This is a genomic window from Enterobacter sp. PP-008-ECC_S150, from assembly GCF_045257065.1.
In the GTDB taxonomy this organism is placed as follows: Bacteria; Pseudomonadota; Gammaproteobacteria; order Enterobacterales; family Enterobacteriaceae; genus Enterobacter; species Enterobacter chengduensis.
In genome coordinates, this window is sequence record NZ_JBJHHG010000017.1 from 57,672 (window position 1) to 114,229 (window position 56,558).

Below are 56,558 nucleotides of genomic sequence, written 5' to 3' on the forward strand. Positions count from 1 at the left end.
CACGGCTCCCGGCGGGGAGTACGGTGAATGGCAGGATCTGCACGCGCCATTTTCCTCGTTCTGCGCCGACAGTTTACTGTCAACCGAACAGGCAAAAGCACTCTTTACTGCGGCGAGCGCCGCAAGGTTGAAATTCTCCGGTATTAAATTACTGGAAATAAATGCTAATGCTGACGTCAGTCATCGCATCGCCATTTTGCGCGACGGCATTAGCCAAATGAATAAAGCAACGCAATAACAATAATAAAAGTTTATTCCGGTTACCTTAATGAGAGATTAACGATGAATATTTCTACTCAAACTCTACATGCGAATATTCCGCGCCAGCGCTGGCTAAGAATCATTCCTCCTATTCTTATTGCCTGCATTATTTCATATATGGACCGCGTGAATATCGCGTTTGCGATGCCGGGGGGTATGGACGAAGAATTAGGGATTACCGCGACCATGGCAGGCCTCGCGGGCGGGATATTTTTTATCGGCTATCTGTTTCTGCAGGTTCCCGGCGGCAAGATTGCCGTGCACGGCAGCGGCAAGAAATTTATCGGCTGGTCGCTGGTCGCCTGGGCAGCGATCTCGGTGCTCACGGGTCTCGTGACGAATCATTACCAGCTGCTGGTGCTGCGCTTCTTACTCGGCGTAGCGGAAGGCGGAATGCTCCCCGTTGTGCTCACCATGATCAGCAACTGGTTCCCGGATGCCGAGCGCGGTCGCGCCAACGCGATTGTGATCATGTTCGTGCCCATCGCCGGGATCATCACCGCCCCGCTATCGGGCTGGATTATTACCGCACTCGACTGGCGCTGGCTGTTCATTATTGAAGGTCTGATGTCCGTCGTCGTGCTGGTGCTCTGGGCATTCACCGTTTATGACCGTCCACAGGAAGCGCGCTGGATCTCAGAGGCCGAGAAAAACTATCTGGTGAAAACGCTGGCAGCTGAACAGCAGGCCATTGCCGGAAAAGAGGTGAAAAATGCCTCGCTCAGCGCCGTGCTGTCCGACAAAACCATGTGGCAACTGATCGCCCTGAACTTCTTCTACCAGACCGGGATTTACGGCTACACCCTCTGGCTGCCCACCATTCTGAAGGAGCTGACGCACACCAGCATCGGTCAGGTGGGGATGCTCGCCATCCTGCCTTACATCGGCGCCATTGCGGGGATGTTCCTGTTCTCTACGCTTTCTGACCGCACCGGCAAGCGCAAGCTGTTTGTCTCCCTGCCGTTGATCGGCTTTGCGCTCTGCATGTTCCTCTCCGTGGCGCTGAAAGCAAACACCTGGCTGGCCTATGCCGCACTGGTGGGCTGTGGGTTCTTCCTGCAATCCGCCGCGGGCGTGTTCTGGACCATTCCGGCACGACTGTTTAGCGCCGAAATGGCGGGCGGCGCGCGCGGCGTGATCAACGCCCTCGGTAACCTCGGTGGCTTCTGCGGCCCGTATGCGGTTGGGGTGCTGATCACCCTGTACAGCAAAGATGCGGGCGTCTACTGCCTGGCGGTTTCTCTGGCGCTGGCATCGCTGCTGGCCCTGCTGTTACCGGCGAAGTGCGATGCCGGGGCAGAGCCCAACCCCACGGTAAATCCGCACAAGCGTGCGGCCTGATGCCCTCACCTAACCCACTAAACCGAACCGTAGGCCGGGTAAGCGAAGCGCCACCCGGCAATTAAGTGAGACAAAGATGAGTGAAAAAGAGCCCTTCTGGCTGGGTATCGATTGTGGCGGTACTTATCTGAAAGCCGGTTTGTACAACAGCCAGGGCAAAGAAGTATGTATCGAACGCCGCGCCGTTGCCACGCTCAGTCCGCGAGCGGGCTACGCCGAGCGGGATATGCATCATCTGTGGCAGCACTGCCACGCAACCCTCGCCGCGCTGCTTAAGCGTTCAGGCGTAAACGGCAACCAGATCAAAGGGGTCGGTATTTCTGCGCAAGGTAAAGGACTGTTTCTGCTTGATAAACAGGGCCAACCGTTGGGCAACGCCATACTCTCCTCTGACCGCCGGGCGCTGGAGATTGTGCAGCGCTGGCAGCAGGACGGTATCCCCGAAAAGCTTTATCCGCATACGCGCCAGACGCTGTGGACCGGGCACCCGGCCTCGCTTCTGCGCTGGGTCAAAGAGAATGAACCGCAGCGGTACCAGCAGATTGGCTGCGTCATGATGGCGCACGACTATCTGCGCTGGTGTCTGACCGGCGTGAAAGGCTGCGAGGAGAGCAACATCTCCGAGTCCAATCTCTACAACATGAATACCGGGAAATACGATCCCCAGCTTACGCGATGGCTCGGTATCAGCGAAATTGACGACGCTCTGCCGCCGATTGTCGGTTCAGCAGAAATTTGCGGGGAAATCACCGCTCAGGCAGCCACCCTTACCGGTCTCGCGGCGGGTACGCCCGTCGTGGGTGGACTGTTTGACGTGGTTTCCACCGCAGTCTGTGCCGGGCTGCAAGATCCACACACGCTGAACGCCGTGATGGGCACCTGGGCCGTCACCAGCGGGATTGCCAATACGCTTCGCGACAACGAACCCTTCCCGTACGTCTATGGCCGCTACGTGCACCCGCAGCAGTATATCGTTCACGAAGCCAGCCCGACCTCGTCCGGCAACCTTGAGTGGCTCACCGCGCAATGGGGCGACATGTCATTCGATGAGATCAACCGCGCGGTTGGCAGCCTGCCGAAAGCGGAAAGCGATCTGTTCTTCCTGCCGTTCCTCTATGGCAGTAACGCCGGGCTGGAGATGACCAGCGGTTTCTACGGGATGCAGGCGCTACACACCCGCGCGCACCTGCTCCAGGCGGTGTATGAGGGCGTGGTGTTCAGCCACATGACCCACTTCAACCGCATGCTCGAACGCTTTACCCACGTTCATGCCCTGCGCGTGACGGGTGGCCCGGCCCATTCGGACGTGTGGATGCAAATGCTCGCGGACGTCAGCGGGCTGGCGATTGAACTGCCGCAGGTGGAAGAAACCGGCTGTTCCGGCGCGGCGCTGGCCGCCCTCGTCGGCACCGGCGTGTATCCCGATTTCCATGCGGCGCAAAGCGCCCTCCGACACGACATTCGCGTCATTGCACCCGACATGCGCGCCCATGCGGCCTACCAGCATAAATATCACCGCTACCAGTTACTGATCTCAGCACTACAGGGCTACCACGCCCGTGTTAAGGAGTACGACCTATGAGCCGACCATTACTGCAGCTGGCGCTCGACCATACCTCTCTTCAGGCCGCGCAGCGCGACGTCGCAACGCTTGCCGATCACGTCGATATCGTCGAGGCGGGCACCATTTTGTGCCTGACCGAAGGGCTGAACGCCGTGCGGGCCCTGCGCGAGCAGTGCCCGGATAAAATCATCGTTGCGGACTGGAAGGTGGCCGACGCCGGAGAAACGCTGGCAGAACAGGCCTTTGGTGCGGGGGCGAACTGGATGACCATCATCTGCGCCGCGCCGCTGGCGACCGTTGAACGAGGCCACGAGGTGGCCCAGCGCTGCGGAGGAGAAATCCAGATGGAGCTCTTCGGTAACTGGACGCTGGACGATGCTCGCGCATGGCATCGCGTTGGCGTGAAGCAGGCCATTTATCACCGCGGGCGCGACGCGCAGGCGAGCGGCCAGCAGTGGGGTGAGGCGGATCTCGCAAAAATGAAAGCGCTCTCCGACATCGGTTTACAGCTTTCGATTACCGGCGGCATCACCCCCGCCGATCTGCCGCGCTTCAGGCAGATCAACGTTAAAGCCTTTATCGCCGGGCGCGCGCTGGCGGGCGCAGCCAACCCGCCGCAGGTGGCACATGAATTCCATTCACACATTCGCGACATCTGGGGAGCGTAACCATGCGTCAGCATCCGTTAGGGATTTACGAAAAAGCGCTGCCAAAAGATCTCTCCTGGCCGGAACGGCTGGTACTGGCAAAAAGCTGCGGGTTCGATTTTGTCGAGATGTCGGTCGATGAAACCGATGAACGATTATCGCGCCTCGACTGGAGCACCGCGCAGCGCGCCTCGATGGTTGAAGCGATGCTGGAAACGGGGGTGTCTGTCCCGTCCATGTGCCTGTCTGCCCACCGTCGCTTCCCGTTTGGCAGCCGGGATGAAACCGTGCGCGAACGCGCCCGGGAGATCATGACCAAAGCCATCAGGCTGGCGCGTGACTTAGGCATTCGCACCATCCAGCTTGCCGGGTATGACGTCTATTACGAAGAGCATGACGAGGGAACGCAGCGGCGCTTTGCCGAAGGGCTGGCGTGGGCCGTGGAGCAGGCCGCCGCCGCACAGGTGATGCTGGCGGTGGAGATCATGGATACCGCGTTTATGAACTCCATCAGCAAATGGAAGAAGTGGGATGAGATGCTCGCCTCGCCGTGGTTCAGCGTCTACCCGGACGTTGGCAACCTGAGCGCGTGGGGCAACGACGTCACCGCCGAGCTGACGCTGGGCATTGACCGCATTGCGGCGATTCACCTGAAAGATACCCAACCCGTTACCGCGCAAAGCCCCGGACAGTTCCGCGACGTGCCGTTTGGCGAAGGCTGCGTCGATTTTGTCGGCGTCTTTAACACCCTGAATAAGCTGAACTATCGCGGCGCGTTTTTGATTGAAATGTGGACTGAAAAAGCAAAAGAGCCGGTGCTGGAGATTATCCAGGCGCGCCGCTGGATTGAAGCCCGTATGCAGGAAGGAGGCATGACATGTTAGAACAGCTCAAAGCCGAGGTGCTGGCAGCAAACCTGGCGCTGCCCGCCCACCAGCTGGTGACCTTTACCTGGGGCAACGTCAGCGCGGTGGACCGCCAAAGCGGCATGATGGTGATCAAGCCCTCCGGCGTCGAGTACGACGTGATGACCGCGGAGGATATGGTGGTGGTGGATATCGCCACGGGTCAGGTTGTCGAGGGTGATAAAAAGCCCTCTTCCGACACGCCCACCCATCTTGCGCTGTATCGCCGTTATCCGGAGATTGGCGGCATCGTGCATACCCACTCTCGCCACGCCACTATCTGGTCGCAGGCGGGGCTCGACCTACCCGCCTGGGGTACCACGCACGCGGACTATTTCTACGGGGCCATTCCCTGCACGCGCCCGATGACGGCGGCAGAGATTGCAGGAGAATACGAATACCAGACGGGTGAAGTTATCATCAAAACCTTCGAGGAGCGCGACTTAAGCCCGATGCAGATCCCGGCGGTGCTGGTCCACTCCCACGGCCCGTTCGCCTGGGGTAAAGACGCTGCCGATGCGGTTCATAATGCCGTCGTGCTGGAAGAGTGCGCCTATATGGGCCTGTTCTCACGCCAGCTTGCACCGCAGTTACCGGTTATGCAGCAGGAGCTCCTCGACAAGCATTATCTGCGCAAGCACGGAGCGAATGCCTATTATGGCCAGTGATGCTCTTTACAGATCGTAGGCCGGGTAAGGCGCAGCCGCCACCCGGCTTTACCACATCAGAAACGCCAGGTCATGCCGGTCATCAGCGCGAAGCTGTCGTCGCGGTCGATCATTGGGCTGTTCTTCACGTCGTCAGGCAACACGGTGTAGACCGCGCTGGCGTTGAGGTACAGCTTCTCGGTTAGCTGATACTTAGCCGCAAGGCCAACGTATGGCGTCCAGCTGTCACCGGCGGTGTATTGATTCAGTCCTGAGCGGCGGGACTCGCTGCCGGAGACGCCATAGTAGTAGTCGTTATAGCTTTCGTCGCTGTAGAACACGCCAGCAGAAGGCGTCAGGGTCAGGCGTTCCATTCTGATGGGATGGAAGTACGACACCTCACCCACCACGCCGCCGCTTTCATCCATCGCATCGCCTGAAAGGGCCACTTTCAGCGAACCCCAGCTTTCGTGGCGGTAGTACGCGCCGCCGAGGAATGCGGACGCCTTACGTTCATCGAGCTTCTTCATCTGATGGTCGTCGTTGTCATCAGGATCGAAATGCAGCGGCATCCAGGAGGCGGTCAGGCTGAGCTCATTGTTTGGATCTTTCCACAAAATCCATCCGCCCGTGGTCTGGCGAACATAGAAACGATCGCCTTCATAGCTAATTAACGGTACAGCGGTTGTATTTTTGTTATAGCCCTTGTAAGGAGACTCATTAAATACAGCCCCCGCTCCAAGTGAAAATTCACCGGCCATAGCAGACGTTGATGCAATTAACGTGGCCGCGATGAGTAAATTGTATTTAATAGTCATTCCATGTAATCCATTTAAATGCCAAACAAGCGAGGCGCATAATAATGGTTACAAAATTGCCAATGCAACGCTGCGGTTTATATAATATTATATATAAAATCATATAGATGGGTGTGCATGATGAACAAATTACAGCTAAAACCTCGTGAATTAAAAATAATCTCCGTCATCGCCGCCACCCACAGCATTGGTGATGCCGCCGCCCTGCTGGGCATGGCGCAGGCCAACGTCAGTAAATATCTCTCTGATTTTGAAACGCGGGTTGGGCTCAAGGTTTTTGAGCGCACCACCCGCCAGCTCTCCCTGACCCAGTTTGGTGAAGCATTACTCCCCTACGTGAATGCCACGCTGGATAAGAACAGCCAGCTGGTTAATTTCATTGCAGATTATAAGCATGAAAAGCGCGGAAAAGTGACGATCTATGCCCCGACGGGTATCGTCACCTACCTCGCGCGACACGTGATCCACCAGATAGAAGACATCGGCGATATCCGCATCTCCCTGAAAACCTACAACCTCGATCGGAATGAATTTTCGGAAGGCGTTTCCTTTCCGGATGACTGCGATATTTTAATTACCTATGCACAGCCAAAAGATGAAAATCTGGTTGCCAGCGTTCTGACAAAATATTCCGTCACGGCCTTCGCAACCGCAGAGTATTTAAATAACCATCCCTTAACCGGACCTGAAGATTTAATTCATCACTCCTGTATTCTCATTGACTCCATGCTGGTCGATGATGCCAACATCTGGCGTTTTCGCGTGCATGGCAGTGATGAGGTGCATGATTACCGGGTGACCGGTAATTATATTTGTGACAATACGCAGACGGCCCTGGAACTGGCGAGAAATAATCTTGGGATTGTTTTTGCGCCAAAAGAGAGTCTGAAAAAAGAATTAACGCACGGGATGCTGGTCCCCTGCTTCCCGCACCAGGAAGAGTGGTGGCTCGATCTGACGGCCATTTTCCGCAAACGCGACTACCAGCCCTGGCGTGTGCAGTACGTTCTGGATGGAGTTCTGAACTGCCTGCGCCAGCAAATTGCTCAGGCCGCCCATGGACGGCCTGAGCTGGGCGATTAGAACAGCCCCAGCGGTTTATCGGAGTAGCTCACCAGCAAACATTTCGTCTGCTGGTAATGTTCCAGCATCATCTTGTGGGTTTCACGCCCAATGCCCGACTGCTTATAACCGCCAAATGCGGCGTGCGCCGGATAGGCGTGGTAGCAGTTGGTCCAGACGCGCCCGGCCTGAATGCCTCGGCCCATTTTATAGGCCAGATTACCGTTGCGGCTCCAGACGCCAGCCCCCAGGCCATACGGCGTGTCGTTGGCAATCTCCAGCGCTTCTTCCATCGTTTTGAAGGTGGTCACCGCCAGCACCGGTCCGAAAATTTCCTCCTGGAAGACGCGCATGTTGTTCTGACCAAACAGGATCGTCGGCTCAAGGTAATAGCCCTCCTGCAAATCCCCGCCGAGCACCTTACGGCGACCGCCGGTGAGAATATCCGCCCCTTCTTTTTTACCGATATCGATGTAGTTGAGGATAGTTTCCAGCTGCCCATGCGAGACCTGCGCCCCCATCTGCGTCACGTTATCGAGCGGGTTACCGCTGCGGATAGACTCAACTCGGCGAATAGCCCGCTCCATAAAGCGCTCATAGATAGACTCCTGCACCAGCGCGCGGCTTGGGCAGGTACAGACTTCGCCCTGGTTAAACGCAAACAGCGCAAACCCTTCCAGAGCCTTATCGAAGAAGGCATCTTCTTCCTCCATCACGTCCGCGAAGAAGATGTTCGGGGATTTCCCGCCCAGCTCCAGCGTCACCGGGATGATGTTCTGCGTGGCGTACTGCATGATCTGCTGGCCCACCTCCGTCGACCCGGTAAACGCCACTTTGGCGATCCGTTTTGAGGTCGCCAGATATTCCCCTATCTCGCCGCCCGCACCGTTCACCACGTTAATCACGCCCGGCGGCAGGAGATCGCCCACGATTTCCATCAGCAGCAGCACCGAGAGCGGGGTCAGACGCGCCGGTTTGAGCACAATACAGTTTCCGGCTGCCAGCGCGGGGGCCATTTTCCAGCTCGCCATCAGCAGCGGGAAGTTCCACGGAATAATTTGCCCCACCACGCCCAGCGGTTCGTGGAAGTGGTACGCCACCGTGTCGCTGTCGACCTCGCTGATCCCCCCCTCCTGAGCGCGAATACAGGAGGCAAAATAGCGGAAGTGGTCGATGGCCAGCGGCACGTCAGCCGCCATTGTTTCCCGGATCGGCTTGCCGTTGTCCCAGGTTTCCGCCGTCGCCAGCAGCTCCAGATTCTGCTCCATCCGGTCGGCGATTTTGAACAGAATAGCCGCGCGATCCTGCACGGAGGTTTGAGCCCATTTCTCTTTCGCTTTGTGCGCCGCATCCAGCGCCAGGTCGATATCGCGCTTGCCGGAGCTGGCAATCTCGCACAGCGGCTGGCCGGTCACCGGGGTCAGATTGGAATAGTATTCGCCGTCGACGGGAGCGACCCAGGTGCCGCCAATAAAGTTGTCATAACGGGGCTTCAGCTTGAGGGGAAAACCATACTCGCCGGGCTGGATACGCGATGAGGGAGGATTGTTTGTCATGACCGTCTCCTTGCTGTTGGTGTACAACAAGGGTAGTTCCGGCTGGCGATTTTCTCGCCAACCGGTAACGGTGTTTACGACGGGGGTCACGGAGTTTCAGGAAATAATAACGAATCTCGCAGAAGATGGTCGTTACCGCGGCGGCGGGTAAAGCCGATGCGGTTGAAGTACTCCAGGATCTGAATCGCCAGCTTGCGGCCGACGTTCAGCCGGTCGCGGAAATCGGCGGCGCAGGTTGAGCCACGCGCCTGATCCAGCTCGCGGATCAGGTTAGCAAACGCCACGATCCGATCGTTACGGTAATAACGATCTTTCACGATCGCGACTATCAGCCCCTGCTGCGCCGCGTGCCGCAATACCTGACGCATCATCTGCTCGTCGGTGTTTGTTTCCCGGGCCAGGTCGCGAACCCACCACGGCTCATCGCCAAACAGCGGGGCCGCTTTTTGCCATATTGCCTCTTGCTCTGCGGTGAAACCGGCTTTGTGCTCCGGCAGGTGCAGCCAGCCGTGGTGGCTTTTTATCACCCCGCTTTCACGCATGTTTTCGATCAGCAGCAGCACCAGCGCGTCGTCTTCCATCGGCAGCGCCATGCGGCGCAGGCGCTCGCGGCCCGGACCAGGCTCGTCCTGATGCTGTTCATGATACGTCGCCAGCGTGTTCAGAATCTTACGCTGCCAGCGTGCGGCAACCGGGGCGTTCAGCAGGCTGTTACCGGCCTGAATAAAGCCCGGCTCTTGTGTCAGCTGCCGTAAGCCTTCCCCGCTCAGCTGGCGTGCCCAGGCAAAATCACTCAGGTTTACCGCGCCGCGATCGAGATGCACCCGCAGCGCGGCGCTATCATCCGGCGCCTGTGCCAGCGCGGAAAGCCACTGCAGATATTCCGGCTTACGCTTGCCGCGTCGCGGTGGATTCAGCGCGACCACCCGCGCCCCGGCCAGCGTTTCCCGCGCGGAGATATCCCGCAGGACCAGACGATCGTTGTCTGCCAGCCAGAGCGGGGAATCGAATACCAGTTCGGCAAGGTCGTTTTCCAGCAGCGACACGCGCCCGGTGATATGGCTGGCCGCGTGGTGAATATGCAGCGGCTGCCATTGGGTCAGGGGCGCGCTGGCCTGCAGGGAGACAATGACGCGTTCAGACGGTTCAGGCGGGGCATCGGCCAGCAGCCAGTCGCCGCGGTTAAGCTGCTCTTTTTCCGCATCCCCGGCGATGTTCAGTGCGATCCGCTGCCCGGCATGAGCGCGCTCTGCGGGCTGGTTTTGCGCATGTAAGCCGCGCACGCGCATCGGCTTGTTCACCCCCGTCAGCCACAGGCTATCCCCCACCTTCACTTCGCCGCTCAAGGCGGTACCGGTGACCACCAGACCCGCGCCTTTGACGGTAAATGCGCGGTCAATCGCCAGCCGGAAGCGGTGATGGCTGGCATGCTCGCACGGTGAAAGTTGCTGCAAGTGGTGGCGAAGTTCGTCGATACCGCGGCCCTCCGTCGCCACGGTGACAAATAGCGGTGCGTCGACAAAGCCATACTCGCCCAGGGTCGCCTGTACTGCTTCGCGCACCTCGCTGATTCTGGCGTCATCCACGCGATCGGCTTTGGTCAGCGCCACGGTCAGCTGCGGGCTGCCGGTAAGCTGCAGGATCGCCAGATGCTCGCGGGTTTGCGCCATCACGCCGTCATCGCAGGCCACCACCAGCAGGGCATGATCGATGCCGCCCACGCCCGCCAGCATGTTGGACAGAAACTTTTCATGTCCCGGAACGTCGATAAAACCCAGCACGCGGCCATCGGGCTGGGGCCAGTAGGCATAGCCCAGATCGATGGTCATGCCGCGCTTTTTCTCTTCCGGCAGGCGGTCGGCGTTTATTCCGGTGATGGCCTGCAGCAACGTGGTTTTTCCGTGGTCGACATGACCGGCGGTGGCAATAATCATTTCAACATCATCTCCAGAAATCGCGCTTCATCTTCAAGGCAGCGCAGATCCAGCCACATTCGGCCATCGTAAATCCGCCCGATAACCGGCGTCGGCAGGCCGCGCCAGCGCAACGACAGGGCTTCCAGGTGGCTGCCGCGCCCGTCGCGCGGGGTAAAGGTGAGCGCTTCGCTCGGCAGCCTGTCTACCGGCAGCGAACCGCTGCCAATCTGCGACTGGCAAGGCTCAATGCGGACGTCAAAGTCGGGGTAGTGCGGGGCGATGCGCGACAGAAGTAATTCGGCCTGGGCGCGAATCGAGGCGGCATCGCGGGTTAACAGGCGCAGCGTGGGCAGGCGGTCGGCCAGCTTCTCCGGATGGAGATAGAGCCGCAGCGTTGCGTCCAGCGCGGCAAGGGTCATTTTATCGGCACGCAGGGCGCGCTTGAGCGGATGCTGCTGCAGCTTCGCAATCAGCTCGCGCTTGCCGACGATAATCCCGGCCTGCGGCCCGCCCAGCAGCTTGTCGCCGGAGAAGCTGACCAGGCTAACGCCCGCGGCAATCATCTCCTGCGGCATAGGTTCTTTTGGCAGGCCGTACCGGCTCAGATCGACCAGCGAACCGCTGCCGAGATCGGCAATCACCGGAATATTGAGCTCGCGCCCCATCGCCGCCAGCTCGGCCTCTTCAACCGTTTTGGTAAAGCCTTCAATCTGGTAATTGCTGGTGTGGACCTTCATCAGCAGGGCGGTGTTTTCGTTCACCGCCGCGCGATAATCTTTCGCGTGGGTACGGTTGGTGGTGCCCACCTCATGCAGCGTACAGCCCGCCTGGCGCATCACGTCCGGGATGCGAAACGCCCCGCCAATCTCCACCAGCTCGCCACGAGAAACCACCACCTCTTTGCCGCTGGCGGTGGCCGCCAGCATCAGCAGCACCGCCGCAGCGTTGTTATTCACGATGCAGGCATCTTCCGCGCCGGTCAGCCGGCACAGGAGGTCCGCCAGGGCGCGATCGCGATGCCCGCGCCCGGCACCGTCCAGATCGTACTCCAGCGTGACCGGCGCACGCATCGCCTGCGCGACCGCAGCAACCGCCTCTTCCGCCTGCTGCGCGCGGCCCAGATTGGTATGCAGCACGGTACCGGTCAGGTTAATCACCGGGCGTAACGCGCTTTGCGCTTTCTCGTCCAGCCTGTGCTCCACTTCCTGCTCCCACGCGGTACACCAGTCGGGTAAGGCGTTTTCGGCCTGAATCGCGCGGCGGGCTTCGTCCTGAAGCAGGCGTAACATCGCAACCGTCGCGGTATGGCCGAAACGCTCAACAACAGCATGAATGCGGGGCTCGCGAAGAAGACGGTCGGTAGCGGGGATCTGGCTGTACAGCGAATGATGAGTAGTCATGAAAGCGCCTGGCGAGTAAATATCTTCCCCCCTCCCGACGGGAGAGGGAGTTAACATGTGGAGGGATTGTACCGCCTCCGATGCCGAAGTGTTATATACCCTAAATAATTCAAGTTGCATGAAGGCGGCGACGCAGTGAATCCCCAGGAGCGTACATGAGTACGTGACTGGGGTGAACGAGGAAAGCCAACGCACATGCAGCTTGAAGTATGACGGGTATAACCCGCGTCAAGCCTTTGGCGGTTCAGTACGGGCAAAGCTCTCGCGGCTAAAGAGCGTATCAGCAAGCTTCACCAGCAGCGGACGGTCGACGCACCAGCCCGGGGACACGCGGCGGAAGTTGAGATAGCCGATGGCGCAGGCGATGGCGATGGTCGCCAGGTTCAGGCTGTCGGTCTCGATTTTCCCCTCCTGGATAAGCTGTTCGCACCTGTCCAGGCTGCGGCTGATTTTTTCCCGCTGGCGTAACAGTTCCGTTTCCGACTGCTGGGCGGCGGGCCTGGCCTGCTCGCGAACGGAGGTCAGTGCCGCATCCATAATGCCGTCGGCCAGCGCTTCAATTTGCTTCATCGCCAGCGCTGCTTTTGGGTCAGCAGGCAGCATGGCCGGGGCCACGCCCAGCAGCTCGATATACTCCGCAATAATCGGGGAGTCGAACCAGTATTCCCCCTCGTCCGTCACCAGCGCCGGAACTTTCCCCAGCGGGTTGTACTGCGCGACGCCGTTTTCGGCGTTGTAGGGCTGTTCGTTGATGAATTCAAATTCAATCCCTTTCTCCAGCAGGAGAATCGAGATTTTTCGCACGAAGGGACTGGTGTAGCTACCGATAAGTTTCATTGCCTGATCCTTGATGCCGGAAAAAAGTCAGTATGGATCAAGCGATGAAAAAAGGGCAGATATGCGCGTCGCATTCCTGCCCGGGGAAGAATCAGTGATCGAGGTAGAGGTAGTGCATCCAGCTGGTCATCCGCAGCAGCACTTTACGCATCACCGAGACGTGGGCGAAATGGTCCGAATAAACCGCCACCTGGGCATAGATGCCGTCCGGCAGGGCATCGACGTCGGCGTTGGGTTCCAGCTCAATCAGCGCCTGAACGCCATCCGTACCCGGCGTGACGGTCAATGCCTGCAACGCCCCCTGCGCCTGATACGACCCGCCAGGCACCACCGGCAGAACGCTGGTGAGCTTACCGGAGAACACCTGGCCCGGCAGCGCGTTAAACACCACTTCCGCCTCATCGCCCGGCTTCAGACGCAGCAGCGAGTTCTGACGGAACTGGGCCACGATCTGGCGCTTCTGTTCCGGAATAAAAACCATCATCGGACGCAGCGGCAGCGCGGCGGCATAGGTTCCCGGACGAATCAGCACCTGAGTGATATAGCCATTGCTCGGCGCGCGCACCACGGTCTGATCCAGATTGTATTTGGCTTCGGCAAGCTGGGCGCGTAAGGAGGCAATCTGCGACTGTTCGCCGTTCACCATGCTGTCCAGCTGGCTTTGAATCTGCGTCTGTTCAGCCACGGAGCCTTTTACCAGCGCATCCTGTGCCAGATAGTTCTGCCGCGCGTTGTCGATATCGCTTTCAGAGAACGGATTCACCTTTGCCTGGCTGCCCTTCAGGTAGCGCTGATAATCTTTGTACAGGCGGTCACGCTCCGCGGAGACGCGGGTGGTATTGGCGACGGCTTCTGCAAGCTGCGCTTTCAGACCGTCAATGTTATGCGTCGCGGTCACCAGGTCGGCCTGCAGTCTGTCGACACGCGCCTGGTAGCGGCCCGGATCCAGCTTAAATAACACCTCGCCTTTTTTAATAAGCTGGTTATTTTTATCGGTTACTTCACTGACGACTCCGGTCACCTGCGGCGTAATCGGAATAGAAATAACCGCTTTTTGCGCCGTAAAGGTATACGGGTGGTTATAGTTCATGAGCAGAATCAGTCCGGCAACAATAAATACCCCACCTAATGTTGCGGTGGCAAGCGTCCACTGGTTAACCGGAATACGAAATATTTTAAAGATGGCCCAGGCAAATGCCACGTAGGTCAAAATAATCAACAGATCCACGATCAGCGCTCCAGCGTATTCTTATCAGCTGCGGGCTTTACCGCGGCCAGCTTTTGTTCGAGTTCCGCCACGCGTTTGGCAAGCGCATCCATGCCCGGGACCTCATCCGGCTTTGTGATGTGGTTCTGCATACCCCAGCCGCGATCTTCGCGGTACAGCGTGGCCCAGATCCACAGGAACGGCCAGATGGCATGGAGCGTAAACAGGCTAATCCAGCCTGCCGTATGAATGGCATCGGCATGCGGGTGGTTACGCTTTTTGGCCATATTATAAGGGATGTCATGGATAGCGATGATTCCGTAAAAAAGAACCAGAAATACAAAAATCAATACGCCCAGCGCAAAATAGTTGAGAAACATATTCTCCTCACTTAAACAACGTCAACTCATTAAATTAATAGAATGGTACGCAACCTAATTAATTTATATAAACACAGGGTTGTGCTTACTATTTCAGAGCCGGGGAGTATCGGTTTTTATAATATCTCCACGCAAGTTTATAAGCGTGTCAAAATATAACCTGAATAATAAAAGAGGTAACCTTACAATATGAGCGTAATCCAGCTTTTTTCTTTTTGCCATACGACATTCGTGACCCTTTTTTTTAGCTTTTTGTGTGGCATCCATTCGAACCCACGATCGCAAATCAGAGTTTGCTGGCGATCGCAGCCGGAGAAATCTGCATAAAAATATTTTGTGAAATCAGTCACAATCTTGAAACAAACACACCAAACAAAAACGTGACAACAATCACACAAACTCGTGACTTTTGCCTTTTTCCTCGCCATCGTATTTTTTTTGCCCACCAATTTTGTGACCAAGATCACTTCATTGATATCCACACCCCCTATCTTTACGTGACGTACATCACACAAATTTCCGCTGTCTGGACAGTTGAACGATTCAGTGCCAGATTTCACAGCATCAGAACAGGGTCCGGCTACCTCTGCCGCCTCATTAACAATAAACCTCGGGCCGCAAGCCTAAGCGTAAACAGAAGAAGGGGTGTTTTATGTCATCCGATTTCAAGATCAAAGTTCAAAGCTTTGGTCGTTTCCTCAGCAACATGGTGATGCCAAATATCGGCGCGTTTATCGCGTGGGGTATTATCACCGCATTGTTCATTCCGACAGGGTGGTTGCCTAACGAAACGCTGGCGAAACTTGTTGGCCCTATGATTACTTACCTCCTGCCGCTGCTCATCGGTTTCACCGGTGGTCGTCTGGTAGGCGGTGACCGTGGTGGCGTCGTGGGTGCCATCACCACAATGGGCGTGATTGTCGGTGCAGATATGCCGATGTTCCTCGGTGCCATGATTGCCGGTCCTCTGGGCGGCTGGGCGATTAAAAAATTCGACGTCTGGGTTGATGGTAAGATCAAATCCGGCTTCGAAATGCTGGTGAACAACTTCTCTGCGGGCATCATTGGGATGATCCTCGCGATTCTTGCGTTCCTCGGCATTGGTCCTGCGGTTGAAGTGCTGTCCAAAATTCTGGCGGCGGGCGTTAACTTCATGGTGGCGCACGACATGCTGCCGCTGGCGTCTATCTTCGTTGAACCGGCGAAAATCCTGTTCCTTAACAACGCCATCAACCACGGTATCTTCTCGCCGCTGGGCATCCAGCAGTCGCACGATCTCGGCAAGTCCATCTTCTTCCTGATTGAAGCCAACCCGGGTCCGGGTATGGGCGTCCTGCTGGCGTATATGTTCTTTGGTCGCGGCAGCGCGAAACAGTCTGCTGGCGGTGCGGCGATCATCCACTTCCTGGGCGGTATCCACGAAATTTACTTCCCGTACGTGCTGATGAACCCGCGTCTGATCCTGGCCGTTATCCTCGGCGGCATGACCGGCGTGTTCACCCTGAGCGTGCTGGGCGGCGGCCTGGTTTCCCCTGCTTCTCCGGGTTCTATCCTGGCGGTGCTGGCGATGACGCCAAAAGGGGCGTACTTCGCGAACATCGCGGCGATCTGTGCAGCCATGGCGGTCTCCTTCGTGGTCTCTTCTATTCTGCTGAAAACCAGCAAAGTAAAAGAAGATGACGATATCGAAGCGGCAACCCGCCGTATGCACGACATGAAAGCCGAGTCCAAGGGCGCAACCCCGCTGGCGGCGGGTGAAGTGTCTAACGACCTGAGCCACGTGCGTAAAATCATCGTTGCCTGCGACGCCGGTATGGGTTCCAGCGCAATGGGTGCCGGCGTGCTGCGCAAGAAAGTGCAGGATGCGGGCCTGACCAACATCTCCGTCACCAACAGCGCCATTAACAGCCTGCCGCCGGACGTTGACCTGGTCATTACGCACCGCGACCTGACCGAGCGCGCCATGCGCCAGGTGCCGCAGGCACAGCACATTTCGCTGACCAACTTCCTCGACAGCGGTCTGTACAGCAGCCTGACCGAACGTCTGGTTGCCGCACAGCGTCACGAAGAAAACGAAGTGAAGGTGCGCTCCAGCCTGCAGGATAGCTTTGACGAGAGCAATGCCCACCTGTTCAAACTGGGTGCGGAAAACATCTTCCTCGGTCGTACCGCGGCTACCAAAGAAGAGGCGATTCGCTTTGCCGGTGAGCAGCTGGTAAAAGGCGGCTACGTTCAGCCTGAATACGTCGACGCGATGCTGGAACGCGAAAAACTGACGCCAACCTACCTGGGCGAATCCATCGCGGTGCCGCACGGTACGGTTGAAGCGAAAGATCGCGTCCTGAAAACCGGCGTCGTATTCTGTCAGTATCCGCAGGGCGTGCGCTTCGGTGAAGAAGAAGACGACATCGCCCGCCTGGTGATTGGTATCGCCGCTCGCAATAACGAGCACATTCAGGTGATTACCAGCCTGACCAACGCGCTGGATGACGAAACGGTGATTGAGCGTCTGGCCAACACCACCAGCGTGGAAGAAGTGCTGGCGCTGTTGAACAAGTAAGTCCGTTCTCTTCCCTCTCCCCTTCGGGGAGAGGGTTAGGGTGAGGGGGAGAAAGCTCCTCACCCCAGCCCTCTCGGGTAAAAACATTGATGAAGGTTAACACTATGAAAGCATTACATTTTGGCGCAGGTAACATTGGTCGTGGCTTTATCGGCAAACTGCTGGCAGACGCGGGCATTACGCTGACGTTCGCCGATGTGAATCAGGTTGTCCTGGATGCCCTGAATGCGCGTCATAGCTATCAGGTTCACGTGGTGGGCGAAAACGAGCAGGTTGAGACGGTATCCGGCGTCAACGCGGTCAGCAGCATCGGCGACGACGTGATTGACCTGATCGCCAGCGTCGATCTGGTCACCACCGCCGTGGGCCCGGTTGTGCTTGAGCGCATCGCCCCTGCGGTCGCGAAAGGACTGGCAAAACGTAAGGCGCAGGGTATTGAAACGCCGCTGAACATCATCGCCTGTGAAAACATGGTGCGCGGCACCACGCAGCTGAAAGGCCACGTTCTCAACGCGGTAGCAGACGAAGACAAAGCCTGGGTTGAAGCGCACGTCGGGTTTGTGGATTCCGCTGTCGATCGCATCGTGCCGCCTTCAGAATCCGCCACCAACGACCCGCTGGAAGTGACCGTGGAAACCTTCAGCGAGTGGATCGTCGATAAAACCCAGTTTAAGGGCGCGCTGCCGACCATTCCGGGCATGGAATTAACCGATAACCTGATGGCATTTGTCGAACGCAAACTCTTCACGCTGAACACCGGGCATGCTATAACCGCGTACCTCGGAAAATTGGCCGGTCATCAGACCATTCGTGACGCGATCCTCGATGAGAAGATCCGCGCGGTGGTAAAAGGGGCAATGGAAGAGAGCGGCGCGGTGCTGATCAAACGCTACGGTTTTGATGCGGATAAACACGCAGCATACATCCAGAAAATTCTCGGTCGCTTTGAAAACCCGTATCTGAAAGATGACGTTGAGCGCGTGGGCCGTCAGCCGCTGCGTAAGCTGAGCGCGGGCGACCGTCTGATTAAGCCGCTGCTCGGCACGCTGGAATACGGCCTGCCGCACGTTAACCTGGTGAAAGGCATTGCCGCTGCCATGCACTACCGCAGCGAGCAGGACCCGCAGGCGATTGAGCTGGCTCAGCTGATTGATACCAAAGGCGCGCAGGCTGCGCTGGCACAGATTTCCGGTCTGGACGCCAACAGCGACGTGGTTGTGGAGGCGGTTAACGCATACAACGCAACCAAATGATGCACAGTGCGGCGCAGGTTAACCTGCGCCCAGATTATAGATTGTCAGATATGCAGGCAATAATGGAACAAACCCAGGCCTTTGAAAATCGTGTGCTTGAGCGTCTGAATGCTGGCAAAACCGTACGAAGTTTCCTGATAGCCGCCGTCGAGCTGTTAACCGAGGCGGTGAATATCCTGGTGCTTCAGGTGTTTCGCAAAGACGACTACGCGGTAAAATATGCTGTAGAACCGTTACTGGACGGCGACGGACCGCTGGGCGATTTATCCGTGCGTCTGAAGCTGATTTATGGTCTTGGCGTGCTGAACCGACAAGATTATGAAGATGCGGAGCTGTTAATGGCGCTGCGCGAAGAGCTCAACCATGACGGTAACGAGTACACGTTTACCGACGATGAGATCCTCGGGCCGTTCGGCGAGCTGCACTGCGTTACCGCGCTGCCCCCTGCTCCCCATTTTGATAACAGCGATCCTGAGCTCTATGCGATGCAAAAGCTGCGTTATCAACAGGTTGTCCGTTCCACGATGGTACTCTCCCTGACTGAGCTGATTTCCCGAATCAGCTTAAAAAAAGCGTTTCAGAAGTAAGCCTGCTCACATTGGTGTATCCTTCCCTGTAAATTCCCCGTTTTCAGAGTTATTTGTCATGAAAGAAGTCGAAAAGAACGAAATTAAACGCCTGAGCGACCGTCTGGATCTGATCCGCCACCAGATGGCAGGCCTGTTGCTGGTCGATTCCGCCGAAAAGTACGCCGAGCTGGAAAAAGAAGCCGCCACGCTGGAAACCGAAATCGAGCGTCTGCGCGAGGTGAAAGGCCAGAAGCTGAGTAAAGAAGCACAGAAGCTGATGGGCATGCCGCACCGCCGTGCGATCACCAAAAAAGAGCAGGCCGACATGGGCAAGCTGAAGAAAAGCGTCCGTGGCCTGGTGGTGGTACACCCGATGACCGAGCTTGGCCGCGAAATGGGCCTGAAAGAGATGACGGGCTTTTGTAAGACGGCGTTCTGATTTCATGCCGGGTGGCGCTGCGCTTACCCGGCCTACTCTGTTCCCCCCTTCACGTTAATTGGTCCAACCAATAACGCAATCAATCCTCCCTCGGTTCACAATTCCATTATTTTCGCTCACAAAACCATTGCTAGCTCATAACATCTGGTTAACCATTTATTGTCATTAACCCTACAACACAACATTGGCAGGACCACTTTTACACAGCGTGTGACGCAGAGTTGAGCGGAGACTCACCCGCAGCACAGGCTGTCTGGTCCCCAGGAGACCTGCATGAGCCTCTGGCAACAAAACTACGACCCGGCCGGCAATATCTGGCTGTCGAGCCTGATCGCATCGCTTCCGATCCTGTTCTTCTTCTTTGCGCTGATTAAGCTGAAGCTGAAGGGCTACCTTGCCGCGACCTATACCGTTGCTATCGCCCTGATGGTAGCGCTGTTCTTCTACAAAATGCCGGTCGATCGCGCGCTGGCCTCCGTCGTCTACGGTTTCTTCTACGGCCTGTGGCCGATTGCGTGGATCATCATCGCGGCGGTCTTTGTCTATAAAATCTCGGTGAAAACCGGGCAGTTCGACATCATCCGCTCGTCGATTCTCTCCATCACGCCGGACCAGCGCCTGCAGATGCTGATTGTCGGCTTCTCCTTCGGGGCGTTTCTGGAAGGGGCGGCAGGCTTTGGCGCACCGGTGGCGATCACCGCCGCGCTGCTGGTGGGGCTCGGCTTTAACCCACTGTATGCCGCGGGCCTGTGCCTGATTGTGAACACCGCCCCGGTGGCGTTTGGCGCGATGGGTATCCCAATTCTGGTGGCCGGACAGGTTACCGGGCTGGACAGCTTTGAGATCGGCCAGATGGTGGGCCGCCAGCTGCCCTTCCTGACCATTATCGTCCTGTTCTGGATCATGGCGATTATGGACGGCTGGCGCGGCGTGAAGGAGACCTGGCCTGCGGTAATGGTGGCAGGCGGTTCGTTCGCGATTGCCCAGTATCTCAGCTCGAACTTCCTTGGCCCGGAACTGCCGGACATTATCTCTTCGCTGGTCTCTCTGGTCTGTCTGACGCTGTTCCTGAAGCGCTGGCAGCCGGTACGTATTTTCCGCTTCGCCGACATGGGCGCCTCGCAGGTCGATCAAACCCTGGCGCGCACGGGCTATACCGCTGGGCAGGTGATCCGCGCCTGGTCGCCGTTCCTGTTCCTGACCGCAACGGTCACCCTGTGGAGCATCCCGCCGTTTAAGGCCCTGTTCGCACCGGGCGGCGCGCTGTACGACATGGTGATTAATATTTCCGTGCCGTTCCTCGACAAGATGGTCGCCCGCATGCCGCCGGTGGTGCACGCCGCCACTCCGTATGCTGCAGTCTATAAATTCGACTGGTTCTCCGCCACCGGGACCGCCATCCTGTTTGCCGCGATCCTTTCCGTAGTGTGGCTGCGCATGAAGCCTGCCGCCGCGGTGCAGACCTTTGCGGCGACCGTTAAAGAGCTGATGCTGCCGATTTACTCCATCGGCATGGTGCTGGCGTTCGCGTTTATCTCCAACTACTCCGGCCTGTCATCGACGCTGGCACTGGCGCTGGCGCATACCAGCCACGCCTTCACCTTCTTCTCGCCGTTCCTCGGCTGGCTGGGGGTGTTCCTGACGGGGTCAGATACCTCGTCTAACGCCCTGTTTGCCGCGCTGCAGGCCACGGCGGCCCAGCAGATTGGCGTGTCGGACGTCCTGCTGGTGGCCGCAAACACCACCGGCGGCGTGACCGGAAAAATGATCTCTCCGCAATCCATCGCCATTGCCTGCGCGGCGGTGGGACTGGTCGGTAAAGAGTCGGATCTGTTCCGCTTTACCGTGAAGCACAGCCTGATATTCACCTGCATGGTCGGGGCGATCACCACCCTGCAGGCCTATGTCTTAACCTGGATGATCCCATGATAGTGATGCCCAGGCGCCTGTCCGACGAGATTGCCTCTCGCGTGCGGGCGCTGATTGAAGAACAACAGCTGGAAGCGGGCATGAAGCTGCCCGCCGAACGCCAGCTCGCCGCCCAGCTTGGCGTGTCGCGTAATTCCCTGCGCGAGGCGCTGGCGACGCTGGTCAGCGAAGGGGTACTGGTGAGCCGTCGCGGCGGCGGCACCTTTGTACGCTGGCAGCATGACGACTGGTCCGAGCAAAACATCGTTCAGCCGCTGAAAACGCTGATGGAGAACGACCCGGACTACAGCTTCGACATCCTGGAAGCGCGTCACGCCATCGAAACCAGTACCGCCTGGCACGCGGCCATGCGGGCAACCGACGCCGACAAAGAGAAACTCGTCGCCTGCTTTGAGGCCACGCAAAGCAGCGACCCGGATATCGCCTCCCAGGCGGACGTGCGTTTTCACCTGGCGATTGCCGAGGCGTCGCACAACGTGGTGCTGCTCCAGACCATGCGCGGGTTCTTCGACCTGCTGCAATCGTCCGTGAAGCAGAGCCGCCAGCGCATGTATCTGGTTCCGCCGGTGTTTGCCCAGCTCACAGAGCAGCACGAGGCGGTGCTCAACGCCATTCTGGCCGGTGATGCCGAGGCCGCACGCAAGGCGATGATGGCGCATCTCGGCTTCGTGCACACCACCATTAAACGATTTGATGAAGACCAGGCCCGACAGGCGCGTATTACCCGTCTGCCTGGCGACAGTGATATTTCCAGGGAGAACAAAGCATGATCATTTCAGCAGCCAGTGACTATCGCGCCGCGGCGCAGCGCATTTTGCCCCCGTTCCTATTCCACTACATCGACGGCGGGGCGTATGCCGAATACACCCTGCGCCGCAACGTGGAAGACCTGTCGGAGGTGGCCCTGCGCCAGCGCGTGCTGAAGAATATGTCTGACCTGAGCCTTGAGACGAAACTGTTTAACGAAACGCTTTCCATGCCCGTGGCGCTGGCGCCTGTAGGCCTGTGCGGTATGTATGCCCGCCGTGGCGAAGTGCAGGCCGCCGCCGCGGCGGATGCCAAAGGCATTCCGTTTACCCTCTCTACCGTCTCGGTTTGTCCGATTGAAGAGGTCGCCCCGACCATCAAGCGGCCAATGTGGTTCCAGCTGTACGTCCTGCGCGATCGCGGCTTTATGCGTAACGCGCTCGAGCGCGCCAAAGCGGCAGGCTGCTCCACGCTGGTCTTTACCGTTGATATGCCAACCCCCGGCGCGCGCTATCGCGACGCGCACTCCGGCATGAGCGGCCCGAACGCCGCCCTGCGCCGCTACTGGCAGGCGGTGACGCATCCGCAGTGGGCGTGGGACGTCGGCCTCAACGGTCGCCCGCACGACCTGGGCAATATCTCGGCCTACCTCGGTAAACCGACCGGGCTGGAGGATTACATCGGCTGGCTGGCGAACAACTTCGATCCGTCCATCTCATGGAAAGACCTCGAGTGGATCCGCGAATTCTGGGATGGCCCGATGGTGATCAAGGGGATCCTCGATCCGGAAGATGCCCGCGACGCGGTACGCTTTGGCGCAGACGGGATTGTGGTCTCTAACCACGGCGGACGCCAGCTCGACGGGGTGCTCTCCTCCGCTCGCGCCCTGCCGGCCATCGCCGATGCGGTGAAAGGCGATATCGCCATCCTGGCCGACAGCGGCATCCGCAACGGCCTGGACGTGGTGCGCATGATTGCGCTCGGTGCCGACAGCGTGCTGCTGGGGCGTGCGTATCTGTACGCGCTGGCGACGGCGGGCCAGGCAGGTGTGGCGAATCTGCTTAACCTGATCGAAAAAGAGATGAAGGTGGCAATGACGCTGACCGGCGCGAAGACGATTGGCGAAATCAGCAAAGACTCTCTGGTGCAGGAGTTAAGCAAATTACCGGCGGCGCTGGCTCCGCTTGCTCAGGGAAACGCGGCTTAAATCTCCTCTCGTTAACCCCTCTTTCTCACGCGTCCGATCTCCCCCCTCGGACGCTTTTTTTATGTCGAAAATAACATCCAGATAACATATTGGATAAGAAAATTTGACATCCACCTGCCGTCCGCAATTGTATAGACAAGCAAATACAAGAACACAAAAACAACATCACATCGAAGGGGAGCGTATGACGTATTCAGGCAAGGTGGATATTCAGCAGGTAATCGATGAGAGCCCCTTTTCGAGGTTTCACTGGCTGCTCATTGTGCTGGGCTTTCTGGTTCTGGCGATCGACGGCTTTGATACGGCGGCGATGGGCTACATCGCGCCTACGCTGTCGGCGGAATGGGGGATCCACAAGCAGGATCTGGGCCCGGTGCTGAGCGCGGCGCTGCTGGGGCTGTCGCTGGGTGCGCTGGTCGCCGGTCCGGTATCGGACCGGATCGGACGCAAGCGCGTGCTGGTCTTTTCCTGCCTGTTCTTCGGTCTTGCAAGCCTGGGGACGGCCTGGGCGCAAAGCCTGAATACCCTGACGCTGTGGCGCTTTCTGACGGGCCTGGGGCTCGGCGCCGCCATGCCGAACGCCATTACGCTGATCTCCGAGTTCGCCCCCCAGCGCTGTCGCGCCATGGCGATCAATACCATGTACTGCGGCTTCCCTCTAGGTGCGGCGGGCGGCGGCGCGATCTCGTCCTGGCTAATTCCCCACCACGGCTGGCGAAGCGTGCTGCTGACCGGCGCGATTGCCCCGCTGATGTTAACGCTGCTGCTGGCGCTACTGTTGCCCGAGTCGGTGAAGTTTCTGGTGCAGCGCGGGAAGGACGTCATGCAGGTCCGCCGTATCGCCAGCCGCTTCGCCCGCGGTACGCTGGAGAGCGTCACGGGCTTTTTCCTGGCGGAGGAGAAAGTCGCCTCTAAAAAAGGGAGCGTGTCGCAGCTCTTTTCCATGCCCTGGCTGCCCGGCACCCTGATGCTGTGGATAACCTATTTTATGGGGCTGGTCATCTACTACGTCCTGCTGAGCTGGATGCCGACGCTGATGCAGGGGATGGGCTATGCCCTGGCGGAATCCGCCTGGCTCACCTCGCTTTTCACCTTCGGCGGCACCGCAGGCATTCTGCTCGCAGGCTGGATGATGGACCGCTGGGAAGCGCACAGGGTGGTCGCGTGTGGTTTCGTGCTGACGATGGGCCTTATTCTGCTACTGGGCATTGAGCATAATCATATCGCCCTGTTTGGCGGGCTGATTTTCCTGATGGGGATCGCGATGAACGGCGCGCAGTCGGGCATGCAAACCCTGGCCGCCACCTTTTACCCTACCGAGTGCCGCGCGACGGGCATCGCCTGGATGCAGGGCATCGGCCGCTTTGGCGGCGTGGCGGGCACCATGACCAGCGCCCAGCTGCTTTCAATGCAGTGGCAGGCAGACAGTATTTTAATGATCCTCAGCGTGCCCGCGCTGGTGGCCGCGGCGGCAACCGTCTACAAAATGCTGTATAGCCGCTCGCAGGAACCTGGCGTCGCGTAGTTCCGCTCTTTTCTGCTATTCTGCCCCCGCAATTAAGGGGGCAGCATGCTTAACATCGTTTTATTCGAACCAGAAATTCCGCCAAATACCGGCAATATTATCCGCCTGTGCGCCAACACCGGCTTTCGCCTGCACATTATTGAGCCGATGGGCTTTACGTGGGACGACAAGCGCCTGCGCCGCGCGGGGCTGGATTATCATGAATTTACCGCCGTGGTTCGCCACCATGATTACGCCGCGTTTCTGGAAGCCGAGCGGCCGCAGCGCATGTTCGCCCTGACCACCAAAGGCACGCCAGCGCACAGCGCCGTGAGCTATCAGGCAGGTGACTATCTGATGTTTGGCCCGGAAACCCGCGGCCTGCCGGCCACGATTCTGGATGCGCTGCCCGCTGAGCAGAAGATCCGTATTCCGATGATGCCGGACAGCCGCAGCATGAACCTGTCGAACGCGGTGTCGGTGGTGGTATATGAAGCCTGGCGCCAGCTGGGTTACCCCGGCGCCATATTAAGGTAGGCCCGGTAAGCGCAGCGCCACCGTGCAAAATCTCAGATGCCGTCACCATACTCAAAGGTATGGTGAATGCCGTTGAAGTGCTGATCCATATCCATGGACGGCTTATCGCTGTCTGGCTTACCAACGATGCGCGCCGGTACGCCAGCGGCGGTAGTGTGCGGCGGTACGGGCTGAAGCACAACCGACCCTGCACCAATCTTCGCGCCGCGCCCGACTTCGATATTGCCGAGGATTTTTGCCCCCGCGCCTATCATCACCCCTTCGCGAATTTTCGGATGGCGATCGCCGCTGGTTTTACCGGTACCGCCCAGGGTGACCGACTGCAGGATCGAGACGTCATCTTCAATCACCGCCGTTTCACCCACAACAATGCCTGTGGCATGGTCGAGCATGATCCCACGGCCAATCTTCGCCGCCGGGTGAATATCAACCTGGAACGTCACGGAGACCTGGTTTTGCAGAAAAATTGCCAGCGCGCGGCGGCCTTCATTCCACAGCCAGTGGCCGATGCGGTAAGCCTGCAGGGCGTGGAAGCCTTTCAGGTACAGCAGCGGCGTAGAGTATTTATCGACCGCCGGGTCACGCGTGCGCACGGCCTGGATATCACAGGCGGCAGAGGCGATCATTTCCGGGTCAGCGGCGTAAGCCTCTTCCACCACTTCACGAATGGCAATCGCGGGCATGATCGAAGAAGCCAGCTTGTTAGCGAGCATATAGCTCAGCGCGCTGCCGAGGTTTTCGTGCTTGAGTAGCGTTGCGTGGTAGAAACTGGCCAGCATAGGCTCGCAGTCGGCCAGCGCCCGGGCTTCGGCTTTAATATTGTTCCAGACGATATCCAGTTCTTCACACGGCATTGCTTACTCCAGACGATAGTTAATGACCAGCCAGTTCTGCGCTGGCTGGGTCATTCAGGTGACAACGGTTCCGACTAGTTACTGCTGCGCTCGTCCTTGCGCGCACGACCTAATAAGGTCAATGCTGCCTCGCGCGCATTTTTTCCGCAATACAATACCTGATAAATTTCCTCGGTTATTGGCATTTCGACACCGAAACGGTGCGCCAGCTCGCGGACTTCTTTGGTATTGCGGTAGCCTTCAACCACCTGACCAATCTTCTCCTGCGCGCTTTTTACATCGCTGCCCTGTCCGAGCATCATGCCAAAGCGGCGGTTACGAGACTGGTTGTCGGTACAGGTCAGCACCAGGTCGCCCAGGCCCGCCATCCCCATAAAGGTGGCCGGATCGGCACCCAGCGCTTCGCCCAGGCGCGACATTTCGGTCAGCCCTCGGGTGATCAGCGCCGTACGGGCGTTGGCACCAAAACCTATGCCGTCGGACATTCCGGCACCAATCGCAATCACGTTCTTCACCGCCCCGCCCAGCTGCACGCCGATAAAATCAGGGTTGCTGTAGACGCGGAAGCTCTTGCCGCAGTGCAGCAGCTGCTGGAGATCGTCGGAGAAGGCCGGATCGGTGGAGGCCAGCGAAATGGCTGTCGGCAGACCAGCGGCCAGCTCTTTGGCAAAGGTGGGGCCGGAGATGACCGCCAGCGGGATCGCATCGCCCAGCGCTTCGCGGGCAACGTCCTGCAGCAGGCGTCCGGTTTCGGCTTCCAGTCCTTTTGTCGCCCAGACAATGCGCGCATCCGGGCGCATCAGCGGCTTAATCTGGCGGAGCACGTCGCCGAAGACATGGCTCGGCACCACAATCAGAATGTTGCGGCTGGCCGTCAGCGCGGTCGCGAGGTCGCTTTCGAGGTGCAGAGAGTCAGGGAACGGAACGTCCGGAAGAAACGCGACGTTGCAACGATCGCGCTGCAGCGTGGCGATATGTTTTGGGTCGTGGCCCCAGAGAACCACCTCGTGACCATTTCTTGCCAGCGTGATGGCAAGAGCGGTGCCGTATGAACCGGCACCGATCACAGTCATTGACGCATTAACAGTGCTCATCAGGCATCCTGATGTTGTTCAGCACCTTCGCCAGCCTGCTGCTGCAGATAGTTCATGAACAGCGCATCAAAGTTAACTGGCGCAAGGTTCAGTTGCGGGAATGTACCGCGAGAAACCAGGCTGGTGATGCATTCACGCGCATACGGGAACAGAATGTTCGGGCAGTACGCGCCCAGGCAATGCGCCATCTGGTTGCCTTCAATACCGCCGATAGAGAAGATACCGCCCTGCTGAACTTCACACAGGAACGCGGTTTCTTCGCCCAGAGAGGCGGTAACAGTCACACGCAGCACGACTTCATACACGTCATCTGCCAGCTGGGTAGATGCGGTATCCAGATCAAGTTTAACCTCTGGCTGCCAATCTTTCTGGAAAACATGTGGCGCATTTGGCGCTTCGAAAGAGACATCCTTGGTGTAGATACGCTGGATCTGGAAAGTCATCTCGGTGTTGTTTTGTTCTGACATGGAAATACCCTTTTTAATTGTCCTAAAGTCTCTTAGCTCAGCAGCGGATCGAGTCCACCACGGGCGTCGAGCGCATACAAGTCATCACAGCCGCCAATGTGCTGCGCATCAATAAAAATCTGTGGGACCGTCGTGCGGCCACTACGTTGAATCATCTCTTCGCGTTTGACGGCGTCACCGTCGATCGGCAGTTCCTGGAACGTGACGCCTTTGCTGTTCAGCAGCGCTTTCGCACGATGGCAGAACGGGCACGTCGCTTTGGTATAGATCTCAATATGGGCCATGACTGAACTCCTTATTTACCGCGCACCAAAGGAAGATTTTCCCCGCTCCAGCCGGAAATACCTTCTTTCAGCACCGTTACGTTTTCGAAGCCTGCTTTATGCAGCGCGCTGGCAGATTCCTGTGCCTGCATACCGGTCGCATCCACAACGATAATCGGCTGGGCTTTGTGTTTTTCAAGCTCACCGACGTTGTTCGCTTTGATTTCCGCTGGCAGCAGGTTGATTGCGCCCGCAATGTGGCCTTTACGGAAATCGTCACGCTGACGCAGATCGACCACGACGGCATCTTCTTTGTTAATCAGACGCGTCGCTTCACCACGGGTGATAACCTTAATCTTAGACGTCAGGCTCTTAAATGTGGTGAACAGCACAGCAGCCAGCAGGCCAATCCACGCGATGCTCAGAACCGGATGGCGGCTAACGAATTGCATAATTTCTTGCATGGAGGGTAACTACTCCCGACTAAGTGATAAAAAAACCAGGACAGGAGTATACCTGTGCGTTGTGGCAAATACAGCCAGCGACCTTAACCTAATCCATTTTCTGCGGCATGCCACCTAAAAAAATGCCTCAAAATGGTCTGGTCGCCACTTTTCCTCCGCGCTTTCTTTGATCTTCTGCGGCTATTTGATCGATTCAGCTGTAGTAAAATTACGCAAATTTTGACTCTTGAGCATGAGGTTGTCGCAATGTCGGTTTCTAAAAAACCTATGGTACTGGTGATTCTGGATGGCTATGGCTACCGTGAAGACAGCCAGGATAACGCTATTTTCAACGCCAAAACTCCCGTCATGGATGCGCTGTGGGCGAAACGTCCGCATACGCTGATTGACGCGTCTGGCCTGGAAGTGGGCCTGCCGGATCGCCAGATGGGCAACTCCGAAGTCGGTCACGTTAACCTGGGCGCCGGGCGTATCGTGTATCAGGACCTGACGCGTCTGGACGTTGAAATCAAAGAACGCACCTTCTTCTCCAACCCGACGCTGACTGGCGCGGTTGATAAAGCCGTTGCCGCTGGCAATGCCGTTCACATTATGGGCCTGCTCTCTGCTGGCGGCGTCCACAGCCACGAAGATCACATCATGGCGATGGTTGAACTGGCCGCCGAGCGCGGTGCGGAAAAAATCTATCTGCACGCCTTCCTGGACGGTCGCGATACGCCACCGCGCAGCGCAAAAGGCTCTCTGCAAGCCTTCGAAGAGAAATTCGCCGCGCTGGGTAAAGGCCGCGTCGCCTCCATCATTGGTCGTTACTACGCCATGGACCGTGACAACCGCTGGGATCGCGTTGAACAGGCCTATGACCTGTTGACCCTGGCAAAAGGTGAATTCCAGTTCGCGACCGCCGTTGAAGCGCTGGAAGCGGCTTATGCGCGTGATGAAAACGACGAATTCGTGAAAGCCTCCGTGATTCGCGCTGAAGGCCAGGCCGATGCCGCCATGGAAGATGGCGACGCGCTGATCTTCATGAACTTCCGCGCTGACCGCGCGCGTGAAATTACCCGTGCGTTCGTCAACAGCGACTTCGACGGTTTTGCCCGTAAGAAAGTGGTAAACCTCGACTTCATCCAGCTGACCGAATACGCGGCAGACATCAAAGCGCCATGCGCGTACCCACCCGCCTCGCTGGCCAATACCTTCGGCGAGTGGATGGCGAAGAACGACAAAACGCAGCTGCGTATTTCCGAAACGGAAAAATACGCGCACGTGACCTTCTTCTTTAACGGCGGCGTTGAAGAGCCGTTCAAAGGCGAAGACCGCATTCTGATCAACTCCCCGAAAGTCGCCACCTACGATCTGCAGCCAGAAATGAGCTCTGCCGAGCTGACGGAAAAACTGGTTGCGGCCATCGAGAGCGGCAAGTACGACACCATCATCTGTAACTACCCGAACGGCGATATGGTCGGTCATACCGGGGTGATGGAAGCGGCGGTGAAAGCGGTTGAAGCGCTGGACCACTGCGTTGAACAGGTGGCGAAAGCGGTAGAATCCGTTGGCGGCCAGCTGCTGATCACCGCCGATCACGGTAACGCTGAACAGATGCGCGACCCGGCGACCGGCCAGGCGCACACCGCCCACACCAACCTGCCTGTTCCGCTGATCTATGTGGGTGATAAATCCCTGAAAGCAGTGGAAGGCGGCAAGCTTTCTGACATCGCGCCAACCATGCTGTCGCTAATGGGGATGCCGATCCCTGAAGAGATGACTGGTAAGCCGCTGTTCATCGTGGAATAATCGCTCCCCATGAGGGGAAAGGCGATTTTTTCAGTCACATGGGTCGTGAAGCCGCTTAGGTTATCAGTCAGACCTCTGTTTTACGCCAGCGCGCTCAGCGCTGGCGTATTGCTGTGCGCCGCATCCGCCCACGCGGATGACCGCGACCAGCTAAAATCCATTCAGGCCGATATCGCCGCCAAAGAGCGCGCGGTACGCCAGCAGCAACAGCAGCGCGCCACCCTGCTCGCCCAGCTTAAGCAGCAGGAAGAGGCGATCTCCGCCGCCACGCGAAAACTTCGTGAAACGCAAAACACCCTCGCCCAGTTGAATAAGCAGATCGACGAAATGAACGCGTCGATAGCCAAACTGGAGCGCCAGCGTGATGCGCAGGAGCGCAATCTTGCCGCTCAGCTTGATGCCGCATTCCGCCAGGGTGAACATACCGGACTCCAGCTGATCCTCAGCGGCGAAGAGAGCCAGCGCGGCCAGCGCCTGCAGGCCTACTTTGGCTACCTCAACCAGGCACGTCAGGAGACGATCGCGCAGCTGAAGCAGACGCGCGAAGAGGTCTCCACGCAAAAAGCCGAGCTGGAAGAGAAGCAGAGCCAGCAGCAGACGTTGCTTTACGATCAGCAGGCCCAGCAGGCGAAGCTTGAGCAGGCCCGGAACGAGCGTAAGAAAACCCTTTCCGGCCTTGAATCCTCCATTCAGGAAGGCCAGAGTCAGCTGAGCGAAATGCGCGCCAACGAATCCAAACTGCGTAACAGCATCGCCCGTGCGGAAGCCGCGGCGAAAGCGCGCGCCGAAAAAGAGGCTCGCGAGGCGCAGGCCGTTCGCGACAAGCAGCAGGAAGCGTCCCGCAAAGGGACAACCTACAAGCCAAGCGAGAGCGAACGTTCCCTGATGTCGCGTACCGGTGGTTTGGGCTCGCCTCGCGGTCAGGCCTTCTGGCCCGTTCGTGGTTCAATTCTGCATCGCTATGGCGAACAGCTGCAGGGTGAGCTACGTTGGAAAGGGATCGTTATCGGTGCGTCTGAAGGTAGCGAAGTGAAAGCCATTGCCGATGGCCGCGTGATTCTGGCCGACTGGCTGCAGGGTTACGGGCTGGTCGTGGTGGTCGAACACGGTAAAGGCGACATGAGCCTTTACGGCTACAACCAGAGCGCGCTGGTCAGCGTCGGCACGCAGGTGCGAGCAGGCCAACCCATCGCCCTTGTGGGCAGCAGTGGCGGTCAGGGCCGCCCGTCACTCTATTTCGAAATTCGTCGTCAGGGTCAGGCGGTCAATCCACAGCCGTGGTTGGGAAGATAAGTTTTGCTTCAATTTCGTCGATTCGTTTTCTCCGTCGTCAGCGCGCTGGCGCTGGCTGCACCGGTATATGCAGGTAAACTCGCCATCGTGATTGATGACTTCGGTTATCGTCCACATTATGAAAATCAGGTGCTGGCGATGCCGTCGGCCATCTCTGTCGCCGTCCTTCCGAATGCCCCTCACGCGCGTGAGATGGCGACCAAAGCCCACAACAGCGGGCATCAGGTGCTGATCCACCTGCCTATGGCGCCGCTCAGCAAGCAGTCGCTGGAAAAAGACACCCTGCGCCCGGATATGAGCAGCGAGGAGATCGAGCGCATCATCCGCGACGCATACAACAAAGTGCCGTATGCCGTGGGCCTGAACAACCACATGGGCAGCGCGATGACGTCCAGCCTGTACGGGATGCTGAAAGTGATGCAGGCGCTGGAGCGTTACAACCTCTACTTCCTCGACAGCATGACCATCGGCAATAGCCAGGCGATGCGTGCCGCTCAGGGAACGGGCGTCAAGGTGATTAAGCGCAAGGTGTTTCTGGACGATACCCAGAACGAAGCCGAAATCCGCGTTCAGTTTAATCGCGCGGTACAGCTGGCCCGTCGTAATGGCTCAGCCATTGCCATCGGTCACCCGCACCCGTCTACCGTTCGCGTCCTGCAGCAGATGCTGCCGACCTTGCCTGCCGACATCACGCTGGTGCGTCCGAGCGATCTGCTGAACGAGCCGCAGGTCGATACCTCTACGCCGAATTCTGCGCAGCCCGCACCGACTACGCCACGTAATCCGTTCCGCGGCGTGAAGCGCTGTGCACCGAAGCAGCCGCTTGAACCGGTCTATGCGACCCGCTTCTTCTCTGTGATTGGCGAAAGCGTGAGCCAGAGTACGCTGGTGCAATATTTCCAGCATCAGTGGCAGGGATGGGGTAAGAAAGCCTGACGATTATTTTGCAATCTGAGAGTCCGTCTGCTCGTTAGCAACGGGCTCTTTTTTCTCCTGGTGCCGATACCAGGATTTGAAATACTTCAAAAAGCTATAGGCGGTGGCATACAGTCCTGTTGCCATCCCCACCTTGCCCTGACGCCAGGCACCGCTAAACAGATACCATTTGAAAAAAGCGCCGATGGCGCTGATTACGCCGCGTCCGATAGAGGGGCGTATATTGTGATATTGCACCAGGCGGGTGGTATAACCATTCAATTTATTAAAAAGCTCATGCAGGGTGGGAAATGTATCGTGTTTTACGTAACCCGGAATACGTTCAGAGCGGAGAAAACCTTCGACCTTATCGTCTACCGGCCTGTTATTAAAGCGAGATTGTTTACGGTTAAAAAGACGCACGGGGAAATCGGGAGAGGAAATGGGATAAAGGGTACGGACTTCTTCACCCAGAACAAACCAGTGGCGGCATATTCGCCATGCCGTGCCGGAGTCGGGCTCATCACCGGCTTTTAACGTTAAAATGGCATTCACCGTTTCCTGGTCAAGAATTTCGTCGCTGTCGATGCACAACACCCAGTCATTGCTGGCTAAGGATATGGCATAGTTCATCTGTTCGCCATGCCAGCCAAACTCTTTATAAACGGGCAGCAGTCCAAAGCTCTCACAAATATATCGTGTTTTGTCCGTACTGCCTGAATCAACAACGACGATCTCATCCGCTATTTTTAAAAGAGGCGGGATAACATCGTGCAATAATCTTTCAGAATTAAACGTTAATAAGCAGACCGTTATTTTAAACATTTTCCCACTCTCAATAGCAGCCTAAATTAATTTTATTAATACTATATAAATGAGTAGAAACGATTAAGTCCAGAATCACACTTTTCAAATAAGCACGCTTGAAGTTTTTTCTGTTGCTGAAACACAGAAACAGACAAAAATCTATTTTATTTCAACAGATTCTTTATAATGCAGTCAGATGAAGGGTAGCACACGGATTCAGACATGCCGCACAAACGTAAAATTCTCCTCCTGGATACGGGTAAAGAATGGGGGGGAGGCACCAACAGTATGCTGGAACTCCTGAAGCGAATCAATCGCGATAAATTCGACATTACCTGTTGTTTTTACAGTGATTATAGTCGTGCGGAAGGGGAAACAATCGGCCAGGTGCTCAACGGCATCGGCATTCCGCTCATCGTGATCCCTCAACGTCAGCAGCCGGTTTGGGCCAAATTGTTAAAGGAAGCGGGACGTAGCCTGCTGTTTTTCTCACGCAGCGCCCGCAAGGCATTGACGCGTCGTGTGGATATGATGTGGCGCATCAGGCCTAACGTCAGCAAAATCGCAGCCCTTTTCATGCAGGGCGGTTTCGATACGCTCTATATGAATAATCAACCGGGCTCAAATGAGGAAGGCTATCTCGCGGCGGCAAAACTGCAGGCGCGGTTGATTCAGCACTGCCGCATCGAGCCTGTTTTGACTCCGCCGGTGGTGAACCTGGTGAATGCCCATGCCGCAAAAATCATCGCCGTCTCGCATGGCGTTGAGCGCGTTTTGCTTCAGCATGGCGTCCGGCCCGAACTGTGCACGACGGTTCATAACGCCATCGACATCCACCAGCCATTGCCTGACCGACGCGCGATGCGCCAGCGCCTTAACATCGGTGACGACACGTTTGTGTTCGGCAGTATCGGGTCGTTAATTCCCCGCAAAGCAAACCACCACACCCTGGAGGCGCTGGCACAGTTCAGCCAGAAGCATCCGCAGGCGAAATGGAAAATGGTGCTGGTCGGCGAAGGTGCCGAACGCCGCGCTTTAGCGGAACAGGCCCGAGCGCTGGGCATTGAATCCCGCGTCATCTTCACCGGTTTTCAGAATACCCCGTTTGATTACCTCGCGACGTTTGACGCCTTTATCCTCGCCTCAAAAAGCGAAGGGCTGCCGCGCGTGGTGCTGGAAGCGATGCTGCTCAATATCCCTGTGATTGGGTCTCAGGTGACCGGCACGGCGGAGTTGATTGACCATGATTCGACCGGGCTACTCTTCCCCTGGAGCGATGTGTCACAGCTGGCACAGCATCTGGACAATATCTGGGCAGACGCGGCGCTGCGGGCCAGACTGGCTGCGGCTGCACACCAGAACGTCTGTCAGACCTATGCCATCGAAAACTATGTCAGCGGTGTCGAAGCCGTGCTTGGCGCGCACTAACCAAACGAGATAACTATGTTTAAATTTCTTAATGCTCGCTATCGTCATATCACCGGGCGACACAACATTCCCTATAGCGCTCTGCCCGTAACGGGCTCACGTGCTGCGGTAGATTCGATTGTGATCCCGTGTACCGGCGCAGATTTCGTCGAAGAAGCATTACTCTCTGCCACCTTCGCGGAACGTTATGCCACCGCAGTGAGCGAAATCGTCATCGTCAGCGATCAGCCCGAATCCGCCTTTGGGGTACTGCCGCCTAAAACCCGCGTAGTGACGCTTAATCTTCCGGTGCGTGAAGAAGGTTACCGCTATAAGCAGATCTACCTTAGCCGTCTGGTGAAGCTTAACGCCCCGCTGCAGGCACGCGGTGAAGGCATCCTGATGGTTGATTCCGATCTCAACCTGCTCAAGATGCCCGAGATCGAGATGGCCGATATGCACATCTACTCCAGCTTCCGTCAGGGAAAAATGATTGCCAAGCTGGACGGTGCGCCAGCGGAGAAAGTGCCGGCCTATTACAAAGAGACGGTACGTCCGTATCTGGTCGATCACGTTAACGGCGCGTTTCTTGCGGCAACCAAAAAGACCTGGCGCCGTATCTGCCCGCTGTGGCTGACGCTGTTCCAGGATACCTGGGAACTGATGGACGACACGCAGCCGCCAACCGATCAGCTGCCGCTCGCCGCGCTGCTGGATATGCTGGATTTAAAAACGGTGAATCTGGGCGACTGGATGAACTGGCCGGTCTCCAAGAAGATTGGCGGGCAGGAAGCCGTGGTCCCGAAAGAGGTGATCGGCGCGCACGGCGGTTTCCCTCTTTCCGAATGGCAGAAGTATCTTGAATCGCCGGATAACAAACTGTTGTTCAAAGGTCAGGACTACACCCGCAAGGTGCGTTACCTGACGGACGAAGAGAAAAAGAATCAGTAAAAAAAAGGGGCCACAGGCCCCTTTATTCTTATTTATCCCAGCTCAGGATCACTTTCCCTGACTGGCCAGAACGCATCGCGTCAAAGCCCTGCTGGAACTCATCAATGGAGAAACGGTGAGTAATGATCGGGGACAGATCCAGACCGGACTGGATCAGCGCCGCCATCTTGTACCAGGTTTCGAACATTTCGCGGCCATAGATGCCCTTGATGAACAGCCCCTTGAAGATGACTTTGTTCCAGTCGATAGACATATCTGACGGCGGAATACCCAGCATCGCGATACGGCCACCGTGATTCATGGTATCGAGCATGGTGCGGAACGCCGGTGGCGCGCCGGACATCTCCAGCCCCACGTCAAAGCCTTCGGTCATGCCCAGCTCTTCCATCACGTCGGTCAGGCTCTCTTTCGATACGTCCACCGCGCGGGTGACGCCCATTTTGCGCGCCAGCGACAGACGGTATTCGTTCACGTCAGTGATCACGACGTTACGCGCGCCCACGTGCTTCGCCACGGCCGCCGCCATGATGCCAATTGGGCCCGCACCGGAAACCAGCACGTCTTCACCCACCAGATCGAAGGAGAGCGCCGTGTGTACCGCGTTACCGAACGGGTCAAAGATGGAGGCAAGATCGTCAGAGATATTGTCCGGGATTTTGAAGGCGTTAAAGGCCGGGATCACCAGATATTCCGCGAAGCAGCCCGGACGGTTTACGCCCACGCCGATGGTATTACGACACAGGTGCGTACGCCCGCCGCGGCAGTTACGACAGTGGCCGCAGGTAATATGGCCTTCACCGGAGACGCGGTCGCCGATTTTGAAGCCTTTCACTTCCTGGCCGATACCCACCACTTCACCGACATATTCGTGACCGACAACCATCGGGACAGGAATGGTTTTCTGCGACCACTGGTCCCAGTTGTAGATGTGAACGTCAGTACCGCAGATAGCCGTTTTACGAATTTTGATCAGCAGATCGTTATGACCGACTTCCGGCTCCGGCACGTCGGTCATCCAAATCCCTTCTTCCGCTTTCAGTTTGGATAACGCTTTCATCACACGTCCTCAGGCAATGACGCCCAGCTGTTTACCGATGCGGGTGAAGGCTTCCACCGCACGTTCAATTTGTTCAGGCGTGTGCGCCGCAGACATCTGGGTGCGGATACGCGCCTGACCTTTTGGCACCACCGGGAAGAAGAACCCGGTGACGTAAATCCCTTCTTTCTGCAGCTCGCGGGCAAATTGCTGTGCCACGACCGCATCGCCCAGCATCACCGGAATGATGGCATGGTCGGCACCGGCCAGGGTGAACCCTGCGGCGCTCATTTTTTCACGGAACAGGCGGGCGTTGGACCAGAGACGGTCGCGCAGCTCAGCACCGGACTCCACCATCTCCAGCACCTTAATAGAGGCGGCAACAATCGCCGGTGCCAGAGAGTTGGAGAACAGGTACGGACGGGAGCGCTGGCGCAGCCACTCAACCACCTCTTTACGCGCGGCGGTATAGCCGCCGGACGCGCCGCCGAGCGCTTTGCCCAGCGTACCGGTGATGATGTCCACGCGGCCCATTACGTCGCAGTATTCATGCGAGCCACGGCCGTTTTCGCCGACAAAGCCCACGGCGTGAGAGTCATCGACCATCACCAGCGCGTCGTATTTATCCGCCAGGTCACACACGCCCTTCAGGTTGGCGATCACGCCGTCCATGGAGAACACGCCGTCGGTGGCGATCAGCACGTGACGAGCACCGGCTTCACGGGCCTCTTTCAGGCGTGCTTCCAGCTCGACCATATCGTTGTTGGCGTAGCGGAATCGCTTCGCTTTACACAGGCGCACGCCGTCGATGATGGAGGCGTGGTTCAGGGCGTCGGAGATAATCGCATCTTCTGCGCCGAGCAGGGTCTCAAACAGACCGCCGTTGGCGTCGAAGCAGGAGGAGTAGAGAATCGCGTCTTCCATTCCGAGGAAGCTCGCCAGCTTTTGCTCAAGCTGTTTGTGGCTGTCCTGCGTGCCGCAGATAAAGCGTACGGAGGCCATGCCGAAGCCGTGGGTATCCATGCCGTTTTTTGCAGCGGCAATCAGCTCAGGGTGATTCGCCAGACCTAAATAGTTGTTCGCACAAAAGTTGATCACATGGCTGCCGTCGGCAACGGTGATGTCCGCCTGCTGAGCAGACGTGATAATACGCTCTTCCTTGAACAACCCTTCCGCACGTGCGGTCTCGAGGTCGCTGTTTAACTGTTTATAAAAATCACCACGCATTGCAATTCTCCAGACTCGGCAAATTTCGGGACATATTACCCAAACCTATAGTTCATGACGAGATGACGCGTCATCTCTTCTCGTTTTTGCAGCATAAATCACGCGTACCCTTGCGCTATGTCGGTGAATGGCTGAAGACAGGGCATTGTGATGATATGATAGAAACATTAGCGTCCGGGATTGTGCCCGGGCTCCACACTTCAAAGGTTACCGTTATGATCATCGTTACCGGCGGCGCGGGCTTTATCGGCAGCAATATTGTTAAGGCTCTCAATGACAAAGGCATCACCGACATCCTGGTGGTTGACAACCTGAAAGACGGCACCAAGTTCGTCAACCTGGTGGATCTGAACATCGCTGACTACATGGATAAAGAAGATTTCCTTATCCAGATTATGGCAGGCGAAGAGTTTGGCGAGATCGAAGCCATCTTCCACGAAGGGGCGTGTTCTTCCACTACCGAGTGGGACGGCAAGTACATGATGGACAACAACTATCAGTACTCTAAAGAGATCCTGCACTACTGCCTGGAGCGTGAAATTCCGTTCCTGTACGCCTCTTCCGCGGCAACCTACGGCGGCCGCACCTCGGACTTCATTGAGTCCCGCGAATATGAGCAGCCGCTGAACGTCTACGGTTATTCTAAATTCCTGTTCGACGAGTACGTGCGTCAGGTTCTGCCAGAAGCGAACTCCCAGATCGTCGGCTTCCGTTACTTCAACGTCTACGGACCGCGCGAAGGCCATAAGGGCAGCATGGCAAGCGTGGCGTTCCATCTCAACACACAGCTGAACAACGGCGAAAGCCCGAAACTGTTCGAAGGCAGCGACGGCTTTAAGCGCGATTTCGTCTACGTGGGCGACGTGGCGGCCGTCAACCTGTGGTTCTGGGAAAACGGCGTATCCGGCATCTTTAACCTCGGTACCGGCCGTGCGGAATCCTTCCAGGCGGTGGCTGACGCGACGCTGGCGTATCATAAAAAAGGCAGCATCGAGTACATCCCGTTCCCTGACAAGCTGAAAGGCCGCTATCAGGCGTTCACCCAGGCCGACCTGACCAACCTGCGCGCCGCAGGCTACGACAAGCCTTTCAAGACCGTTGCCGAAGGGGTAACGGAATATATGGCCTGGCTGAACCGCGACGCGTAAGTATGAAAATTCTGGTGATCGGCCCGTCATGGGTGGGCGACATGATGATGTCGCAAAGTCTCTATCGCACGCTCAAGGCGCGTTATCCCCAGGCGATAATCGACGTGATGGCACCCGCGTGGTGCCGTCCGCTGTTATCGCGTATGCCGGAAGTGAATGAAGCCATCCCGATGCCGCTCGGCCACGGGGCGCTGGAAATCGGCGAGCGCCGCAAGCTCGGCCATAGCCTGCGCGAGAAGCGCTACGATCGCGCGTACGTTCTGCCAAACTCCTTTAAATCTGCCCTGGTGCCCTTCTTTGCGGGCATCCCACACCGCACCGGCTGGCGCGGTGAAATGCGCTACGGACTGCTGAACGATGCGCGGGTGCTGGATAAAGCGGCCTGGCCATTAATGGTGGAGCGCTATGTGGCGCTGGCCTACGACAAAGGCGTGATGCGCAGTGCGAAAGACCTGCCGCAGCCGCTGCTCTGGCCGCAGCTTCAGGTTAACGACGGTGAAAAATCCCAGACCTGCAGCGCGTTTGGCCTTTCGTCTGAACGCCCGTTGATTGGCTTCTGCCCCGGCGCCGAGTTCGGTCCGGCAAAACGCTGGCCGCACTATCACTATGCGGAGCTGGCAAAACAGCTGATTGACGAAGGCTACCAGATTGTCCTGTTCGGCTCGGCAAAAGACCACGAGGCCGGCAACGAAATCCTCGCGACGCTCAGCAATGAACAGCAGGCCTGGTGCCGGAACCTGGCGGGAGAAACGCAGCTTGAACAGGCGGTGATTCTGATTGCTGCCTGTAAGGCCGTGGTCTCCAACGATTCAGGTCTGATGCACGTCGCTGCTGCGCTCAACCGCCCTCTGGTCGCGCTGTATGGCCCAAGCAGCCCGGACTTCACGCCGCCGCTTTCGCATAAAGCCCGCGTCATTCGCCTGATCACCGGCTACCACAAGGTGCGCAAAGGCGATGCCGCAGAAGGTTATCATCAGAGCCTGATCGACATTACGCCCGCGCGCGTGCTCGAAGAGCTTAACGAACTGCTGTTGAGCGAAGAAGGATAACGAATGCGGGTACTGATCGTTAAAACCTCTTCAATGGGCGATGTTCTGCATACGCTGCCGTCGCTGACGGACGCCATGCGGGCCATTCCCGGCATTCGTTTTGACTGGGTGGTGGAGGAAGGCTTCGCGCAAATTCCCACCTGGCATGAAGCGGTTGACCGCGTGATACCGGTAGCGATTCGCCGCTGGCGCAAAGCGTGGTTCTCCGCGCCGGTTAAAGCCGAACGCAAAGCCTTTCGTGAGGCGGTGCAGGCACAGCATTACGACGCTATCATCGACGCCCAGGGGCTGGTGAAAAGCGCGGCGCTGGTGACGCGTCTGGCACATGGCGTAAAGCACGGCATGGACTGGCACACCGCCCGCGAACCGCTGGCGAGCCTGTTCTATAACCGCCGCCACCACATCGCTAAGCAACAGCATGCCGTCGAACGTACCCGCGAGCTGTTTGCAAAAAGCCTGGGCTATGCGAAACCTGAAGCCCAGGGCGACTACGCCATTGCGCAGCACTTTTTGCGTAATACAGATCCCTGTGCTCAGCCTTATCTTGTCTTCCTGCATGCCACAACGCGCGACGATAAACACTGGCCGGAAACGCACTGGCGAAGCCTGATTGAACTAATGCAACCCACCGGCATCCATATTAAACTCCCGTGGGGCGCAGAGCATGAGCGGCAGCGTGCAGAGCGTCTGGCGTCTGGCTTTTCACGCGTCGAGGTCTTGCCAAAACTCACGCTGGCGCAGGTTGCAGCACAGCTGGCGGGGGCAAATGCTGTTGTTTCCGTTGATACGGGCCTAAGCCATTTGACCGCGGCGCTGGATCGCCCGAATATTACGATTTTTGGTCCGACCGATCCTGGATTGATCGGGGGTTACGGTAAAAACCAGCATCAGATGGTCAGCCCCACCCAGCAAACAAAGGATATCAGCGCAGATGCGATTTTTTCATTTTTACAGGGCAGCCGTTGGCTTTCCAACAGGGATATCTAACGCATGAGTTACGTATTTCTGCTGATTTTACTCTTTCCGGTGAAGCTTATCCGGAAGCTGTTTCGTAAAGAGACAGGTAAAAACCTGGTCATTCAGACAGCTAAAATTGGCGATTTTGTTAATGCAACGCCCCTTCTGGCATACCTGCAAAAAAGCGACGTGCTCGTCAGTCGTGGCGTAGGTGCGCTGGCGAAGCACGATGAGACGATCGACGAGATATTTTTTATCGAGCAGCATAAGCGTAACCTGTGGCGAAAGCTGGTTTTTGCCTGCCGGATCATGAACCGCTATGACAATGTCTATCTTCTTCAGCCTAACAGCGTGAACCTCTTTTTCGCCTCCGCGTGTAATGCCAAAAACAAACAATTTTTAAGCACCTACACCCGCAGGTGGTATCACGGGATTTTCTATGCAACGGCAGACGGTACCGTTGAACACGGTAGAAAGACGCTGTCGGTTACAAACTATCTTAAGCTTGCCGACCGTACGCTGACCTGGAAAGACGCGCCAAAGCACGCGACAAAGCCACTTTTCAAACCCGCGACCTATCCGGCAATCCTCGATAAACCCGGCGTGATCCGCATCGGCATCAGCGTTGCCGCAGGGAATAAAGCGAAAACCGTTCCGCCGGTCATCTGGAAGCAAATTGCCGATCGTCTCGCCGACCTGCCCTGCGAATTTTATGTCTTTGGCGCCCCCAATGAACAATCGTGGATGGACGACATCACCCGCGCTTACGGCGAACTGCCCAACTTTATCAATCTGATCGGCAAAATCTCGCTTGAAGAACTTCCGTGGGCCATTTCTAAAATGGATTGTTATATCGCGTCAGATTCGGGGAATATCTACATTGCCGATGCAGTTGGGGTGCCGATCGTTATGTTATTTGGACCTTGCTGCCATTATGAACAACGCCCTCTCGGTAACGTTCTGTTAATTGGTAATGATGAAAATATTAACTCCTACGTTTTTGAAACGCGTTATTATTTCAGCCAACCAAAAGAAAAACTTTTTGGAATCAGCGAGGCTGATATGGATAACATAGTGAGTTTATTGACGTCAATAAATAAAAAAGCATTACCCGAGGCGTAAAATGGGCTCTCTAACCAAGCAACTCTACCGATATACGCATAAGCGAAATATGCGCCACAACGAAAACTTGTGGCCCTTTATTAAATTATCCCGCAATGAAACCGGGGAGATTTGCGATTTAAAATATAAAGGGAAAACCATCAGCCTCACTACGCTTACCTCGCTTCAGGATCGGTTTGAGGGTGAAATTCTTATAGCTGCAAGCGGCCCCTCAATCAAACAAATCAATTTTGATAAGCTATCATCCAGCGTAGTTACTGCAGCTGTTAACGGTGCGTGGCATCTGAATAAAAAACTGCATTTTAGCCTTTACTTTGTGGTCGATATGACTTTCATCGACCGCCAGACTGCTATTTTGAAACAGGTCATTGGCAGCAAAGATGTTGTTTTATTTACGACCGTAATGGGGATCGTGAAGCTAATAAATCGTTTTTCTTATGAAAATATCCAATGCAAAATATGCATTATAGAAGATATTTGTTATAAGACCTATAAACCCTCTATCAAGCGGACTGATTTACACCAGGCATTGGCGGATGTGCCAGGAATTATTTTTTCCGATACACATGCCAATATTGCCTTTAGTTGTGATGTGAGGCGCGGTGTGGTAGATGCAGGTACCGTAATGTATTGGGCGCTCCAGATAATCTATTTTCTGGGGTTCAATAAAATATACATTGCGGGTCTTGATATGAATAATTTCAATCAACCACGGTTCTATGAAAATTCAAACACCATGTTGCCTTCATTCCTGGGCGACAAGGTAAATAATATTGTGCTCCCCGCCCTCACACTGGCAAGTAATATATTGAAAAAAGATAACATCACTGTTATCAATCTATCACCCCAGAGCGCTATACCTGACCTAGTTTTTCAAAGAAAGGATTTTACTGATGTTTTCAATTAATTTTCAACGCATTCTGTTCTATCCTTTTATGCTATTTGTATTTTTAAGCATGATTTTTTGCGGGGTTTCTCGGGTAAATATCTTCTTTCATATTGCACTCGCCCTATTTATCATTGCCACTCTTGTCCAAAATGAGGTCAGGGTACGATTTATCAGCGACCGCACTTTTCTTCCTGCATTGGGAATTACGGGTGCCTTCTTAATCTATTTTTCACTATCTAGTCTTTGGGCAGAGTCATCTCAGCTTAGCTCTGCTTTAACGCATTCATTTTATTTATTTATTTTCATATGTCTTTATCGTCAGAGTGAATTGCAGGGAAAGAAAAAATTCGTCATTGGCGCAGCTTATGCAGGTATTGTCACGCTCGCCATACTCACCCTGATTTATGTGGATAAAGCGAATATTTTTTTAAACAGGCTGTCATATGCATTCCCATACGCACCTGATAACGTGATTGACCTCGGTGGTTACATGGGATTAGGAATTTTATTAAGTGCGATTCTGGTGCGAGAAACACGTAACGTCTGGTTTTATCTTCCAGTTCCGATATTGCTGACCTGCTTAATTTTAACTCAAAGCCGCGGCCCCGTTCTTTCACTGGTGGTCGCCTCCACGGTGGCGTTTCTCTGTAAACCAACGTTGAATGTTAAGCTGCTACTAGGTTCAGTTACTATATTGTTATTAATAGGTCTTGCGCTGTATTTTAGCGGCTCGGTCGAGATATTTATAAATAGGGCAGAAGAGGCATCTCGCGCAAGTGCCGTCCGGGTTGGTATCTGGCAACACGCGATTGAAGTCGCCAAACAGAAAGCCATTTTCGGATGGGGCTTCAACAAGGAGCTTCAGTTCATTAACGGCTATGGCCAGACGATATCCACGACGCATAGCCTCTATTTAGCGACCTTCCTTAAGGGGGGGATTGTAGGGCTTCTGCTACTCGCGGGTATGATTTTATACGCCGCCAGACAGTCTCTTCGCCACCTGGCCGCCGATCATAAGGCGGAGATTGCTGTGATTGTCTTCGCGCTGATGTTCTATATCACCCAGGGTATGTTTATTATCAGCAACCCACGGGAATATTGGGTACTGTTCTGGCTACCTTTAGCCATTATTTTCAGCACACCCGTAAAAACATTGCTGCAAAAATAAATCTTACAGCGCCGATTATTCGGCGCTATTTTTTTGGGAATAAAACTCCGCCAGCGTCATCCCCACCGTCTTATCGGATAGCCAGCTAAAAAGCGTTTCCAGATCCTGATACAGCCCTTCGATCGCCGCCTCATCTTTAAACGTGGGGCTTCCCCCGGGCATAAATTCTGACGAATGAAGCATAAACTCCACGTACTCGCTTCCCTGAGACAGGGATTGCTGTGCGACCTGAATCATTTGCGCCGCATTGCCACCGGATGGTCTTAGCCAGTTAACAGAGGGTGAGCGGTATTTGCCGCGCAGGCGATCGTAGCCCTGCTTAACCGTGTTCAGCCAGGCCGGGTGTTTATACTGAATGCTCATCGGCACTTCGAGTAATGGGCTATTGCCTGCACGGGAGATATCGTCAACATCAATAAAGTAGGCGTGATCCGGAAAATGCTGATAATTCGTTCCGCCATGCCCTTGCGGCGCCCCCTTTGCGTTGCGCCAGTTCACGCGCGGCGTAACGGAACAATCAACCTGATAGCCCAGCTCAATCAGTAACCTGGCGTAGCGGCTATCAAATGCCCAACGACCCGCACGGTGGCTTAACATTTTGGTCTGGAAGGTCTCTTCAAGCAGGCGGGTCATAAACAGCACTTTCTCACGCATCACCTCATCCGAAAATTCAATCAGGTAAGGCTGCCAGCGCCAGTCGTCTCCCGTGAGATCGTGCTCCGGTGGGCTATTCCATGCGTGGAGATGCATCCCCACTTCCCCCTGACCGCGGGCAATCACGTCTCTGGCGAATGCGATAAAAACGGGCTCTATTGCCATCTCATAATTTGTCAGCCATACGGGCTTAAAGCCGAAACGCTCACACAGCGCCTGGAACCGCGCCAGATAGCGCGCGTTTTCCGTTTTAATGACGCGGTGGTTCTGCCAGAGATTATCGCCTTCAGTATCAATCGTGATGATAAACGCTGGTTTGTTCATAATGAGTCCGCAAGACAGGAAAGTTAGCGCTATGTTACGCACTCTCCAAAGCATGAGTAAACCCTTCCAGGGAAATTCCTGAGATTATGGAGAAAGAGTGCAAGTCGTTACCAGGTCTATTAGAATTGCCATCAGTACAACGCCGATAAGATGATGATGAATAACTTACCTGACACGCCTGATTTGCGCATTTTACTGATCAAACTCCGCCATCATGGCGACATGTTGCTGACCACTCCCGTCATTGATTCATTACGGCAAAAGTGGCCGCAGGCGCAGATTGACGTCCTGCTGTATGAAGAAACGCGCGATATGCTCGCCGCGCATCCGGCGATCGGGACAATTTATGGCATCGACCGTAAATGGAAGCAGTTGGGCACGCTGAAGCATCTTCAAAAAGAGTGGCAGCTGCTGCGGGCGTTAAGGAAGCAACATTATCATCTGGTGATTAACCTTGCGGATCAGTGGCGTAGCGCGATTGTCACCCGCTTCACCGGCGCGCCGGTTCGCCTCGGATTCGCCTTTAACAAACGCAACAACGCATTCTGGCGTTTTTGTCACAGTGAATTAGTCTCCGTTGCGAATCACCAGTCCCTGCACACCGTTGAGCAAAACCTCTCCATTCTTTCTCCATTACCGGTCGCGCCGCAGCCTGCCGTCACCATGGCCTACACCGCAGAAGACTGGGATTATGCCCGTCAAAGGCTGACGCAAACGGGAGTGGGCGAGCGCTACATCGTGATTCAGCCGACGTCACGCTGGTTCTTTAAATGCTGGGATGAAGACAAAATGGCGCAAACCATTACTGCATTGCAGCAGGATGGGCATACGGTTGTGCTCACCGCGGGGCCGGACAAAAAAGAGCTGGCGATGGTCGATCGTATTCTCGCCGCGTCGCCAAAGAGCGGCGTCGTCTCTCTGGCGGGTCAGCTAACGCTGCGCCAGCTGGCATCGCTTATCGATCATGCCTCGCTGTTTATTGGCGTGGACTCCGTGCCGATGCATATGGCTGCCGCGCTGCAGACGCCCTGCGTGGCGCTGTTTGGCCCTTCCAAACTGACGTTCTGGTCTCCATGGCAGGTCAACGGCCAGGTCATCTGGGCTGGCGACTACGGCCCGCTCCCCGATCCGGACGCCATTGATACCAAAACGAAAGAACGCTATCTCGACGCCATTCCCGTGGATGCTGTCGTCTCCGCTGCAAAGAGATATCTGTCATGAAACACCATCGTCTGGCGATAGTTCGCCAAAAATATCGCCCTGATGGCGGCGCGGAACGCTTCGTTTCGCGCGCCCTTACCGCGTTGAGCAACCAAAATTTAGAACTCAACGTCATCACGCGTGAGTGGCAGGGAGAGAAGCAAGACGACTGGCATATCCACATTTGCGATCCGCATAAGTGGGGCCGTATCAGCCGCGAGCGTGGTTTTGCCCATGCCGCACGAGCGCTGTGGCAGCAACAGCAGTTTGATATTGTGCAAAGCCACGAGCGCATCCCGGGCTGCGACATCTATCGCGCAGGGGATGGGGTGCATCGCCGCTGGCTATTGCAGCGCGCGCGCATTCTACCCGCGTGGCGTGCAAAGATGCTGATGGTTGATCGCTATCACCGCTACGTGATGCATGCCGAACGAGAAATGTACCAGGCGCCTGAACTCAAAGCGGTTATCTGTAACGCGGAGATGATCAAACGCGAAATAATCGAAGATTTTGATATTGACGCGAATAAAATACATGTGATTTATAATTCAATTGATTCCAGCCGCTTCGTTCCGGCCCGTGAAGCACAGCGCGCCGCGCTGCGTCAGCAGTTTGGCTTGCCAGCCGATGCCGTGGTGTTCTGTTTTGTCGGCTCAGGGTTTGAACGAAAAGGTCTGGCGAGCGCCATACGCGCTATCGCTGGAACAGCGGCCTGGCTGATTGTGGTTGGACAGGATAAAGCAGAAAGCCGTTATCGCGACCTTGCCCGTTCACTTGGCTGCGAGGGGCAAATCCGTTTTCTGGGGATGCAAAAAGAAACGCTACCTTTTTATCAGCTATCCGATGGTTTACTGTTGCCAACGCTGTATGATCCCTTTCCTAACGTCATTCTTGAAGCGATGGCCTGCGGCTTGCCCGTCATTACTTCAGAGAGTTGCGGTGGAGCCGAATTTATTCAGCAAGGCCAGAACGGATTTTATTGTGACGCGCTTGATACCAACACATTGAAGGAAGCGATATCCGCCATTCCTTCTCTGGAAAAAAATAACGATATGGGACGCGCGGCACGGGAACGTGTTAATGACGCCACTCCCGAAAAACTATCAAGTCAGCTTATTTCGCTTTATCAAAAATTACTGGATTAAAAATGCGCATCCTAATGATTATTGATGGTTTACCCGGTGGAGGAGCTGAAAAAACGGTTCTTACACTCTCCCGTGGGTTAATAGAAATGGGGCATCAGGTCTCTCTATTCTCTCTGCGGAAAGTGTGCGACTACGCCATCCCGGAAGGCATCGATTATCAGGTTGTCCAGGACACATGTAAAAAACCGTGGCGGAAGCTGACGGAGATCCCACGCCGTGCCCAGCAGCTGGATCGGGCAATTGAGCGGGCCGAGCGCAGCGGCAAATTTGACGTGGTGTTCTCTCACCTGCATAAAACAGACCGCATTGTGGCGCACAGCCGCGTGCTGGAACGCGACAAAGTCTGGTTCTGCGTGCATGGCATGTTCTCGTTCTCCTATCTTCGCCATCGCAGCGGGCTTTCACGCTGGTTTAAACACCTTAAAATTCGTCATACCTACGAAAACCGCAACGTTGTCGCCGTCTCAGGCGCCGTGTTGAACGATCTTTCCGAGACGCTGGCGCTTACTCTTCGGCGCAAAGCGGTTATCCATAATCCTTTTGATATTCCTGAAATTCAGCGTCTGGCGGACGCGCCCTTTGAAATGCAGGGAAAGGATTACATTATTCACGTTGGCCGCTTCCATGAGCACAAGCGCCACGACCGCCTTTTGCGTGCGTTTGCCCTGAGTAAAATTGACACAACGCTGGTCATGATGGGCAACGGATCCGACGCTCAAATTCAAAAACTTAAGCGTCTGGCTGTCGAGCTGGGTATTGAAAACAAAACGGTTTTCCGCCCGTTCGATTCCAACCCCTATCCGTGGATTAAAGGGGCACGCCTTTTAGTGTTAAGTTCTGACTGCGAAGGTTTTGGTAATGTGCTGGTTGAAGCCATTATCTGCCAGACGCCACCGGTCAGTACAAATTGCCCGGGCGGCCCCGCCGAAATCCTTACCGGAGACCTGGCGCGCGGGCTGGCAGAGTTAAGCGACGAATCACTGGCAAAAACGCTGGCGGATATTTATACCGCCCCGCCGGTCGTGGGCGGTGAAACCATCGCGTCGTTCGGTATCAATGCCATTTGCCAGCAATATATTGCTCTGGTCGACAATCAAAAATAATCAGGTTTCTTATGCAAAATTCAGCCCCATTGTTAAGCGTGGTGGTTGCCGTTTATAACGGTGAAGCTTTCCTTGATCAGTTCTTTACCTGCCTTGTGAATCAGCGCATCGACAGCATGGAAGTCATCATCGTCAATGATGGCTCTACCGACCGCTCGATGGAGATCGTCGAACGCTGGCGTGAAAAATTGCCACAGCTGCAGGTTATCGAACAGCAAAACCAGGGCGTCTCCATCGCGCGTAATACCGGCCTGGCCGCTGCGACGGGTCAATATCTCTCTTTCCCGGATATTGATGATGTCTTTAAACCCGGCATGTACCAGCGCCTGCTGGATATGGCCGTCACGCAGGATCTGGATGTCGCCACCTGTAACGGCAACTACGTCTGGGAGAATAACAAGAAACCTTCACGCCCGATCTTCCCTGAAGACAAGCTGGCTTCGACAGGGGTCATGGCTGGCCCTGCGTGGTTAAAAATGGCGCTGGATTCGCGTAAATTCCTTCACGTGACCTGGCTGAACATCTATCGCCATGACTTCATCCGTCAGAATGGTTTCCGTTTCGAACCCGGTCTGCGCCATCAGGATATTCCATGGACCACCGAAGTCCTGCTCGCGGCTGAGCGGGTTCAGTACACCAGTGAACGTTATTACGACTACTACATTCACTCTGCATCGGTGTCCCATATGCCGGACAATGACGACACGCTGATTCGCTCCGCGCGTCACTACATGAAAATCCTGCAGATGCTCGATGCCATCAATCAGCGCTACCCGGATAAGGTGAAAGGGATCCCTGCCTGCCACTGGCAAATTGCCAAAGAGGGGCTGGGCATTATTCATACCTTCGATAACATGAAGGATGAAAAGAAGAAATCGATGATTATCAAAGAGTTCTTCGAAACAGGCATCTGGAAGCTCATCTGGAAAAGTGCTAAAAGTCCGCGTTTGCGCTGGCGGCTGGGTCGGCGTTATTTCCGTCTGAAACGGTATCTGGCATAAGAGATAGCTTTACCTGGCCTAAATGCTTAGAATTTGCCCGCCGAAACTAAAAAAACGGATAATCGCTTGGAATTGTTGTATACCGCTCTGCTCTACATCATTCAGCCACTGGTGTGGCTGAGACTGTTGCTTCGTAGCCGGAAAGCGCCTGCGTATCGTAAACGCTGGGCTGAACGCTATGGCTTCTGCCGCAATAAGGTCGTACCGGACGGTATTTTGCTGCATTCCGTTTCTGTCGGTGAAACGCTGGCGGCGATCCCGCTGGTTCGCGCCCTGCGTCACCGCTATCCGTCGCTGCCGATCACCGTCACCACCATGACGCCAACCGGCTCTGAGCGCGCGTTATCCGCTTTCGGTAAAGACGTGCAGCACGTCTATCTGCCTTACGATCTGCCCTGCGCCATGAATCGTTTCCTGAATACCGTTCGCCCGAAGCTGGTGATTGTGATGGAAACCGAACTGTGGCCGAACATGATTTCCGCCCTTCATGCCCGTAAAATCCCGCTGGTGATTGCTAACGCGCGCCTGTCAGAGCGCTCGGCGAAAGGTTACGGCAAGCTGGGTAAATTTATGCGCCGCCTGCTCAGCAAAATTACGCTGATTGCCGCGCAGAATGAAGAAGATGCGGCACGCTTTATCTCTCTGGGCCTCAAACGCAACCAGCTTGCGGTAACGGGCAGCCTGAAATTTGATATTTCCGTTACCCCTGAACTCGCCGCCCGCGCGATCACGCTGCGTCGCCAGTGGGCGCCGCGTCGTCAGGTCTGGATTGCCACCAGCACCCATGACGGTGAAGAAGAGATCATCCTGCAGGCTCACCGCAGGCTGCTGGAAAAATTCCCTGATTTACTGCTGATCCTCGTCCCCCGCCACCCGGAGCGTTTCAAAGATGCCCGTGAAATGGTGCAGAAAGGCGGTTTCAGCTTCACGCTGCGCAGCAGCGGTGAGATCCCGTCCGGCAGCACCCAGGTGGTGATTGGCGATACGATGGGCGAGCTGATGCTGCTGTACGGCATTGCTGACCTCGCATTTGTCGGCGGCAGCCTGGTGGAGCGAGGCGGTCATAACCCGCTGGAGCCGGCAGCCCACGCTATTCCGGTGCTGATGGGGCCGCACACGTTCAACTTCAAAGATATCTGCGCGAAATTACAGCAGGCCGATGGTTTAATTACCGTGACCGATGCGGATTCGGTGGTTAAAGAGGTTTCGACCCTGCTGACTGACGAAGATTATCGCCTGTGGTACGGCCGCCACGCCGTTGAAGTGCTGCATCAGAACCAGGGCGCCCTGACCCGTCTGCTGCAGCTACTGCAACCTTACCTGCCCCAGCGGAGCCACTAATGTCAACGCGTCTGTCGGTCGTGATGATCGCCAAAAACGCCGCCGACCTGCTTCCGGACTGCCTGGCGTCGGTTGCCTGGGCTGACGAGATCGTCATTCTTGACGCCGGAAGTACGGACAACACGGTGGACGTTGCCCGCGCAGCGGGTGCAAACGTGTTTATCGACGCTGACTGGCAAGGCTATGGCATTCAGCGCCAGCGCGCGCAGGGTTTTGCTTCCGGTGATTATGTCCTGATGCTTGATACTGACGAGCGCGTTACGCCAGAACTCCAGCAGGCCATCCAGGCGGTGCTTTCCTCGCCCCAGCCGGGTGCCGTATACAGCATTGCCCGCCGCAACTATTTCCTTGGCCGTTTTATGCGCCACAGCGGCTGGTATCCTGACCGCGTAATGCGCCTCTACGAGCGCGAGCGCTATCAGTATAACGACAGCCTGGTTCACGAGTCTCTGGCCTGCGACAACGCCCAGATCATCCCCCTGACGGGCGATTTGCTGCATCTGACCTGCCGGGATTTCGCGAGCTTCCAGCGTAAACAGCTCAACTATGCCACCGCATGGGCGCAGGAGCGTCACCAGCGCGGCAAGAAAGCCTCGCTGACGGGTATTTTCACCCACACGCTGGGCGCGTTTCTGAAAACGCTGCTGCTGCGTGGTGGCGTGCTGGACGGTAAGCAGGGGTGGTTACTCGCCGTCGTGAACGCCCAGTATACTTTCAACAAATACACCGAGCTGTGGGCGCTCTGCCGCGGCTACTCAGAGAAAACGTGAGCCATGAGCACAAAAGCGATTTATCCGGGTACCTTCGATCCGATCACCAACGGTCATCTTGATATCATCACCCGTGCGGCGTGCATGTTCGATAAGGTGATCCTGGCGATTGCCGCCAGCCCCAGCAAAAAGCCGATGTTTGACCTCAACGAGCGCGTGCAGCTTGCCACCGATGCCATTTCGCATCTGTCGAATGTTGAGGTAGTCGGATTTAGCGATCTGATGGCTAACTTCGCCCGCGCCCAGCAGGCCAATATTCTGATTCGTGGGTTACGCGCGGTGGCAGACTTCGAGTATGAGATGCAGCTGGCCCACATGAACCGCCACCTGATGCCGGAACTGGAGAGCGTGTTTCTGATGCCCTCCAAAGAGTGGTCGTTTATCTCTTCCACGCTGGTAAAAGAGGTGGCACGTCATCACGGCGATGTCACCCATTTCCTGCCGGCTAACGTCCACCAGGCGTTGATGGAAAAGCTAAAGTAGCCCTATTTCTGGCACTGACGGCAGTAGAACGTCGCGCGCTGGGCGTGCTTTGTGGCAATAACCGGCGTGCCGCAGACTCGGCACGGTTCGCCTTTACGGCCATACACCTGCAGCTCCTGGGCAAAATAGCCCGGCTTGCCGTCACTTTGCAGGAAGTCCTTCAGCGTTGTTCCACCCTGCTCAATCGAGCGCAGCAATACGGCTTTAATCACCCGAACCAGCAGTTCGCACTCCTGCGCCGACAGCGAAGAGGCCAGCCGATCGGGGTGGATCCCGGCCGCAAACAGCGATTCGCTGGCATAGATATTCCCCACGCCGACCACTAGTTTGTTATCCATCAGCCAGGGCTTAATCGGGCTTTTCTTCTTCGCGCACTTCGCTTGCAGGTAATCCGCGTTAAACGCGTCTGAGAGCGGCTCGGGGCCCAGATGCGCAAGCACGTTATGCCCTTCCAGCTCTTTCGTCCACAGCCACGCGCCAAAGCGCCGTGGGTCGGTGTAGCGAAGCACTTTGCCGTTGCTCATCACCAGATCGACGTGGTCGTGTTTTTCCGCAGGCAGTTCTTCGGTCAGGATGCGCAGGCTTCCGGACATCCCCAGGTGGATAATAATCCAGCCGTCGGGCAGCTCCAGCAGCAGGTATTTCGCGCGGCGCTGCACGCTAAGGACGGGTTTGTCACTTAACGCGTGGATCTCATCGGACACCGGCCAGCGCAAACGCCCGTTACGGACAACCGCGTGAAGAATCGTCGCGCCGACCAGATGGGGCTCAATGCCGCGACGGCTGGTTTCTACCTCAGGTAATTCAGGCATGGTTCCTCCGTTGAGATACAGAATGCAAAAAACCCCGCAGTTGCGGGGTTTTTCGATACAAGGAGGCTAAAATTATTTGATTTTAGCTTCTTTGTACAGTACGTGCTGGCGTACAACTGGATCGAATTTTTTCAGTTCCAGTTTTTCCGGCTTAGTACGTTTGTTCTTCGTGGTGGTGTAGAAGTGACCTGTACCAGCAGAAGAAACCAGCTTGATTTTCTCGCGAATACCTTTAGCCATGATTTATTTCCTCTTTAAGTACTTAGTACTTTTCGCCACGGGCACGCAGTTCAGACAGAACTGTATCGATGCCTTTCTTATCGATTACACGCATACCTTTAGCAGATACGCGCAGGGTGACAAAACGCTTCTCGCTCTCAACCCAGAAACGGTGAGAGTGCAGGTTCGGCAGGAAACGGCGTTTAGTCGCGTTCAGTGCGTGGGAACGGTTGTTACCGGTCACCGGACGCTTGCCAGTAACTTGGCAGACTCGGGACATGTCTATTCTCCAAAAATCAAATTAGCTCGAGCTTCGTATGGGGTATCGGCGCCTCGTCAGGCTTTACAGCCCGGTCATCGCATAGTTCTAAGTGAACTCTCGATTGCCAGGCCCAAATGCCAAACCCGAGATTCTCAAAGGTGGCGTAGTATACGCTGACTCGGCGGTGTGCTCAAGTCCCGAACAGACAAAGATCCCGATGGATCGCGAGAAATAGCCTAAATCCAGCCATGTTCTGCAAAAGAAATGTACTCTCCGCGGCCAATTATCAGATGGTCCAGCACACGAATGTCCATGAATTGACAGCATTTGATAATGCGCTCGGTGATTTCTTTGTCAGCTCTGCTCGGTTCTGCACAGCCAGAGGGGTGATTATGCGCGAGGATCACGCCCGCTGCATTCACTTTTATCGCTTCGCGCACAATTTCACGCGGATGCACCTCAACGTGGCTCAACGTGCCCGCAAAGAGGCAGCTATGTTTCAGCACCCGGTTTCTGTTATCGACAAAGATCACCATAAAGATCTCGCGTTCAATATCGGTTAACTGGCTTTGCACAAATTCGCGCGTCATCGCGGGCGTCAGGATCGGATCTTCCTCCTCCATGCGGACATTGTAAAAACGACGCGCAAGTTCAGCAATGCCCCTCAGTTGGGCATATTTCGCCACGCCGATCCCCTCAACGTGCTTAAACTGCGCCAGATCCGCGGTCAGTAAACCGTACAGCGAACCGAAATGGGCTATCAGCTCTTTTGCCAGCGTAAATACCGTTTTTCCGGGCGTTCCGGTCCGTAAAAAGAGCGCCAGCAGTTCATCATCTTTTAACAGAGTGATGTCATAGCGCAGCAGTTTTTCGCGCGGCAGCAGCTGCTCATCCTCTTCTTCCATGTTCTTTCTCCCTTTTTTAACCTCATGCTGCCACAGGCCAATTCTTCGCTCGACGGCCACATTGCGTTCTTGCGTAGCGCCTCGCAAAGTGGCCGAAGGACAAAATCACCCCGTTTTGGGGATTGTGATAAAATGCCCGCTCTCTGGTGAAACCCAACAGGAAAGAATCATGATGAGCCTGGCCGGTAAAAAAATCGTTCTTGGCGTGAGCGGCGGCATTGCTGCCTACAAAGCGCCGGAGCTGGTGCGTCGTCTGCGCGAGCGCGGCGCAGATGTGCGGGTCGCGATAACCGAAGGCGGTAAAGCCTTTATCACTCCCCTGAGCCTGCAGGCGGTTTCAGGGTACCCGGTATCTGACAGCCTGCTCGACCCGGCCGCCGAAGCTGCTATGGGCCATATTGAGCTCGGGAAATGGGCAGACCTGGTGATTCTCGCCCCCGCCACGGCTGATTTAATCGCTCGGGTAGCGGCCGGTATGGCAAATGACCTGGTCTCCACCATTTGTCTGGCCACGCCTTCGCCTGTTGCCGTCGTTCCCGCCATGAACCAGCAGATGTACCGTAACGCGGCCACCCAGCACAATCTCGAGACGCTGGCCTCACGCGGCCTGCTTATCTGGGGTCCGGACAGCGGCAGCCAGGCCTGCGGCGACGTCGGCCCGGGCCGCATGCTTGATCCGCTGACGATTGTTGATATGGCCGCAGCCCATTTTTCGCCTGTCAACGATCTGCAACATCTCAACATCATGATTACCGCGGGCCCCACGCGCGAGCCGCTGGATCCGGTGCGCTACATCACCAATCACAGCTCCGGCAAAATGGGCTTTGCGATTGCCGCCGCCGCCGCAAGACGCGGCGCGAACGTCACGCTGGTGAGCGGCCCGGTATCGCTGCCTACGCCTGCGTTTGTGAAGCGCATTGACGTTACCACCGCGCTGGAGATGGAAGCCGCCGTGCAGGCACATGCGCAACGCCAGCAGATTTTTATTGGCTGTGCGGCCGTCGCAGACTATCGTGCCGAGACGATCGCCGAGGCAAAAATTAAAAAGCAAGGCGATGAATTAACACTGAAAATGGTGAAAAACCCGGACATTGTCGCCGGTGTCGCCGCACTAAAAAGCTATCGCCCATACGTTGTTGGGTTTGCCGCAGAAACGAATAATGTGGAAGAATATGCCCGGCAAAAACGTACCCGCAAAAACCTCGATTTGATTTGCGCGAACGACGTATCGCTGGCCACACAAGGATTTAACAGCGACAGCAACGCACTGCACCTTTTCTGGCAGGATGGAGATAAAGTCTTACCGCTTGAGCGCAAGGAACTCCTGGGCCAACAATTACTCGACGAGATCGTTACCCGTTATGATGAAAAAAATCGACGTTAAGATTCTGGACCCGCGTGTTGGCGAGCAATTCCCGCTGCCAACCTATGCCACCTCCGGCTCTGCCGGTCTTGACCTGCGCGCCTGTCTCGATGACGCCGTAGAGCTGGCGCCGGGCGCCACTACCCTGGTGCCAACGGGCCTGGCGATTCACATTGCTGACCCGTCACTGGCAGCGGTGATCCTGCCGCGTTCTGGCCTGGGTCATAAGCACGGCGTGGTGCTGGGTAACCTGGTCGGCCTGATCGACTCCGACTACCAGGGCCAGCTGATGGTCTCCGTCTGGAACCGCGGACAGGACAGCTTCACCATTGAACCGGGCGAGCGTATCGCACAGATGGTCTTTGTACCGGTGGTACAGGCAGAATTTAACCTGGTGGCAGACTTTGACGCCACCGACCGTGGCGAAGGCGGCTTCGGCCATTCCGGGCGCAAGTAACGGCCCGACAGACACGCATCTCACAGCGTCATAATGCAATAACAAACCGCAAACGCCAGTTTGCGGTCGCTGTGTGGATGCCAGCCTGGCAAGTGCTTATTTTCAGGGGTATTTTGTAACATGGCAGAAAAACAAACTGCGAAAAGGAATCGTCGCGAAGAAATACTTCAATCTCTGGCGCTGATGCTTGAATCCAGCGATGGCAGTCAACGCATCACCACCGCTAAACTGGCCGCCTCTGTAGGCGTGTCTGAGGCGGCGCTGTACCGTCATTTTCCGAGCAAGACCCGGATGTTCGACAGCCTGATCGAATTTATTGAAGACAGCCTGA

Annotated in this window: 57 protein-coding genes (2 of these 57 cut by a window edge); 37 read left to right on the top strand and 20 right to left on the bottom strand. The window is 56.1% G+C overall.

Annotated elements, in window-relative coordinates; translation table 11 throughout:
• From ACJBF3_RS18170 to araD, 6 genes are all read left to right on the top strand, one after another.
• A protein-coding gene (locus tag ACJBF3_RS18170) for a DUF4862 family protein (RefSeq protein ID WP_045328516.1) crosses the window boundary here: on the top strand, positions 1-238 show its end. It extends 689 nt beyond the left edge of the window; only the last 238 of its 927 coding nucleotides appear in the window; its start codon lies beyond the left edge, outside the window; its stop codon occupies positions 236-238.
• A gap of 44 nt (positions 239-282) precedes the next feature.
• On the top strand, positions 283-1,602 hold the full coding sequence (locus tag ACJBF3_RS18175; RefSeq protein ID WP_045328518.1) for an MFS transporter: 1,320 nt from the start codon (positions 283-285) through the stop codon (positions 1,600-1,602).
• A 76-nt stretch (positions 1,603-1,678) separates the two neighbouring features.
• Positions 1,679-3,184, top strand: a complete 1,506-nt coding sequence (locus ACJBF3_RS18180) for an FGGY-family carbohydrate kinase (RefSeq protein ID WP_045328519.1) — start codon at positions 1,679-1,681, stop codon at positions 3,182-3,184.
• A complete protein-coding gene (gene ulaD, locus ACJBF3_RS18185; RefSeq protein WP_045328521.1) occupies positions 3,181-3,834 on the top strand; it encodes a 3-keto-L-gulonate-6-phosphate decarboxylase UlaD in 654 nt (217 codons plus the stop codon). The genes ACJBF3_RS18180 and ulaD overlap by 4 nt, the downstream gene beginning before the upstream one ends.
• 2 nt (positions 3,835-3,836) lie before the next feature.
• Positions 3,837-4,697, top strand: coding sequence for an L-ribulose-5-phosphate 3-epimerase (locus ACJBF3_RS18190; protein WP_045328522.1), 861 nt, complete (start codon positions 3,837-3,839; stop codon positions 4,695-4,697).
• Positions 4,691-5,386 carry an L-ribulose-5-phosphate 4-epimerase gene (gene araD / locus ACJBF3_RS18195; protein ID WP_045328524.1) on the top strand — a complete coding sequence of 232 codons (696 nt, stop codon included), beginning with the start codon at positions 4,691-4,693 and terminating at the stop codon, positions 5,384-5,386. Before ACJBF3_RS18190 ends, araD begins: the two co-directional genes overlap by 7 nt.
• A 56-nt stretch (positions 5,387-5,442) precedes the next feature.
• On the opposite strand, the gene ACJBF3_RS18200 is transcribed toward araD, so the two are convergent.
• Positions 5,443-6,183, bottom strand: a complete 741-nt coding sequence (locus tag ACJBF3_RS18200; protein WP_045328525.1) for a MipA/OmpV family protein — start codon at positions 6,181-6,183, stop codon at positions 5,443-5,445.
• A 117-nt stretch (positions 6,184-6,300) separates the two neighbouring features.
• Between ACJBF3_RS18200 and ACJBF3_RS18205 the strand changes: the two genes are divergently transcribed.
• Entirely contained in the window at positions 6,301-7,266 is a 966-nt protein-coding gene (locus tag ACJBF3_RS18205) for a LysR family transcriptional regulator (RefSeq protein ID WP_059517928.1), read from the top strand.
• Here the strand turns inward: ACJBF3_RS18205 and aldB are convergent.
• From aldB to ACJBF3_RS18235, 6 genes are all read right to left on the bottom strand, one after another.
• Entirely contained in the window at positions 7,263-8,801 is a 1,539-nt protein-coding gene (gene aldB / locus ACJBF3_RS18210; RefSeq protein ID WP_045328529.1) for an aldehyde dehydrogenase AldB, read from the bottom strand. The two genes, ACJBF3_RS18205 and aldB, sit on opposite strands and share 4 nt — an antisense overlap.
• Positions 8,802-8,887: 86 nt before the next feature.
• Positions 8,888-10,735, bottom strand: coding sequence for a selenocysteine-specific translation elongation factor (gene selB, locus ACJBF3_RS18215; protein WP_045328530.1), 1,848 nt, complete (start codon positions 10,733-10,735; stop codon positions 8,888-8,890).
• Positions 10,732-12,117 carry an L-seryl-tRNA(Sec) selenium transferase gene (selA, locus tag ACJBF3_RS18220; protein WP_045328531.1) on the bottom strand — a complete coding sequence of 462 codons (1,386 nt, stop codon included), beginning with the start codon at positions 12,115-12,117 and terminating at the stop codon, positions 10,732-10,734. The genes selB and selA overlap by 4 nt, the downstream gene beginning before the upstream one ends.
• 228 nt (positions 12,118-12,345) lie before the next feature.
• Entirely contained in the window at positions 12,346-12,954 is a 609-nt protein-coding gene (locus ACJBF3_RS18225) for a glutathione S-transferase (RefSeq protein WP_045328532.1), read from the bottom strand.
• Between the two features lie 91 nt (positions 12,955-13,045).
• Positions 13,046-14,182: an HlyD family secretion protein gene (locus ACJBF3_RS18230; protein WP_045328533.1), complete on the bottom strand. Its 1,137-nt coding sequence runs from the start codon at positions 14,180-14,182 to the stop codon at positions 13,046-13,048.
• Positions 14,183-14,184: 2 nt separating this feature from the next.
• Entirely contained in the window at positions 14,185-14,541 is a 357-nt protein-coding gene (locus tag ACJBF3_RS18235) for a DUF3302 domain-containing protein (RefSeq protein ID WP_024906600.1), read from the bottom strand.
• A 652-nt stretch (positions 14,542-15,193) separates the two neighbouring features.
• Between ACJBF3_RS18235 and ACJBF3_RS18240 the strand changes: the two genes are divergently transcribed.
• The 9 genes from ACJBF3_RS18240 (at position 15,194) to trmL (ending at position 25,286) form a co-directional block, all read left to right on the top strand.
• Positions 15,194-17,101: a PTS mannitol transporter subunit IICBA gene (locus ACJBF3_RS18240; RefSeq protein ID WP_047716359.1), complete on the top strand. Its 1,908-nt coding sequence runs from the start codon at positions 15,194-15,196 to the stop codon at positions 17,099-17,101.
• A 104-nt stretch (positions 17,102-17,205) separates the two neighbouring features.
• A complete protein-coding gene (mtlD, locus tag ACJBF3_RS18245) occupies positions 17,206-18,354 on the top strand; it encodes a mannitol-1-phosphate 5-dehydrogenase (protein ID WP_045328537.1) in 1,149 nt (382 codons plus the stop codon).
• Entirely contained in the window at positions 18,351-18,941 is a 591-nt protein-coding gene (gene mtlR, locus ACJBF3_RS18250; protein ID WP_045328539.1) for a mannitol operon repressor MtlR, read from the top strand. The genes mtlD and mtlR overlap by 4 nt, the downstream gene beginning before the upstream one ends.
• A 58-nt stretch (positions 18,942-18,999) precedes the next feature.
• On the top strand, positions 19,000-19,362 hold the full coding sequence (locus ACJBF3_RS18255; RefSeq protein WP_045328541.1) for a YibL family ribosome-associated protein: 363 nt from the start codon (positions 19,000-19,002) through the stop codon (positions 19,360-19,362).
• 273 nt (positions 19,363-19,635) lie between these two features.
• Complete coding sequence (lldP, locus tag ACJBF3_RS18260) at positions 19,636-21,291, top strand: L-lactate permease (RefSeq protein ID WP_045328542.1); 1,656 nt, start codon at positions 19,636-19,638, stop codon at positions 21,289-21,291.
• Positions 21,288-22,061 (top strand): transcriptional regulator LldR, encoded by a 774-nt coding sequence (lldR, locus tag ACJBF3_RS18265; RefSeq protein WP_032644435.1) that lies wholly within the window; start codon positions 21,288-21,290, stop codon positions 22,059-22,061. Before lldP ends, lldR begins: the two co-directional genes overlap by 4 nt.
• Positions 22,058-23,245, top strand: a complete 1,188-nt coding sequence (lldD, locus tag ACJBF3_RS18270) for a quinone-dependent L-lactate dehydrogenase (protein ID WP_045328547.1) — start codon at positions 22,058-22,060, stop codon at positions 23,243-23,245. Before lldR ends, lldD begins: the two co-directional genes overlap by 4 nt.
• Positions 23,246-23,429: 184 nt before the next feature.
• A complete protein-coding gene (locus ACJBF3_RS18275; protein WP_045328549.1) occupies positions 23,430-24,770 on the top strand; it encodes an aromatic acid/H+ symport family MFS transporter in 1,341 nt (446 codons plus the stop codon).
• 45 nt (positions 24,771-24,815) lie between these two features.
• Positions 24,816-25,286: a tRNA (uridine(34)/cytosine(34)/5-carboxymethylaminomethyluridine(34)-2'-O)-methyltransferase TrmL gene (gene trmL / locus ACJBF3_RS18280; protein WP_045328551.1), complete on the top strand. Its 471-nt coding sequence runs from the start codon at positions 24,816-24,818 to the stop codon at positions 25,284-25,286.
• Between the two features lie 32 nt (positions 25,287-25,318).
• On the opposite strand, the gene cysE is transcribed toward trmL, so the two are convergent.
• The 5 genes from cysE to ACJBF3_RS18305 form a co-directional block, all read right to left on the bottom strand.
• Positions 25,319-26,140 (bottom strand): serine O-acetyltransferase, encoded by an 822-nt coding sequence (gene cysE / locus ACJBF3_RS18285; protein ID WP_008502718.1) that lies wholly within the window; start codon positions 26,138-26,140, stop codon positions 25,319-25,321.
• 74 nt (positions 26,141-26,214) lie between these two features.
• Positions 26,215-27,234 carry an NAD(P)H-dependent glycerol-3-phosphate dehydrogenase gene (gene gpsA, locus ACJBF3_RS18290; protein WP_045328553.1) on the bottom strand — a complete coding sequence of 340 codons (1,020 nt, stop codon included), beginning with the start codon at positions 27,232-27,234 and terminating at the stop codon, positions 26,215-26,217.
• Positions 27,234-27,701 (bottom strand): protein-export chaperone SecB, encoded by a 468-nt coding sequence (gene secB / locus ACJBF3_RS18295; protein WP_003860835.1) that lies wholly within the window; start codon positions 27,699-27,701, stop codon positions 27,234-27,236. Before secB ends, gpsA begins: the two co-directional genes overlap by 1 nt.
• 32 nt (positions 27,702-27,733) lie before the next feature.
• Complete coding sequence (gene grxC, locus ACJBF3_RS18300) at positions 27,734-27,985, bottom strand: glutaredoxin 3 (RefSeq protein ID WP_045328557.1); 252 nt, start codon at positions 27,983-27,985, stop codon at positions 27,734-27,736.
• Between the two features lie 11 nt (positions 27,986-27,996).
• A complete protein-coding gene (locus tag ACJBF3_RS18305) occupies positions 27,997-28,428 on the bottom strand; it encodes a rhodanese-like domain-containing protein (protein WP_023309913.1) in 432 nt (143 codons plus the stop codon).
• A 246-nt stretch (positions 28,429-28,674) separates the two neighbouring features.
• On the opposite strand from ACJBF3_RS18305, the gene gpmM reads away from it, so the two are divergent.
• From gpmM to ACJBF3_RS18320, 3 genes are read left to right on the top strand one after another with little or no spacing between them, the layout of a single operon-like run.
• A complete protein-coding gene (gene gpmM, locus ACJBF3_RS18310) occupies positions 28,675-30,219 on the top strand; it encodes a 2,3-bisphosphoglycerate-independent phosphoglycerate mutase (RefSeq protein WP_045328560.1) in 1,545 nt (514 codons plus the stop codon).
• A 9-nt stretch (positions 30,220-30,228) separates the two neighbouring features.
• Positions 30,229-31,512 (top strand): murein hydrolase activator EnvC, encoded by a 1,284-nt coding sequence (gene envC, locus ACJBF3_RS18315; protein WP_045328562.1) that lies wholly within the window; start codon positions 30,229-30,231, stop codon positions 31,510-31,512.
• Positions 31,513-31,515: 3 nt separating this feature from the next.
• Positions 31,516-32,448, top strand: coding sequence for a divergent polysaccharide deacetylase family protein (locus ACJBF3_RS18320; protein WP_045328564.1), 933 nt, complete (start codon positions 31,516-31,518; stop codon positions 32,446-32,448).
• A gap of 3 nt (positions 32,449-32,451) precedes the next feature.
• On the opposite strand, the gene ACJBF3_RS18325 is transcribed toward ACJBF3_RS18320, so the two are convergent.
• A complete protein-coding gene (locus ACJBF3_RS18325; protein WP_045328566.1) occupies positions 32,452-33,252 on the bottom strand; it encodes a glycosyltransferase family 2 protein in 801 nt (266 codons plus the stop codon).
• Positions 33,253-33,456: 204 nt separating this feature from the next.
• Between ACJBF3_RS18325 and ACJBF3_RS18330 the strand changes: the two genes are divergently transcribed.
• Together ACJBF3_RS18330 and ACJBF3_RS18335 are read left to right on the top strand one after the other, a co-directional pair.
• Positions 33,457-34,662, top strand: a complete 1,206-nt coding sequence (locus tag ACJBF3_RS18330; RefSeq protein ID WP_045328568.1) for a glycosyltransferase — start codon at positions 33,457-33,459, stop codon at positions 34,660-34,662.
• 15 nt (positions 34,663-34,677) lie between these two features.
• Entirely contained in the window at positions 34,678-35,592 is a 915-nt protein-coding gene (locus ACJBF3_RS18335; RefSeq protein WP_045328569.1) for a hypothetical protein, read from the top strand.
• A 28-nt stretch (positions 35,593-35,620) separates the two neighbouring features.
• Here the strand turns inward: ACJBF3_RS18335 and tdh are convergent, their stop codons facing one another.
• Positions 35,621-36,649: an L-threonine 3-dehydrogenase gene (gene tdh / locus ACJBF3_RS18340; protein ID WP_032650737.1), complete on the bottom strand. Its 1,029-nt coding sequence runs from the start codon at positions 36,647-36,649 to the stop codon at positions 35,621-35,623.
• 9 nt (positions 36,650-36,658) lie between these two features.
• Complete coding sequence (kbl, locus tag ACJBF3_RS18345) at positions 36,659-37,855, bottom strand: glycine C-acetyltransferase (protein ID WP_032644420.1); 1,197 nt, start codon at positions 37,853-37,855, stop codon at positions 36,659-36,661.
• A gap of 215 nt (positions 37,856-38,070) precedes the next feature.
• On the opposite strand from kbl, the gene rfaD reads away from it, so the two are divergent.
• The 6 genes from rfaD to ACJBF3_RS18375 are packed head-to-tail and all read left to right on the top strand — an operon-like array spanning position 38,071 to position 44,188.
• Positions 38,071-39,003 carry an ADP-glyceromanno-heptose 6-epimerase gene (gene rfaD / locus ACJBF3_RS18350; protein ID WP_008502707.1) on the top strand — a complete coding sequence of 311 codons (933 nt, stop codon included), beginning with the start codon at positions 38,071-38,073 and terminating at the stop codon, positions 39,001-39,003.
• A 2-nt stretch (positions 39,004-39,005) separates the two neighbouring features.
• Complete coding sequence (gene rfaF, locus ACJBF3_RS18355; RefSeq protein WP_045328571.1) at positions 39,006-40,052, top strand: ADP-heptose--LPS heptosyltransferase RfaF; 1,047 nt, start codon at positions 39,006-39,008, stop codon at positions 40,050-40,052.
• A 3-nt stretch (positions 40,053-40,055) separates the two neighbouring features.
• Positions 40,056-41,039 (top strand): lipopolysaccharide heptosyltransferase RfaC, encoded by a 984-nt coding sequence (rfaC, locus tag ACJBF3_RS18360; RefSeq protein ID WP_045328572.1) that lies wholly within the window; start codon positions 40,056-40,058, stop codon positions 41,037-41,039.
• Between the two features lie 3 nt (positions 41,040-41,042).
• Positions 41,043-42,131, top strand: coding sequence for a glycosyltransferase family 9 protein (locus ACJBF3_RS18365; RefSeq protein WP_045328574.1), 1,089 nt, complete (start codon positions 41,043-41,045; stop codon positions 42,129-42,131).
• A 49-nt stretch (positions 42,132-42,180) separates the two neighbouring features.
• Positions 42,181-43,038, top strand: coding sequence for a sugar glycosyltransferase (locus tag ACJBF3_RS18370; RefSeq protein ID WP_223239948.1), 858 nt, complete (start codon positions 42,181-42,183; stop codon positions 43,036-43,038).
• Positions 43,025-44,188 carry an O-antigen ligase gene (locus ACJBF3_RS18375; RefSeq protein WP_045328578.1) on the top strand — a complete coding sequence of 388 codons (1,164 nt, stop codon included), beginning with the start codon at positions 43,025-43,027 and terminating at the stop codon, positions 44,186-44,188. The genes ACJBF3_RS18370 and ACJBF3_RS18375 overlap by 14 nt, the downstream gene beginning before the upstream one ends.
• A gap of 15 nt (positions 44,189-44,203) precedes the next feature.
• Here the strand turns inward: ACJBF3_RS18375 and ACJBF3_RS18380 are convergent, their stop codons facing one another.
• Positions 44,204-45,166, bottom strand: a complete 963-nt coding sequence (locus tag ACJBF3_RS18380) for a polysaccharide deacetylase family protein (protein WP_045328580.1) — start codon at positions 45,164-45,166, stop codon at positions 44,204-44,206.
• A gap of 150 nt (positions 45,167-45,316) precedes the next feature.
• Between ACJBF3_RS18380 and rfaQ the strand changes: the two genes are divergently transcribed.
• From rfaQ to coaD, 7 genes are all read left to right on the top strand, one after another.
• Positions 45,317-46,387, top strand: coding sequence for a putative lipopolysaccharide heptosyltransferase III (gene rfaQ, locus ACJBF3_RS18385; RefSeq protein WP_072265591.1), 1,071 nt, complete (start codon positions 45,317-45,319; stop codon positions 46,385-46,387).
• Positions 46,384-47,511 (top strand): glycosyltransferase family 4 protein, encoded by a 1,128-nt coding sequence (locus tag ACJBF3_RS18390; RefSeq protein WP_045328582.1) that lies wholly within the window; start codon positions 46,384-46,386, stop codon positions 47,509-47,511. The genes rfaQ and ACJBF3_RS18390 overlap by 4 nt, the downstream gene beginning before the upstream one ends.
• Positions 47,512-47,513: 2 nt before the next feature.
• The gene (locus tag ACJBF3_RS18395) at positions 47,514-48,614 is read left to right on the top strand and encodes a glycosyltransferase (protein ID WP_045328583.1); all 1,101 of its coding nucleotides are present in this window, start codon (positions 47,514-47,516) and stop codon (positions 48,612-48,614) included.
• An 11-nt stretch (positions 48,615-48,625) separates the two neighbouring features.
• Positions 48,626-49,615 carry a glycosyltransferase gene (locus ACJBF3_RS18400; RefSeq protein ID WP_045328585.1) on the top strand — a complete coding sequence of 330 codons (990 nt, stop codon included), beginning with the start codon at positions 48,626-48,628 and terminating at the stop codon, positions 49,613-49,615.
• 66 nt (positions 49,616-49,681) lie between these two features.
• The gene (gene waaA, locus ACJBF3_RS18405; protein ID WP_045328587.1) at positions 49,682-50,956 is read left to right on the top strand and encodes a lipid IV(A) 3-deoxy-D-manno-octulosonic acid transferase; all 1,275 of its coding nucleotides are present in this window, start codon (positions 49,682-49,684) and stop codon (positions 50,954-50,956) included.
• Positions 50,956-51,726, top strand: a complete 771-nt coding sequence (locus tag ACJBF3_RS18410) for a glycosyltransferase family 2 protein (RefSeq protein ID WP_045328588.1) — start codon at positions 50,956-50,958, stop codon at positions 51,724-51,726. The genes waaA and ACJBF3_RS18410 overlap by 1 nt, the downstream gene beginning before the upstream one ends.
• Positions 51,727-51,729: 3 nt before the next feature.
• On the top strand, positions 51,730-52,209 hold the full coding sequence (gene coaD / locus ACJBF3_RS18415; RefSeq protein ID WP_045328589.1) for a pantetheine-phosphate adenylyltransferase: 480 nt from the start codon (positions 51,730-51,732) through the stop codon (positions 52,207-52,209).
• A 2-nt stretch (positions 52,210-52,211) separates the two neighbouring features.
• On the opposite strand, the gene mutM is transcribed toward coaD, so the two are convergent.
• The 4 genes from mutM to radC all read right to left on the bottom strand — a co-directional run bounded on the left by mutM (position 52,212) and on the right by radC (position 54,407).
• Positions 52,212-53,021, bottom strand: coding sequence for a bifunctional DNA-formamidopyrimidine glycosylase/DNA-(apurinic or apyrimidinic site) lyase (gene mutM, locus ACJBF3_RS18420; protein ID WP_045328591.1), 810 nt, complete (start codon positions 53,019-53,021; stop codon positions 52,212-52,214).
• Between the two features lie 72 nt (positions 53,022-53,093).
• Positions 53,094-53,261 (bottom strand): 50S ribosomal protein L33, encoded by a 168-nt coding sequence (gene rpmG, locus ACJBF3_RS18425; protein ID WP_003024094.1) that lies wholly within the window; start codon positions 53,259-53,261, stop codon positions 53,094-53,096.
• Between the two features lie 22 nt (positions 53,262-53,283).
• Positions 53,284-53,520: a 50S ribosomal protein L28 gene (gene rpmB / locus ACJBF3_RS18430; RefSeq protein ID WP_002436699.1), complete on the bottom strand. Its 237-nt coding sequence runs from the start codon at positions 53,518-53,520 to the stop codon at positions 53,284-53,286.
• Between the two features lie 218 nt (positions 53,521-53,738).
• The gene (radC, locus tag ACJBF3_RS18435) at positions 53,739-54,407 is read right to left on the bottom strand and encodes a DNA repair protein RadC (RefSeq protein ID WP_045328593.1); all 669 of its coding nucleotides are present in this window, start codon (positions 54,405-54,407) and stop codon (positions 53,739-53,741) included.
• Positions 54,408-54,579: 172 nt separating this feature from the next.
• Here radC and coaBC point away from each other — a divergent pair, with 172 nt between their 5' ends.
• From coaBC to slmA, 3 genes are all read left to right on the top strand, one after another.
• Positions 54,580-55,791 carry a bifunctional phosphopantothenoylcysteine decarboxylase/phosphopantothenate--cysteine ligase CoaBC gene (gene coaBC / locus ACJBF3_RS18440; RefSeq protein WP_088475396.1) on the top strand — a complete coding sequence of 404 codons (1,212 nt, stop codon included), beginning with the start codon at positions 54,580-54,582 and terminating at the stop codon, positions 55,789-55,791.
• Positions 55,769-56,227: a dUTP diphosphatase gene (dut, locus tag ACJBF3_RS18445; protein ID WP_008502691.1), complete on the top strand. Its 459-nt coding sequence runs from the start codon at positions 55,769-55,771 to the stop codon at positions 56,225-56,227. The genes coaBC and dut overlap by 23 nt, the downstream gene beginning before the upstream one ends.
• Positions 56,228-56,347: 120 nt before the next feature.
• Positions 56,348-56,558, top strand: partial view of a nucleoid occlusion factor SlmA gene (gene slmA / locus ACJBF3_RS18450; RefSeq protein WP_008502690.1) — the start only. Its footprint extends 386 nt past the window's final position; the window shows 211 of its 597 coding nt (coding positions 1-211); its start codon is at positions 56,348-56,350; its stop codon lies off the right edge, out of view.

Bases quoted from the DNA above. Each gene is read 5' to 3' on its own strand.
- ulaD (WP_045328521.1), top strand. From the start codon at position 3,181: ATGAGCCGACCATTACTGCAGCTGGCGCTCGACCATACCTCTCTTCAG.
- rfaD (WP_008502707.1), top strand. From the start codon at position 38,071: ATGATCATCGTTACCGGCGGCGCGGGCTTTATCGGCAGCAATATTGTT.
- rfaF (WP_045328571.1), top strand. From the start codon at position 39,006: ATGAAAATTCTGGTGATCGGCCCGTCATGGGTGGGCGACATGATGATG.
- ACJBF3_RS18330 (WP_045328568.1), top strand. From the start codon at position 33,457: ATGCCGCACAAACGTAAAATTCTCCTCCTGGATACGGGTAAAGAATGG.
- grxC (WP_045328557.1), bottom strand. From the start codon at position 27,985: ATGGCCCATATTGAGATCTATACCAAAGCGACGTGCCCGTTCTGCCAT.
- envC (WP_045328562.1), top strand. From the start codon at position 30,229: ATGAGGGGAAAGGCGATTTTTTCAGTCACATGGGTCGTGAAGCCGCTT.
- lldD (WP_045328547.1), top strand. From the start codon at position 22,058: ATGATCATTTCAGCAGCCAGTGACTATCGCGCCGCGGCGCAGCGCATT.
- araD (WP_045328524.1), top strand. From the start codon at position 4,691: ATGTTAGAACAGCTCAAAGCCGAGGTGCTGGCAGCAAACCTGGCGCTG.
- ACJBF3_RS18325 (WP_045328566.1), bottom strand. From the start codon at position 33,252: ATGTTTAAAATAACGGTCTGCTTATTAACGTTTAATTCTGAAAGATTA.
- rfaQ (WP_072265591.1), top strand. From the start codon at position 45,317: ATGATGATGAATAACTTACCTGACACGCCTGATTTGCGCATTTTACTG.
- cysE (WP_008502718.1), bottom strand. From the start codon at position 26,140: ATGCCGTGTGAAGAACTGGATATCGTCTGGAACAATATTAAAGCCGAA.
- kbl (WP_032644420.1), bottom strand. From the start codon at position 37,855: ATGCGTGGTGATTTTTATAAACAGTTAAACAGCGACCTCGAGACCGCA.
- ACJBF3_RS18240 (WP_047716359.1), top strand. From the start codon at position 15,194: ATGTCATCCGATTTCAAGATCAAAGTTCAAAGCTTTGGTCGTTTCCTC.
- coaD (WP_045328589.1), top strand. From the start codon at position 51,730: ATGAGCACAAAAGCGATTTATCCGGGTACCTTCGATCCGATCACCAAC.
- ACJBF3_RS18400 (WP_045328585.1), top strand. From the start codon at position 48,626: ATGCAAAATTCAGCCCCATTGTTAAGCGTGGTGGTTGCCGTTTATAAC.
- coaBC (WP_088475396.1), top strand. From the start codon at position 54,580: ATGAGCCTGGCCGGTAAAAAAATCGTTCTTGGCGTGAGCGGCGGCATT.
- ACJBF3_RS18390 (WP_045328582.1), top strand. From the start codon at position 46,384: ATGAAACACCATCGTCTGGCGATAGTTCGCCAAAAATATCGCCCTGAT.
- selB (WP_045328530.1), bottom strand. From the start codon at position 10,735: ATGATTATTGCCACCGCCGGTCATGTCGACCACGGAAAAACCACGTTG.
- ACJBF3_RS18305 (WP_023309913.1), bottom strand. From the start codon at position 28,428: ATGCAAGAAATTATGCAATTCGTTAGCCGCCATCCGGTTCTGAGCATC.
- ACJBF3_RS18365 (WP_045328574.1), top strand. From the start codon at position 41,043: ATGAGTTACGTATTTCTGCTGATTTTACTCTTTCCGGTGAAGCTTATC.
- mtlD (WP_045328537.1), top strand. From the start codon at position 17,206: ATGAAAGCATTACATTTTGGCGCAGGTAACATTGGTCGTGGCTTTATC.
- ACJBF3_RS18175 (WP_045328518.1), top strand. From the start codon at position 283: ATGAATATTTCTACTCAAACTCTACATGCGAATATTCCGCGCCAGCGC.
- tdh (WP_032650737.1), bottom strand. From the start codon at position 36,649: ATGAAAGCGTTATCCAAACTGAAAGCGGAAGAAGGGATTTGGATGACC.
- secB (WP_003860835.1), bottom strand. From the start codon at position 27,701: ATGTCAGAACAAAACAACACCGAGATGACTTTCCAGATCCAGCGTATC.
- ACJBF3_RS18395 (WP_045328583.1), top strand. From the start codon at position 47,514: ATGCGCATCCTAATGATTATTGATGGTTTACCCGGTGGAGGAGCTGAA.
- gpmM (WP_045328560.1), top strand. From the start codon at position 28,675: ATGTCGGTTTCTAAAAAACCTATGGTACTGGTGATTCTGGATGGCTAT.
- trmL (WP_045328551.1), top strand. From the start codon at position 24,816: ATGCTTAACATCGTTTTATTCGAACCAGAAATTCCGCCAAATACCGGC.
- mutM (WP_045328591.1), bottom strand. From the start codon at position 53,021: ATGCCTGAATTACCTGAGGTAGAAACCAGCCGTCGCGGCATTGAGCCC.
- rpmG (WP_003024094.1), bottom strand. From the start codon at position 53,261: ATGGCTAAAGGTATTCGCGAGAAAATCAAGCTGGTTTCTTCTGCTGGT.
- ACJBF3_RS18275 (WP_045328549.1), top strand. From the start codon at position 23,430: ATGACGTATTCAGGCAAGGTGGATATTCAGCAGGTAATCGATGAGAGC.
- mtlR (WP_045328539.1), top strand. From the start codon at position 18,351: ATGATGCACAGTGCGGCGCAGGTTAACCTGCGCCCAGATTATAGATTG.
- radC (WP_045328593.1), bottom strand. From the start codon at position 54,407: ATGGAAGAAGAGGATGAGCAGCTGCTGCCGCGCGAAAAACTGCTGCGC.
- ACJBF3_RS18205 (WP_059517928.1), top strand. From the start codon at position 6,301: ATGATGAACAAATTACAGCTAAAACCTCGTGAATTAAAAATAATCTCC.
- lldR (WP_032644435.1), top strand. From the start codon at position 21,288: ATGATAGTGATGCCCAGGCGCCTGTCCGACGAGATTGCCTCTCGCGTG.
- ACJBF3_RS18235 (WP_024906600.1), bottom strand. From the start codon at position 14,541: ATGTTTCTCAACTATTTTGCGCTGGGCGTATTGATTTTTGTATTTCTG.
- ACJBF3_RS18255 (WP_045328541.1), top strand. From the start codon at position 19,000: ATGAAAGAAGTCGAAAAGAACGAAATTAAACGCCTGAGCGACCGTCTG.
- ACJBF3_RS18375 (WP_045328578.1), top strand. From the start codon at position 43,025: ATGTTTTCAATTAATTTTCAACGCATTCTGTTCTATCCTTTTATGCTA.
- lldP (WP_045328542.1), top strand. From the start codon at position 19,636: ATGAGCCTCTGGCAACAAAACTACGACCCGGCCGGCAATATCTGGCTG.
- ACJBF3_RS18380 (WP_045328580.1), bottom strand. From the start codon at position 45,166: ATGAACAAACCAGCGTTTATCATCACGATTGATACTGAAGGCGATAAT.
- gpsA (WP_045328553.1), bottom strand. From the start codon at position 27,234: ATGAGCACTGTTAATGCGTCAATGACTGTGATCGGTGCCGGTTCATAC.
- ACJBF3_RS18410 (WP_045328588.1), top strand. From the start codon at position 50,956: ATGTCAACGCGTCTGTCGGTCGTGATGATCGCCAAAAACGCCGCCGAC.
- rfaC (WP_045328572.1), top strand. From the start codon at position 40,056: ATGCGGGTACTGATCGTTAAAACCTCTTCAATGGGCGATGTTCTGCAT.
- ACJBF3_RS18200 (WP_045328525.1), bottom strand. From the start codon at position 6,183: ATGACTATTAAATACAATTTACTCATCGCGGCCACGTTAATTGCATCA.
- ACJBF3_RS18225 (WP_045328532.1), bottom strand. From the start codon at position 12,954: ATGAAACTTATCGGTAGCTACACCAGTCCCTTCGTGCGAAAAATCTCG.
- selA (WP_045328531.1), bottom strand. From the start codon at position 12,117: ATGACTACTCATCATTCGCTGTACAGCCAGATCCCCGCTACCGACCGT.
- ACJBF3_RS18370 (WP_223239948.1), top strand. From the start codon at position 42,181: ATGCGCCACAACGAAAACTTGTGGCCCTTTATTAAATTATCCCGCAAT.
- dut (WP_008502691.1), top strand. From the start codon at position 55,769: ATGATGAAAAAAATCGACGTTAAGATTCTGGACCCGCGTGTTGGCGAG.
- aldB (WP_045328529.1), bottom strand. From the start codon at position 8,801: ATGACAAACAATCCTCCCTCATCGCGTATCCAGCCCGGCGAGTATGGT.
- ACJBF3_RS18180 (WP_045328519.1), top strand. From the start codon at position 1,679: ATGAGTGAAAAAGAGCCCTTCTGGCTGGGTATCGATTGTGGCGGTACT.
- ACJBF3_RS18190 (WP_045328522.1), top strand. From the start codon at position 3,837: ATGCGTCAGCATCCGTTAGGGATTTACGAAAAAGCGCTGCCAAAAGAT.
- ACJBF3_RS18335 (WP_045328569.1), top strand. From the start codon at position 34,678: ATGTTTAAATTTCTTAATGCTCGCTATCGTCATATCACCGGGCGACAC.
- rpmB (WP_002436699.1), bottom strand. From the start codon at position 53,520: ATGTCCCGAGTCTGCCAAGTTACTGGCAAGCGTCCGGTGACCGGTAAC.